Source organism: Dokdonella immobilis, from assembly GCF_900115085.1.
Taxonomy (GTDB): domain Bacteria; phylum Pseudomonadota; class Gammaproteobacteria; order Xanthomonadales; family Rhodanobacteraceae; genus Dokdonella; species Dokdonella immobilis.
Genome location: NZ_FOVF01000018.1, coordinates 1 through 56,844, shown reverse-complemented (window position 1 = coordinate 56,844; position 56,844 = coordinate 1). Strand labels below are relative to the sequence as shown.

Annotated in this window: 59 protein-coding genes (1 of these 59 only partly in view); 20 read left to right on the top strand and 39 right to left on the bottom strand. The window is 64.5% G+C overall.

The genetic code is table 11. The features are described from left to right. From BM125_RS12655 to BM125_RS12630, 6 genes are all read left to right on the top strand, one after another. Positions 1-487, top strand: partial view of a tyrosine recombinase XerC gene (locus BM125_RS12655; RefSeq protein ID WP_092408510.1) — the 3' portion only. 410 nt of this gene lie to the left of the window's left edge; the window shows 487 of its 897 coding nt (coding positions 411-897); the start codon falls outside the window, past its left edge; the stop codon is at positions 485-487. Between the two features lie 196 nt (positions 488-683). Next, the gene (locus tag BM125_RS12650) at positions 684-1,022 is read left to right on the top strand and encodes a PRC-barrel domain-containing protein (protein ID WP_092408508.1); all 339 of its coding nucleotides are present in this window, start codon (positions 684-686) and stop codon (positions 1,020-1,022) included. Positions 1,023-1,183: 161 nt separating this feature from the next. Further along, positions 1,184-1,735 carry an ATP-dependent protease subunit HslV gene (gene hslV, locus BM125_RS12645; protein WP_092408506.1) on the top strand — a complete coding sequence of 184 codons (552 nt, stop codon included), beginning with the start codon at positions 1,184-1,186 and terminating at the stop codon, positions 1,733-1,735. 92 nt (positions 1,736-1,827) lie between these two features. Continuing rightward, a complete protein-coding gene (gene hslU / locus BM125_RS12640; protein ID WP_092408504.1) occupies positions 1,828-3,165 on the top strand; it encodes an ATP-dependent protease ATPase subunit HslU in 1,338 nt (445 codons plus the stop codon). Positions 3,166-3,313: 148 nt separating this feature from the next. Continuing rightward, complete coding sequence (locus BM125_RS12635; RefSeq protein ID WP_139224993.1) at positions 3,314-3,928, top strand: hypothetical protein; 615 nt, start codon at positions 3,314-3,316, stop codon at positions 3,926-3,928. A gap of 115 nt (positions 3,929-4,043) precedes the next feature. Further along, positions 4,044-4,397, top strand: a complete 354-nt coding sequence (locus tag BM125_RS12630) for a gamma-butyrobetaine hydroxylase family protein (protein ID WP_139224992.1) — start codon at positions 4,044-4,046, stop codon at positions 4,395-4,397. 119 nt (positions 4,398-4,516) lie between these two features. Here BM125_RS12630 and BM125_RS12625 read toward each other — a convergent pair whose 3' ends face one another. From BM125_RS12625 to rpmH, 7 genes are all read right to left on the bottom strand, one after another. Beyond that, positions 4,517-6,412: a DUF2207 domain-containing protein gene (locus BM125_RS12625; RefSeq protein WP_092408500.1), complete on the bottom strand. Its 1,896-nt coding sequence runs from the start codon at positions 6,410-6,412 to the stop codon at positions 4,517-4,519. After that, positions 6,409-6,942 (bottom strand): LemA family protein, encoded by a 534-nt coding sequence (locus tag BM125_RS12620; protein ID WP_175498067.1) that lies wholly within the window; start codon positions 6,940-6,942, stop codon positions 6,409-6,411. Before BM125_RS12620 ends, BM125_RS12625 begins: the two co-directional genes overlap by 4 nt. Positions 6,943-7,146: 204 nt before the next feature. Further along, on the bottom strand, positions 7,147-9,408 hold the full coding sequence (locus tag BM125_RS12615; RefSeq protein WP_092408498.1) for a S9 family peptidase: 2,262 nt from the start codon (positions 9,406-9,408) through the stop codon (positions 7,147-7,149). 225 nt (positions 9,409-9,633) lie between these two features. Beyond that, complete coding sequence (mnmE, locus tag BM125_RS12610) at positions 9,634-10,980, bottom strand: tRNA uridine-5-carboxymethylaminomethyl(34) synthesis GTPase MnmE (protein ID WP_092408496.1); 1,347 nt, start codon at positions 10,978-10,980, stop codon at positions 9,634-9,636. Between the two features lie 32 nt (positions 10,981-11,012). Further along, the gene (gene yidC, locus BM125_RS12605) at positions 11,013-12,725 is read right to left on the bottom strand and encodes a membrane protein insertase YidC (RefSeq protein ID WP_092408494.1); all 1,713 of its coding nucleotides are present in this window, start codon (positions 12,723-12,725) and stop codon (positions 11,013-11,015) included. A 106-nt stretch (positions 12,726-12,831) separates the two neighbouring features. Then, positions 12,832-13,212 carry a ribonuclease P protein component gene (gene rnpA / locus BM125_RS12600; protein WP_245778912.1) on the bottom strand — a complete coding sequence of 127 codons (381 nt, stop codon included), beginning with the start codon at positions 13,210-13,212 and terminating at the stop codon, positions 12,832-12,834. 19 nt (positions 13,213-13,231) lie between these two features. Beyond that, on the bottom strand, positions 13,232-13,372 hold the full coding sequence (rpmH, locus tag BM125_RS12595) for a 50S ribosomal protein L34 (RefSeq protein WP_092408490.1): 141 nt from the start codon (positions 13,370-13,372) through the stop codon (positions 13,232-13,234). Between the two features lie 163 nt (positions 13,373-13,535). Between rpmH and dnaA the strand changes: the two genes are divergently transcribed. The 9 genes from dnaA (at position 13,536) to BM125_RS12550 (ending at position 24,025) form a co-directional block, all read left to right on the top strand. Next, positions 13,536-14,852, top strand: coding sequence for a chromosomal replication initiator protein DnaA (gene dnaA / locus BM125_RS12590; RefSeq protein WP_092408487.1), 1,317 nt, complete (start codon positions 13,536-13,538; stop codon positions 14,850-14,852). A gap of 208 nt (positions 14,853-15,060) precedes the next feature. Continuing rightward, entirely contained in the window at positions 15,061-16,161 is a 1,101-nt protein-coding gene (gene dnaN / locus BM125_RS12585; RefSeq protein ID WP_092408485.1) for a DNA polymerase III subunit beta, read from the top strand. A gap of 77 nt (positions 16,162-16,238) precedes the next feature. After that, positions 16,239-17,312, top strand: a complete 1,074-nt coding sequence (gene recF, locus BM125_RS12580) for a DNA replication/repair protein RecF (protein WP_092408483.1) — start codon at positions 16,239-16,241, stop codon at positions 17,310-17,312. A 75-nt stretch (positions 17,313-17,387) separates the two neighbouring features. After that, a complete protein-coding gene (gene gyrB, locus BM125_RS12575) occupies positions 17,388-19,799 on the top strand; it encodes a DNA topoisomerase (ATP-hydrolyzing) subunit B (protein WP_092408481.1) in 2,412 nt (803 codons plus the stop codon). 247 nt (positions 19,800-20,046) lie between these two features. After that, positions 20,047-21,327 carry a tetratricopeptide repeat protein gene (locus BM125_RS12570; protein WP_175498066.1) on the top strand — a complete coding sequence of 427 codons (1,281 nt, stop codon included), beginning with the start codon at positions 20,047-20,049 and terminating at the stop codon, positions 21,325-21,327. Between the two features lie 111 nt (positions 21,328-21,438). Then, positions 21,439-22,170 carry an energy transducer TonB gene (locus BM125_RS12565; protein ID WP_342741301.1) on the top strand — a complete coding sequence of 244 codons (732 nt, stop codon included), beginning with the start codon at positions 21,439-21,441 and terminating at the stop codon, positions 22,168-22,170. Positions 22,171-22,238: 68 nt separating this feature from the next. Beyond that, positions 22,239-23,000 (top strand): MotA/TolQ/ExbB proton channel family protein, encoded by a 762-nt coding sequence (locus BM125_RS12560; RefSeq protein ID WP_245778911.1) that lies wholly within the window; start codon positions 22,239-22,241, stop codon positions 22,998-23,000. Between the two features lie 3 nt (positions 23,001-23,003). Next, positions 23,004-23,417: an ExbD/TolR family protein gene (locus BM125_RS12555; RefSeq protein ID WP_175498065.1), complete on the top strand. Its 414-nt coding sequence runs from the start codon at positions 23,004-23,006 to the stop codon at positions 23,415-23,417. Between the two features lie 26 nt (positions 23,418-23,443). Then, complete coding sequence (locus BM125_RS12550) at positions 23,444-24,025, top strand: ExbD/TolR family protein (protein ID WP_092408473.1); 582 nt, start codon at positions 23,444-23,446, stop codon at positions 24,023-24,025. A 58-nt stretch (positions 24,026-24,083) separates the two neighbouring features. On the opposite strand, the gene BM125_RS12545 is transcribed toward BM125_RS12550, so the two are convergent. The 8 genes from BM125_RS12545 to BM125_RS12510 form a co-directional block, all read right to left on the bottom strand. After that, positions 24,084-24,836, bottom strand: a complete 753-nt coding sequence (locus BM125_RS12545) for a pyridoxine 5'-phosphate synthase (RefSeq protein ID WP_092408574.1) — start codon at positions 24,834-24,836, stop codon at positions 24,084-24,086. 72 nt (positions 24,837-24,908) lie between these two features. Then, positions 24,909-25,937, bottom strand: a complete 1,029-nt coding sequence (locus tag BM125_RS12540) for a PDZ domain-containing protein (RefSeq protein WP_092408471.1) — start codon at positions 25,935-25,937, stop codon at positions 24,909-24,911. 16 nt (positions 25,938-25,953) lie between these two features. Next, the gene (locus BM125_RS12535; RefSeq protein WP_139224991.1) at positions 25,954-26,379 is read right to left on the bottom strand and encodes a hypothetical protein; all 426 of its coding nucleotides are present in this window, start codon (positions 26,377-26,379) and stop codon (positions 25,954-25,956) included. A 41-nt stretch (positions 26,380-26,420) separates the two neighbouring features. Then, entirely contained in the window at positions 26,421-26,978 is a 558-nt protein-coding gene (locus BM125_RS12530; RefSeq protein WP_175498064.1) for an RNA polymerase sigma factor, read from the bottom strand. Between the two features lie 101 nt (positions 26,979-27,079). Then, positions 27,080-28,660, bottom strand: a complete 1,581-nt coding sequence (locus BM125_RS12525) for an LSm family protein (protein ID WP_139224990.1) — start codon at positions 28,658-28,660, stop codon at positions 27,080-27,082. A gap of 202 nt (positions 28,661-28,862) precedes the next feature. Next, positions 28,863-29,117: a GlsB/YeaQ/YmgE family stress response membrane protein gene (locus BM125_RS12520; RefSeq protein WP_092408464.1), complete on the bottom strand. Its 255-nt coding sequence runs from the start codon at positions 29,115-29,117 to the stop codon at positions 28,863-28,865. Between the two features lie 140 nt (positions 29,118-29,257). Continuing rightward, positions 29,258-29,554 (bottom strand): hypothetical protein, encoded by a 297-nt coding sequence (locus tag BM125_RS12515; RefSeq protein WP_092408462.1) that lies wholly within the window; start codon positions 29,552-29,554, stop codon positions 29,258-29,260. A gap of 170 nt (positions 29,555-29,724) precedes the next feature. Next, entirely contained in the window at positions 29,725-30,738 is a 1,014-nt protein-coding gene (locus BM125_RS12510; protein ID WP_092408460.1) for a LysR family transcriptional regulator, read from the bottom strand. A 148-nt stretch (positions 30,739-30,886) separates the two neighbouring features. Between BM125_RS12510 and aceB the strand changes: the two genes are divergently transcribed. From aceB to BM125_RS12495, 3 genes are all read left to right on the top strand, one after another. After that, positions 30,887-32,485, top strand: a complete 1,599-nt coding sequence (gene aceB, locus BM125_RS12505) for a malate synthase A (RefSeq protein ID WP_092408458.1) — start codon at positions 30,887-30,889, stop codon at positions 32,483-32,485. A 113-nt stretch (positions 32,486-32,598) separates the two neighbouring features. Next, complete coding sequence (aceA, locus tag BM125_RS12500) at positions 32,599-33,885, top strand: isocitrate lyase (RefSeq protein ID WP_425429623.1); 1,287 nt, start codon at positions 32,599-32,601, stop codon at positions 33,883-33,885. A gap of 261 nt (positions 33,886-34,146) precedes the next feature. Next, the gene (locus tag BM125_RS12495; protein WP_092408454.1) at positions 34,147-35,172 is read left to right on the top strand and encodes a GGDEF domain-containing protein; all 1,026 of its coding nucleotides are present in this window, start codon (positions 34,147-34,149) and stop codon (positions 35,170-35,172) included. Positions 35,173-35,440: 268 nt separating this feature from the next. On the opposite strand, the gene BM125_RS12490 is transcribed toward BM125_RS12495, so the two are convergent. The 4 genes from BM125_RS12490 to xth form a co-directional block, all read right to left on the bottom strand. Next, positions 35,441-38,200 carry a serine/threonine-protein kinase gene (locus BM125_RS12490; protein ID WP_092408452.1) on the bottom strand — a complete coding sequence of 920 codons (2,760 nt, stop codon included), beginning with the start codon at positions 38,198-38,200 and terminating at the stop codon, positions 35,441-35,443. After that, complete coding sequence (locus BM125_RS12485; RefSeq protein WP_175498063.1) at positions 38,184-38,741, bottom strand: RNA polymerase sigma factor; 558 nt, start codon at positions 38,739-38,741, stop codon at positions 38,184-38,186. Before BM125_RS12485 ends, BM125_RS12490 begins: the two co-directional genes overlap by 17 nt. A gap of 255 nt (positions 38,742-38,996) precedes the next feature. Further along, a complete protein-coding gene (locus tag BM125_RS12480) occupies positions 38,997-39,656 on the bottom strand; it encodes a YecA/YgfB family protein (protein WP_092408448.1) in 660 nt (219 codons plus the stop codon). Next, complete coding sequence (gene xth / locus BM125_RS12475) at positions 39,649-40,419, bottom strand: exodeoxyribonuclease III (RefSeq protein WP_092408446.1); 771 nt, start codon at positions 40,417-40,419, stop codon at positions 39,649-39,651. The genes BM125_RS12480 and xth overlap by 8 nt, the downstream gene beginning before the upstream one ends. Positions 40,420-40,511: 92 nt before the next feature. On the opposite strand from xth, the gene ltaE reads away from it, so the two are divergent. Further along, complete coding sequence (ltaE, locus tag BM125_RS12470; RefSeq protein ID WP_092408444.1) at positions 40,512-41,525, top strand: low-specificity L-threonine aldolase; 1,014 nt, start codon at positions 40,512-40,514, stop codon at positions 41,523-41,525. A 25-nt stretch (positions 41,526-41,550) separates the two neighbouring features. Here the strand turns inward: ltaE and BM125_RS12465 are convergent, their stop codons facing one another. From BM125_RS12465 to BM125_RS12370, 20 genes are all read right to left on the bottom strand, one after another. After that, positions 41,551-41,817: a hypothetical protein gene (locus BM125_RS12465; protein WP_092408442.1), complete on the bottom strand. Its 267-nt coding sequence runs from the start codon at positions 41,815-41,817 to the stop codon at positions 41,551-41,553. Positions 41,818-41,862: 45 nt separating this feature from the next. Continuing rightward, the gene (locus BM125_RS12460; RefSeq protein ID WP_092408440.1) at positions 41,863-42,474 is read right to left on the bottom strand and encodes a DUF4287 domain-containing protein; all 612 of its coding nucleotides are present in this window, start codon (positions 42,472-42,474) and stop codon (positions 41,863-41,865) included. A 352-nt stretch (positions 42,475-42,826) separates the two neighbouring features. Then, positions 42,827-43,144: a YbjQ family protein gene (locus BM125_RS12455; RefSeq protein ID WP_245778916.1), complete on the bottom strand. Its 318-nt coding sequence runs from the start codon at positions 43,142-43,144 to the stop codon at positions 42,827-42,829. Between the two features lie 179 nt (positions 43,145-43,323). Beyond that, positions 43,324-43,821: a GFA family protein gene (locus tag BM125_RS12450; RefSeq protein ID WP_092408436.1), complete on the bottom strand. Its 498-nt coding sequence runs from the start codon at positions 43,819-43,821 to the stop codon at positions 43,324-43,326. A 115-nt stretch (positions 43,822-43,936) separates the two neighbouring features. Continuing rightward, the gene (locus tag BM125_RS12445; RefSeq protein ID WP_092408434.1) at positions 43,937-44,953 is read right to left on the bottom strand and encodes an NADP-dependent oxidoreductase; all 1,017 of its coding nucleotides are present in this window, start codon (positions 44,951-44,953) and stop codon (positions 43,937-43,939) included. Positions 44,954-44,998: 45 nt separating this feature from the next. Continuing rightward, on the bottom strand, positions 44,999-45,280 hold the full coding sequence (locus BM125_RS12440; RefSeq protein ID WP_092408432.1) for a DUF427 domain-containing protein: 282 nt from the start codon (positions 45,278-45,280) through the stop codon (positions 44,999-45,001). After that, positions 45,277-45,702 carry a VOC family protein gene (locus BM125_RS12435; RefSeq protein ID WP_092408431.1) on the bottom strand — a complete coding sequence of 142 codons (426 nt, stop codon included), beginning with the start codon at positions 45,700-45,702 and terminating at the stop codon, positions 45,277-45,279. Before BM125_RS12435 ends, BM125_RS12440 begins: the two co-directional genes overlap by 4 nt. Positions 45,703-45,983: 281 nt before the next feature. Continuing rightward, positions 45,984-46,526 carry a DUF924 family protein gene (locus BM125_RS12430; RefSeq protein ID WP_092408429.1) on the bottom strand — a complete coding sequence of 181 codons (543 nt, stop codon included), beginning with the start codon at positions 46,524-46,526 and terminating at the stop codon, positions 45,984-45,986. A 364-nt stretch (positions 46,527-46,890) separates the two neighbouring features. Further along, a complete protein-coding gene (locus BM125_RS12425) occupies positions 46,891-47,337 on the bottom strand; it encodes an SRPBCC family protein (RefSeq protein ID WP_092408427.1) in 447 nt (148 codons plus the stop codon). A gap of 153 nt (positions 47,338-47,490) precedes the next feature. Beyond that, positions 47,491-47,958 carry a DUF2721 domain-containing protein gene (locus BM125_RS12420; RefSeq protein ID WP_092408425.1) on the bottom strand — a complete coding sequence of 156 codons (468 nt, stop codon included), beginning with the start codon at positions 47,956-47,958 and terminating at the stop codon, positions 47,491-47,493. 288 nt (positions 47,959-48,246) lie between these two features. After that, positions 48,247-49,308, bottom strand: coding sequence for a dihydroorotase (gene pyrC / locus BM125_RS12415; RefSeq protein ID WP_092408423.1), 1,062 nt, complete (start codon positions 49,306-49,308; stop codon positions 48,247-48,249). A gap of 212 nt (positions 49,309-49,520) precedes the next feature. Beyond that, positions 49,521-50,504, bottom strand: a complete 984-nt coding sequence (locus BM125_RS12410; RefSeq protein WP_092408421.1) for an L-threonylcarbamoyladenylate synthase — start codon at positions 50,502-50,504, stop codon at positions 49,521-49,523. 575 nt (positions 50,505-51,079) lie between these two features. Further along, positions 51,080-51,433 (bottom strand): hypothetical protein, encoded by a 354-nt coding sequence (locus BM125_RS12405; protein WP_092408419.1) that lies wholly within the window; start codon positions 51,431-51,433, stop codon positions 51,080-51,082. 90 nt (positions 51,434-51,523) lie between these two features. Then, positions 51,524-52,486 (bottom strand): leucine-rich repeat domain-containing protein, encoded by a 963-nt coding sequence (locus BM125_RS12400; protein WP_139224989.1) that lies wholly within the window; start codon positions 52,484-52,486, stop codon positions 51,524-51,526. Positions 52,487-52,618: 132 nt separating this feature from the next. Continuing rightward, positions 52,619-52,897, bottom strand: a complete 279-nt coding sequence (locus tag BM125_RS21075; protein ID WP_483862687.1) for a hypothetical protein — start codon at positions 52,895-52,897, stop codon at positions 52,619-52,621. A 286-nt stretch (positions 52,898-53,183) separates the two neighbouring features. Beyond that, positions 53,184-53,426 (bottom strand): DUF3601 domain-containing protein, encoded by a 243-nt coding sequence (locus BM125_RS12390; RefSeq protein WP_175498062.1) that lies wholly within the window; start codon positions 53,424-53,426, stop codon positions 53,184-53,186. 156 nt (positions 53,427-53,582) lie between these two features. Continuing rightward, entirely contained in the window at positions 53,583-54,008 is a 426-nt protein-coding gene (locus tag BM125_RS12385; protein ID WP_092408412.1) for a hypothetical protein, read from the bottom strand. A gap of 49 nt (positions 54,009-54,057) precedes the next feature. Further along, positions 54,058-54,390: a hypothetical protein gene (locus tag BM125_RS19855; RefSeq protein WP_139224987.1), complete on the bottom strand. Its 333-nt coding sequence runs from the start codon at positions 54,388-54,390 to the stop codon at positions 54,058-54,060. 699 nt (positions 54,391-55,089) lie between these two features. Further along, positions 55,090-55,515, bottom strand: a complete 426-nt coding sequence (locus tag BM125_RS12375; RefSeq protein WP_217647864.1) for a DUF1801 domain-containing protein — start codon at positions 55,513-55,515, stop codon at positions 55,090-55,092. Positions 55,516-55,615: 100 nt separating this feature from the next. Then, positions 55,616-55,948, bottom strand: a complete 333-nt coding sequence (locus tag BM125_RS12370) for a low molecular weight protein tyrosine phosphatase family protein (RefSeq protein WP_092408410.1) — start codon at positions 55,946-55,948, stop codon at positions 55,616-55,618. 637 nt (positions 55,949-56,585) lie between these two features. On the opposite strand from BM125_RS12370, the gene BM125_RS12360 reads away from it, so the two are divergent. Beyond that, positions 56,586-56,844 (top strand): transposase (locus BM125_RS12360; protein WP_139224986.1); only part of this gene is annotated, 259 nt, incomplete at its 3' end.

The following is a 56,844-nucleotide window of genomic DNA, read 5'->3' as shown; positions in this document are numbered from 1 at the left end:
CGCCATGCTCGAACTGCTCTATTCCAGCGGCCTGCGCGTGGCCGAGATCGTCAGCCTGCGCTGGCGCGATCTCGATCCCGGCGAGGGCATGCTGCGGGTCACCGGCAAGGGTTCGAAGACGCGCATCGTGCCGGTCGGCCGGCAGGCGCTGTCTGCCCTGACAGCCCTGCGCGAGCAACAGCGGGCCGGCGACGACGCCCTGATCCTGCGTGGCCGCGGCGGCCGCCCGCTCAGCACGAACGGCGTGCGCACGCGGCTCAAGCGCCGGGCCCGCGAGCAGGGCATCTGGCAACGCGTCTATCCGCACCTGTTGCGGCACTCCTGCGCCAGTCACCTGCTCGAGTCCTCTGGCGACCTTCGCGCCGTGCAGGAACTGCTCGGCCATGCCGACATCGGCACCACCCAGATCTATACGCACCTGGATTTCCAGCATCTGGCCAAGGTTTACGATGCGGCTCATCCACGAGCGAAACGGCGCAACGATTGAGCCGCACATGGCAGGGTCTGGCTTTCGTTGGTCGCCTGCGTGATCGCGTCGACTGAATGCGCGTCGAATCCGCGGAAACTGACGATGCGGTGAATGCGAAAGATGCAATGGCGTGCCGGGTTCAGGTTCTACCGTGCAGCCTTGGGGCACAGGACGGCATCGATGTGGATCCGTCCGCAGCCTAAGGAGCAATCTGATGACCAATACAGCACGTTTCATGTCCGCAACCACCTTGATCGGTGACGGCATCCGCAATCCGCAGAACGAGGCGCTTGGCGATCTCAAGGAAATCATGATGGACACGGCCAGCGGGAAGATCGCCTATGCGGTCGTTTCCTACGGCGGAATCCTCGGCCTCGGCGACAAGCTGTTCGCGGTGCCGTGGAGCGCGTTCAGCATCGACCACGAGAATCACAAGCTCGTGCTCAACGTCAGCAAGGAGCGCCTGAAGGACGCACCGGGATTCGACAAGGACAACTGGCCGAATTTCGCCGATCCGGCGTTCACGAGCAGCGTCGGCAACTGGTACCAGTAAGCCTCCAGTCCCGATCGCGCCCTCGGAGGCCGGCCTCGCGCCGGCCTCTCTTTGTCGCGCCGATAAACCAGGTGCAATGCCGGGCTGTGCCCGGGCGCAAACCCTTGGAATGGCGACCCAGGCCCCCAGATAGGGCTTTCCCAGCCGTTCGCGGAGTCCCGATGGAATCGTTCCACGCCACCACCATAGTCTCCGTGCGCCGCAACGGCCGGGTCGTCATCGGTGGCGACGGCCAGGTCACCCTCGGCAATACGATCATGAAGGCCAATGCGCGCAAGCTGCGTCGCCTCGGCAAGGGCGACGTTCTGGCTGGCTTCGCCGGCGCCACGGCCGATGCGTTCACCCTGTTCGAACTGTTCGAACAAAAGCTCGAGCGCTTCAGCGGCAACCTGACCCGTGCCGCGGTCGAGCTGGCCAAGGATTGGCGCACCGACCGCCGGCTCGGTCGCCTCGAGGCCATGCTGGCGGTCGCCGACAAGGACGCCTCGCTGCTCATTTCGGGCAATGGCGACGTCGTCGAGCCGGAAAGCGGCCTGATCGCGATCGGCTCGGGCGGACCCTACGCCCAGGCCGCCGCCAAGGCCCTGATCGAAAACACCGAACTCGACGCTCGCACGATCGTCGAACAGGCGCTCAAGATCGCCGGCGACATCTGCATCTATACGAACGGCAATGTGACTGTAGAAGAGCTGGGAGTCGGGAATGGGGAATAGGGAATGGTAAAGACCGAAACCCGAATTCCAGTTCCTTCCCTGCGGCTTTTACCATTCCCGATTCTCCATTCCCCATTCCCGGCTCCAAGATCATGCAGGAAATGACCCCCCGCGAAATCGTCCATGAGCTCGACCGCTACATCATTGGCCAGAATGCGGCCAAGCGGGCGGTCTCGATCGCCCTGCGCAACCGCTGGCGGCGCATGCAGCTCGATGTCGAATTGCGCAACGAGGTGACGCCGAAGAACATCCTCATGATCGGTCCGACCGGGGTCGGCAAGACCGAGATCGCGCGACGCCTGGCGGCGCTCGCGAATGCGCCGTTCATCAAGGTCGAGGCGACCAAGTTCACCGAGGTCGGTTACGTCGGCAAGGACGTCGAGCAGATCATCCGCGACCTCGCCGAAGCCGCCGTGAAGATGGCCCGCGAGCAGGCCAAGGCGCGCGTGCGCAGCCAGGCCGAGGATCGCGCCGAGGACCGCATCCTCGATGCGCTGCTGCCACGCCGGCAGACGGTCGGTTTCGCCAATGAACCGGTCCAGGCCGACGAACGGGCCACCGAGACGCGGCAGAAGCTGCTCAAGCAGTACCGCGAAGGACAGCTCGACGCGCGCGAGATCGAAATCGAGGTGGCCCTCAACATCGGCGTCGAGATCATGGCTCCGCCCGGCATGGAGGAGATGACCAACCAGCTGCATGGCATGTTCCAGTCGCTGTCCGGGTCGCGCACGCAGAAGCGCAAGCTCAGCGTCGCCCAGGCCCGGCCGCTGCTGATCGAGGAAGAGGCCGGCAAGCTGGTCAACGACGAGGACATCAAGCAGAAGGCGATCGAGAACTGCGAGCAGAACGGCATTGTCTTCATCGACGAGATCGACAAGGTCGCCCAGCGCGGCGAGTTCAGTGGCGCCGGGGTCAGCCGCGAGGGCGTGCAGCGCGACCTGTTGCCGCTGGTCGAGGGCTCGACGGTGACGACTAAGCACGGCATCGTGCGCACCGACCACATCCTGTTCATCGCTTCGGGCGCATTCTCGCTGGCCAAGCCCTCCGACCTGATTCCCGAGCTGCAGGGCCGTTTTCCGATCCGGGTCGAGCTCGGCGCGCTGACCGCCGAGGACTTCCGGCGCATCCTGAGCGAACCGCAACACGCCCTGACCAAGCAGTACACCGCCTTGCTGGCCACCGAAGGCGTCACGCTCGCGTTCACCGACGACGGCATCAGGCGACTTGCCGAAGTGGCCTTCCAGGTCAACGAGCGCACCGAGAACATCGGCGCGCGACGCCTGCACACCGTGCTCGAACGCCTGCTCGACGAGATCTCGTTCACCGCCTCCGACCATGACGGCGGCTCGTTCAGCATCGATGCGGCCTACGTCGACACCCATCTCGGCGAACTGGTCAAGGACGAGGATCTGTCGCGTTACATCCTCTAGTTGCCGGGAATGGAGAATAGGGAATGGGGAATGGTGTGAAGCAAAGACTGCAATTTCACGCCGTTTGCTCTTCCCCATTCCCCATTCCCCATTCTCCATTCCCGCCACTGCAGTTGCAGCGGCAAGCCATTCATCCGACCATAGCGCCATGAGTACTGTTGTTCCGTTCAAATCCCGCGGTGTTCGCGTGCTTCTGCGCGAAGCCCTCGAGCAGCGAATTCCGATGCGTTTCGCCCGCGAGCGGGTCCAGCCGGGGTGGATCCACGGCTATGTGGTCGGCCTCTCGCGTGAGTTCTGCTTGATCGCCGAGGTCGGCGACGCCATGCGCTTCGACGGCTATGTCGTGCTCTCGATTGCCGACCTGACTCAGGTCGAGGAAGATCCCTCGCGCGAGTTCGTCGAGAAGGCGCTGGCCCTGCGCAACGAGCCACTCGCCATCCCGGAGGATTTTCCGCTCGACAGCTGGGCGGCGATTGCCGAAGCAGCGATGCGCTTCGCGCCGCTGTTGTCGGTGAACGTGATCGAGGACGAGGACGGCGAGGTCAGCTACATCGGCCAGCTGGTCGGCATCGAGAACGATGCCCTGCTGTTGCGCGAGGTCGATCCGAATGCGCACTGGCATGCCGATGCCGGCGACTACGGCTTCGATGAAATCGCCTCGATCGGCTTCGGCACCGGTTACCTCGATGCGCTGTGGCTCGTCGCCGGCACGCCGACCGACCCGATGAGCCCGCGCATGCCGGTTTCGGATTCGGTGCATTGAAGGACTGGGAATGGGGAGTAGGGAATAGGGAATAGGAAAAGCAAGAGCCCCATATCGCGGTTGGCCGCTTTGGCTTGACCCATTCCCTATTCCCCATTCCCTATTCCCCCAAAAAATGCCCACCCCCACCCAGCTCACCCTGCACCGCGCCTCGCATGCGCTCGAAGTCGGTTTCGATGACGGCGAGGTGTTCCGCTTGCCGGCCGAATACCTTCGGGTCAACTCACCGAGTGCGGAAGTGCAGGGGCATGGGCCGGGCCAGAAGGTGCTCGTTGCCGGCAAGATCGACGTCGCCATCGACGAGATCGTTCCGGTCGGCAACTACGCCGTGCTGCTCAAGTTCAGCGATGGCCACCAGACCGGCATCTTCTCCTGGGAAACGCTCTACGAGCTCGGTCGCGATCAGGCGAAGAACTGGGCCGAGTATCTGGCCGCGCTCGAGGCAGCGGGGAAATCGAGATGCGCCTGATGGCGCTGGGAATGGAGAATAGGGAATGGGGAGGCGTTAACCGCGTGGTTCCGAATCCTTTCGTTTCCTGCTTGGCTCTTTCGATTCTCCATTCTCCATTCCCCATTCCCGGCCTTCGTTCACCACCCCCCGCCGCCGCCGCCGCCTCCACCGCCGCCCGAGGATCCACCGCCACCGCCACCCGATGACGATCCGGGCGGGCTTGCCGAGGAGCTGATCGCGCTGCTCAGGCTCGAGCCGAGTGAGCTGCCGAAGCTACTGGCGTCGAAGCCGCGGCTCGAATCGCTGGCCGCGTACCAGGCCATGCCGGCGGCTGCGGCAGCGACCGCGGCCGGACCGATCGCTGCGGCCAGCTGGTCGCCCCAGGTCTTTTCGACATCGAGGGCAAGCGCGTAGGGCAGCAGGCGCTGGTATTCCTCGACGCTCATCGGCGGCGCCTTGGCCCGGGCCAGGTCCTGGCGTTCGGCGACGCCGAGATAGAGGCGCAGGCCTTCGATGCGGTCGAGCAGCTTGCGTCCGGCCGGCGTGGGTGCCTTCATCCAGTGCGCAAACGGCACCTGGACGGCAGAGAGCAAGGCGACCAGCAGGGCACAGAGGACACTCGTGCTGACGCTCAGGTACCCGGCGGCAACGACCAGCACGACCATGACGATGATCGCGCCGATGATCAGGCCGACTGGCCGCCGGCCGTCCTTCCAGGCGACCACGGCGTTGACCACGATGCCACTGAGGATCGAAGCCAGGATGAAAACGGCGACGGTCGGCACGATGACCGGCGCGTTGACCGACAGCGGATCGATCAGGAAGGCGGCCACGATCGCAGCGATTGCGATCAGGCCGCCGAGGCAGCCGATGCCGTCGTTGCGGCGGAAGTTCGGCTTCGCCTGGGTCGAATCGAGCAGCTTCTGGTGGGCGCTGCGGGCGGGGCCGATGATCGCGTGGTTCTTGTCGTCGAACTCGAGCGAACTGCGGCTGCCGAGCAGGCCCTCATAGAGGGTGCGTTCCGACTCGGGCACGTCGTTGGCGGGATGGCTACCCGGCATGCGTTCGATCGAGTAATCGGACTTGCCGTCCTTGCGGATGCGCACGCTGCCGCGCACGCCGAGCGCGACCATGTCGGCGGCGAAGCAGCGGTCGTCATAGGCCATGCGCCGGATATAGCGCACCGCCGCCGGCGACAGACCGGCCGGCGGATCGTATTCGGGAATGACCACGCCACCCTTCGGATCGCGGCCGACCCGTCGCCATTGCAGGTAGAGGAACCCGGTCAGGACCAGCAGGCCGATCGCCATGACCGCCTCGCGCCGGTTGTCGGCGGCGAACCAGCTCAGGTTGCGGGCCAGGTCGGGCCTGGTCACGATGCCCTTGGGAAAGCTGACCACCACGGTCAGGCCGTTTTGCGGAGGCAGGGCGCGCGTCGTCACGATTCTCGCCTGCGCGCCATCACTACCCGTTTCGGCGCTGTAGGCCTGGCCCTTGGCGCCTTGCGGACCGGTATAGCCCTCGACCCGGATGCTGTCCGCCGACGGATTTCCCGGCAGGTGCACGCTCGCGCTGGCCTCGTCGATAGTGAAATCCCAACCATTGCCGGTGACGTTCCAGTACAGCTCGTCGTGGTCCTCGAAGAAGCCGAGCTGGCGCGCCGTGCGATAGCGGAAGCGGTAGCTGAACTCACCGCTGCCGAGATAGACCTCGGGGTCGCCGAAGTAGACGCGTACGCCATTGGAAAGCCCCTCGGCATGCCACTTTTCGGGTTTGCCGTCGCGGCTGACGTCGAGCGGCTCGAACAGCACGTTGACGCGGTTGCCGTAGCGATCCTGGTAGTGGGTCGGGAAATCGCGGTAGATGCCGCGACGGATGCGGTCGCCCTCGGCGCGCACGCGGATCGTCTCGACCACGGTCATGGTCGAGTCGGCGGCGATCTCGATGTCGCTGTGGAAGAGCAGGATGCGCTCGTCGGCGTGCGCCGCGAGACTGCAGAACAGGACCAGCGACAGGACCAGCGTGCGGATCATGGCGGACTCCTCGTTTGCGCATTGGCTTCGAAGAATTCTCCACGTTGAAAGCCGGCCATGCGGGCCACGATCAGGTCGGGAAAATGCTCGATGCGGGTGTTGAGCTGACGCACGGCGCCGTTGTAGTAGCGCCTGGCGTACTGCAGGTGGTCCTCGATGGCGACCAGGTCGCGCTGCAACTGCAGGAAGTTGTCGCTGGCCTTGAGATCCGGATAGCTTTCCTGCAGGGCCAGCAGGCGCTCGATCTGGCGGCCGAGTTCATCCTCGAGACGGGCGCGATCGCCGAGGCCGGCGGCGGCCTCGGCGCGGGTCCGCAGCTCGCTGACCGTGGTCAGGGTGGCGCGCTCGTGATCGGCATAGGCCTTGACCGCGGTGACCAGTTGCGGGGTCAGGTCGTGCCGGCGCATCAGCTGCACGTCGATGTCGCTCCAGGCCGCGCGCATCTGATTGCGCTCGGCGACCAGCCGATTGAAGATGACGATGGCGCCGAGCAGCAGCGCGAGAACCGCGACGATCACCCCGATCAGCATGCCTGGACGCCCCCCGAGAGATTTTCCTGGCGAGAACCGCGCTAGCCCGGATTATTCGTGAATTCGCGCGATGATCGCGCAGGACCTTGGATTCAGGCGGTTTTTCGCGATTGAGGGGATAGCGGGCCCTATCGCCGAATGAGCGAAAAGCCGCGTGGATTCAAGGGACAAGCGAGGGCGCGTGAAATTCATGAATAATCCGGGCTAGTGGTCGCTGTGCGTCGCTCGCGCCTTGATGTTGCGATCGAACCAGTCGGCGATCGCATGATAGACGTGCAGGCGCATCGATGTCGTGGCCAGGCCGTGCTTGCCGCCCGGATAGGTCATCAGGTCGAACGGGATGCCACGCAGCTGCAATTCGGCCATGAGCTTGGTCGAATTTTCGAACAGGACGTTGTCATCGGCCATGCCATGGACGAGGAACAGGCGCGAGCTGAGGCCGTCGAGCCAGGCGAACGGCGCACTGCGGATGTAGCCGGCCGGGTTGTCCGCTGGCGTCGACAGGTAGCGTTCCGTGTAATGCGTGTCGTACAGGGCCCAGTCGGTGACCGGGGCCACGGCGATGCCTCCGGCGATCGCATCGGAGGCCTTGCTCAGCAGCATCGTCGTCATGTAGCCGCCGTAGCTCCAGCCGAATACGCCGATGCGCCGGGCATCGACCCAGGGCTGCGCTGCGAGCCAGCGGATGCCGGCCAGCTGGTCGAGCACCTCGGCATTGCCGAGTTGGCGGTAGATCACGTCCGAGAAGCTGCGTCCGCGCCGGGCCATGCCGCGGTTGTCGAGGGTGAACACGACATAGCCCTGCTGGGCCATGTACTCGAGGAACTTGACCTGTTGCGAGGCATGCGCCGAACCGGAGTCACCCCAGGCACGGACCACCTTCTGCACGCCAGGGCCGCCGTAGTAAAAATTGAACACCGGGTAGCGCTTGGCTGGGTCGAAGCCGGCCGGCTTGTACAACCGGTAATACAGGGTTTGCCCGTCGTCGGCCTTGAGGGTGCCGAATTCCGGTTCGATCGATGTGGCCCGGTAGGCCGCATACGGGTGGGTGTCGTCAAGCGTGTTCTGTTCGATCCAGGCGAGCAGGCTGCCATCGGGCTTGCGCACGCTGACCTGGGGCGGCGTTTTCGGATTGCTGAAGGTGTCCACGTAGAAGCTCGCGTCATCGGCAAACGTGGTCGTGTGGGTGCCGTCGCGCTCGCTGATGCGGCGTGGGGCATCGGCCTCGCTGCCGTCGAGCTTGAGCGCATAGACCTGGGTATCGGGTACGAAGTCGCGGTTCGACTGCACGTAGACGGTTGCCGCCGCTTCGTCGACTGCCAGCAGCTTGTCGATGTTCCAGTCGCCGGCACTGACCGCGTGACGTAGCGTGCCGTCGAGCCCGTACAGGTAAAGGTGCTTGTAGCCGCTGCGTTCGCTGGCCCAGAGCAGGGTCTTGCCGTCGGCAAGGAAGCGCAGGTCGTCGTTGAGGTTGATCCAGGTTGCGCTGCTCTCGCTCAGCACGGTGCGCTGCTCGAGGCTGTCGGTTTCGACCATGCGCAACTCGAGGCGTTGCTGGTTGCGTGTTTCGACCTGGTAGGAAAGCCGCCTGCCATCGGCCAGCCAGTCGACCCGCGCCAGATAGATATCGGGATCGATGCCGAGATCGATCCAGCGCGCCTCGCCACCCGCCGGGGCGATCAAGCCGAGTTTGACCGTGACATTGGCCTTGCCGGCGGCCGGGTAGCGTTGTTCGATGACTTCGGTGCGGTCGGCATAGACTTCGCTGCGCTTGACGATGTCGACCGCCGATTCATCGTAGCGTTCGAAGGCGATCGCCGAGTCATCGGGCGCCCACCAGTAGCCGCGATCGCGCGCCATTTCCTCCTGGGCCACGAATTCCGCTTCGCCGTTGTGGATGGTGTCGCCGCCATCGGTCGTCAACGCGCTGGCCTTGTCTGTGGCGAGGTCGATGACCCAGAGGTTCTGTCCGCGAACGAAGGAGACGAAGCCGCCCTTCGGCGAGACGCGCGGATCGATAACGGCGCCACCGGTCGGCAATTCACGCAGTGACTTGTCGCCGGCGCCAAGTGTATAGAGATAGAGTTTGTCTGACAGTGGAAACAGCAGCGACTTGCCGTCCGGCGACCACTGGTAGTCGATGATGCCGCTGAGGCCGGCGCGGCGCGCGCGTTCGCGACGGGCCTTCTCGGCATCGCTCAGTTCGGCGCCGCTGTCGATGGCGTCGGCATCGACGAGGCGTCGTGTGGTCTTGTCCCTGATGTTGTATTCCCAGAGGTCGAGCCGGCTCTGGTCGTCCTTGCGGCCACGCAGGAACGAGACGCGTGCGCCGTCCGGGGAGATCTTCAGGGCCTGCGGCACCGGGCCATCGAGTCCCCCTCCGGCGAAGATGCTTTCGATGGTCAGCGAATCGGCGCTCACGCGGTTGGCGCACAGCAGGATGACGACGAGCCAGAACACACGCATTGGATCCTCCTTGTTGGCCCTCGATTATCCCGGTGACCGGCGCCGATTGAAACCGCGCCATTGCCGGCGCGTTGGACGTGTTCGCTTTCCGTTGCGCATCATTCCCTCGACCTGCCCTTCGAGGGCCTGGTCTGTTGGACGGTTGTGCGTCCTTGAAACGGGCGAATCCTCGTGGTTTGCGGCCGGAGACGGCGGCAATCGAGGGGTGCAAGGAGCGCCCAGGGCCTACTTGCCGATGCAGAAGTCCGCAAAGATGCGCCCGAGCAGGTCCTCGTTGCTGAATTCGCCGGTGATCGAGCCGAGTTCGCGCTGCACGCCGCGCAGTTCCTCGGCGGCGAGTTCGCCGGCGCGCCGTTCGGTCAGGGCGTGCCATGCCGCTTCTAGGCCATCGCTGGCTCGCTGCAACGCGGCGACGTGGCGGGTGCGCGCACTGAAGGTGCCGCTGGCTGCTTCCCCGGGATCGGCTACGTCCTTCAAGGCCTGGATCAGCATCGGCAGCCCTTCGCCGGTACGTGCCGACAGCCACAGATGGGTATCACCGTCGACCATGGCGCGGCGGGGAGGGTGGCCGTCGAGATCGATCTTGTTGTGCACGACGATGCGCTGCGCCGAAGCCGGGAGGACGTCGAGCAGGCCATGGTCCGACTCGGCGTGGGCGTCGTCGCTGACCAGCACGGCGAGGTCGGCGCGCTCGAGTTCGGCGCGTGCGCGGCGCATGCCTTCGATCTCGATCGGGTCCGCCGTTTCGCGCAGGCCGGCGGTATCGACCAGGGTCAGGGCGATGCCGTCGAGATGGATGGTTTCGCGCAGCACGTCGCGCGTGGTCCCTGGGATCTCGGTGACGATCGCGCGCTCGCTGGCCGCCAGGCGGTTGAGCAGGCTCGACTTGCCGGCATTCGGGCGGCCGATGATGACGACGTGGAGGCCGTCGAGCAGGCGCACGCCGCGGCGGCTCGCGGTGAGGATTTCATCGAGCTGGTGGCGCAGGCGCTCGAGGTCTTCGAGCACGGTGGGCTCGGCCAGAAAATCGACTTCCTCCTCGGGGAAGTCGATCGCCGCCTCGATCCAGACGCGCAGGCGCACGACACTCTCGGTCAGGGCGTGCACCTGTTGCGAGAAGTCGCCCTCGAGACTGCGCACCGCGGCGCGCGCAGCGGCCTCCGAACCGCTCGCAATCAGATCGGCGATCGCTTCGGCCTGGGCCAGGTCGATCCTGCCGTTGAGGAAGGCGCGCTCGGAGAATTCACCCGGGCGCGCGTGGCGCGCGCCGAGTTCGAGGCAACGCTCGAGCACGCAACCGAGCATGACCGGGCTGCCGTGCATCTGAAGCTCGAGCACATCTTCTCCGGTGAAGGAGTGCGGTGCAGGGAAATGCAGCAGCAGGCCACGATCAAGCACACCGCCAGTCGCATCGGTGAGCGCGCAGTAGTGCGCGTGCCGTGGTGTCGGTGTCCGGCCGAGCAGGCGCTCGGCCAGCGCCGCGACGCCCGCGCCGCTGAGTCGGATCACGCCGATGCCACCGGGCCCCGGCGGCGAGGCGATGGCGGCAATCGTCTCGCCTTGTCCGCTCATCGCCGGGAGGTCCGTGGCTTCGGCGCCGCCGGCTACTTGGCCGCGGCAGCGAGCGGCTTGCCGGCGCCTTCGATGCGCCGCGTGATGATCCACTGCTGGAGCAGGCCGAGGGCGCCGTTGACGGTCCAGTACAGGACCAGGCCGGCCGGGAAGAAGGCGAACAGGACCGAGAAGATCAGCGGCATGAACTTCATCATCTTCGCCTGCAGCGGATCCATGCCGGTCATCGGGGTCAGGAACTGGGTCGCCAGCATCGTCGCCGCGTTGAGGATCGGCAGCACGTAGTAGGGATCCGGCGCGGTCAGGTTGTGGATCCAAAGGATGAACGGTGCCTGGCGCAGTTCGACGCTCTCGAGCAAGACCCAGTAGAGGCCAAGGAAGACGGGGATCTGCACTAGCATCGGCAGACAGCCGCCGAGCGGGTTTATTTTTTCCTTCTGGTAAAGCTCCAGCATGGCCTGGTTTAGCTTCTGGCGATCGTCGCCGTAGCGCTCCTTGAGCGCGGCGACGCGCGGCTGCATCTTGCGCATCTTGGCCATCGAGCGGTACTGCGCTTCGCTCAGCTTGAAGAACACGGCCTTGATCAGCAGCACGAGCAGGATGATGGCGAAGCCCCAGTTGCCGGTCAGCTTGTGGAACTGCGAGAGCAGCCAGTGCAGTGGCTCGGAGATGACCGTGAAGATGCCGTAGTCGGCGGTCTTGGCCAGGCCCGGGGCGAGGTCGTCGAGGGTGCTCTGCAGCTTGGGACCCACGTACAGTCGCGCGCTCAGGGTTCCGCTGGTGCCCGCTGCGATGCTGATCGGCGGTGACATGCCGCGCACGAGATAGCGGGGCGGTCCGCTCGTGGCGACCGTTTCGCTGCTGAATTGCTCGGTCTCGGTGGCGGGCGGTATCCAGGCTGCGAAGAAGTAATGCTGCAGCAGCGCGATCCAGCCGCCGGTGACTTCCTTCTTCAGCGGCTCCTTGCCGAACTTGTCGAAGGCGAGCTTCTGGAATTTCTCTTCGGGGCTGTACCAGGCCGCACCCATGAAGCTGTAGCGCGCCGTGTTCGTGTAGCCCTTGATGCCCGAGGTGTCGATGACCAGCGGCACGCGTTGCAACTGCCGGTAGGCGTTGCCGCTCCATGCGGCGGCGCTCTGGTTGTCGATCTTCTGGGTTTGCTCGATCACATAGCTGGCGCGCTCGAAGACGAAGGTCTTGGTGACCGTGATCCCGCTCGCATCGCGCCAGGTCAGCGGCACCTCGAGGCGATTCTGGCCGTCGGCGAGCTGGTAACTGTGGCTCGCGGTCTCGAACAGGGACTGGTGGTTCGGCGCCGGGCCGGTATTGCTGACCAGGCCGCTCTGGGCCACGAAGTAGCTATCCGGTTCCGGGCTCAGCAGGCGCACGCGCTCGGGCTGCTTGGGCTGTTCCGGGTAGGCCAGCAACTCGGCGCTGATCACGCTGCCGCCGCGCGGGTCGATTTCGACGCGGAGCAGGTCGGTCTGGACGATCACCGGATCGGTTGTCGGGGCTTCGCCAGCGGCGGCCGGCGGGACCTGCGTGGTCGCGGTGGTCGCGACCGGACCGGCCTGCGGTATTTCCGCAGAGGACGGTATCGGTGCTGGCGTCTGGCCGGCAGCCACCTGCGGGGCCGTGCTGGCGGCAGTGGCTGGTTGCGGCGCGTAGTCGATCTGCCATTGCGACCAGATCAGATAGACCAGGGCGAACAGGGCGACCAGCAGGAAGGTGCGGGGATTGTTCATGGGGATATCGGATTCTTGGACAGGCTCGCCGGGTTGCGGCGGCGGGATGGGGATATCGGGAGCGCGCGGTCGAATGGCGGCGACCATGGCCGGTCGCGCAGCGCAATCAGCCGCGCATTGTGCCGGTGCCGGCCGCGGCCTTCAATGCCATGAGCTTTTTCCACAGCGCGTCGAGGTCGGCGCGCAGCTCGGCACTCGGCGCCTGCACGGCGCTGGTCCGCGCGATCAGGAGGATGTCGACGGTGGGCAGCCCGGTGCGGATCAGCCGGTAGCTTTCGCGGACCAGGCGCTTGATGCGGTTGCGATCGACCGCGCGTTTGGAGACGCGCCGCGACACGGCCTGGCCGAGTCGGCAGGTCGATAGCGAGTTCGGGGAGTATTCCGCTATGAAGTGGCGGGCGCCGAGTCGGCGGGAGTTGCCACGCAGCGCGGCGAAGTCGCCGGCCTTGAGCAGGCGCGTCGCGCGCGGCAGGCTGAACTGCCGCACGCCAGCGCCAGGCGTCTGGTCAGACGGCGAGACGCTTGCGACCCTTGGCTCGACGCGCATTGATGACGGCGCGGCCACCGCGGGTCTTCATGCGTGCACGGAACCCGTGGGTGCGCGCGCGCTTGAGGTTGCTCGGCTGATAGGTACGTTTGGTGGCCATGAGTCGGCGCCAGGCTTGGGGAAAAGGGCGCGAATGATAGTGGCGCGCCGGTTGCGGCGTCAAGCTTGGCGCTGGCGCGGATCCGGCGGCGGCGAGTAGACTGCGCTGTTCGCGCCGGGCATTGCGCTCGCCCGTGTCACAGGTTGATCAAGAACGAGGAATCATGAGCGAGCTTTGGCGACGCTGCATAGAGCGTCTGGAAACGGAATTCGGCGCCGAAGACGTGCAGACCTATCTGAAGCCCTTGCAGGCCACGGAAAGCGAGGCGGGGCTGCGCCTGCTGGCACCGAACGATTACACCCTCGAAATGGTGCGCGAGCGCTTCCTCGCTCGCATCCGTGCAGTGATCGAATACCAGCACGGCCAGCCGGTTGCGATCAACCTCGGCGTCGGCGCCCTCGGCGCGCGCAAGGCGCCGGCCAGGCGCGCGCCGACGAAGTCGGCCGCGGTGCAGGGTGCCGCACACAATCTCGACCCCAGCTACACTTTCGAGAGTTTCGTCGAGGGCAAGACCAACGAACTCGGCAAGGCGGCGGCGATCCAGGTCGCGACCAACCCGGGTCGGGCCTTCAATCCGCTGCTGCTGTACGGCGGTACCGGCCTCGGCAAGACCCACCTGATGCATGCCGCCGGCAACCTGATGCGCCAGAACAATGGCGATTGCAAAGTCCTCTATCTGCGCTCCGAGCAATTCGTCGGCAGCATGATCGATGCCCTGCGCACCAAGAACATGGAGGAGTTCAAGCGCCGCTTTCGCAGCGTGGACGCGCTGCTGATCGACGACATCCAGTTCTTCGCCGGCAAGAACACGACCCAGGAGGAGTTCTTCCATACCTTCAATGCGCTGTTCGACGGCAAGCAGCAGATCATCCTGACCTGCGACCGCTTTCCAAAAGAGGTCGAGAACCTCGAACCACGCCTGAAGTCGCGACTGGGCTGGGGCCTCTCCGTCGCCATCGAGCCACCGGACTTCGAAACGCGTGCGGCGATCCTGCTCAGCAAGGCCGCCAGCAAGGGAGTCGAGCTCCCCGAGGACGTGGCCTTCCTGATCGCCAAGCGCATGCGCTCGAACGTGCGCGACCTGGAAGGGGCATTGAACACCCTGATCGCGCGCTCGAACTTCGGCGGCCGGGCGGTCGACGTCGCTTTTGCCCAGGAAACCCTGCGCGACCTGCTGACCGTGCATGCGCAGGCGATCAGTATCGGCAATATCCAGAAGGTGGTCGTCGAGTACTACCAGCTGCGCATGGCCGACCTGCTGTCGAAGCGCCGGAGCCGCTCGGTGGCGCGACCGCGGCAGATCGCCATGGCCCTGGCCAAGGAGATGACAGAACACAGCTTGCCGGAAATTGGCGATGCGTTCGGCGGCCGCGACCACACCACCGTGCTGCATGCCTGCCGGACCGTGCGCAATCTGCGCGAAACGGACGGCAAGCTCAATCAGGACTGGGAAAAGCTGGTCCGCATACTGACCGGGTGAACGAGCTGTGGATAAACTGTGCAGTCATTTAGCGGTTAGAATTATCCACAGGTCGTGCACATGCCGGCTGGCGTGTTTTCCAAGGGGAGTTTCCGTTCCAACATATTGATTATAGAAGCTTTTATGTCGGTGTGCGTGTTATCCCCAAAGCCTGCTACCACCATAAATCTTCATTACAACCAAAGCCAGAAACAGGAAGGGACCAATCATGCGCTTCATTCTGCCTCGGGAAGGCTTGCTGAAACCGCTGCAGCAGGTCGTAGGCGTCGTCGAAAGGCGCCAGACCTTGCCGGTGCTGTCGAATCTGCTGGTCAACGTGAGCGGCTCGGAAGTGTCTTTTACCGGCACCGATCTCGAAGTCGAAATGATCGCGCGCACGGCCGCGGACGATCTGATCGAGGGTGAGGTCACGATCCCGGCGCGCAAGCTGTTCGATATTTGCCGCGCCCTGCCGGACGGGGCCAAGGTCAAGATCGAGCAGAATGGCGATCGCGTGTCGGTCAGTGCAGGGCGCAGCCGGTTCACCCTTTCGACCCTTCCAGCGAGCGAGTTCCCGGTCATCGACAACATCGATCTGGTCGAGCGGATCAGCCTTCCGGAAGCGACCTTGAAGGACCTTATCGGTCGGACAGCGTTCGCGATGGCGCACCAGGATGTCCGTTACTACCTGAACGGCTTGTTGCTCGATGTGCGCGAAGACACCCTGCGCTGCGTGGCTACCGATGGTCATCGCCTGGCCCTGGCCGAGACCAAGCTCGATTCTCAGATTTCGACACGGCGCCAGATCATCATTCCGCGCAAGGGCGTGCTCGAATTGCAGGGCTTGTTCGAGGCCGGTGAAGGCCTGGTCGAACTCGAGCTTGGGCGCAATCATTTGCGCGTGCGTCGTGGTGGCGTCACGTTCACCTCGAAGTTGATCGATGGACGCTTCCCGGACTACGAGGCGGTCATCCCGATCGGCGCCGACAAGGACATCCGGGTCGGACGCGAGGATCTGCGTTTCGCCTTGCAGCGTGCCGCGATCCTGTCCAACGAGAAGTACCGGGGCGTCAAGCTCGAGGTCAATCCGAATCGGTTGCGCATCGTCGCGCACAACCCCGAGCAGGAAGAGGCGGTCGAGGAACTTGAAGTGCAGACGTCGGTTTCCGATCTCAGCGTCGGTTTCAATGTCAATTATCTGATGGATGCCCTGGCTGCGCTGAGTGGCGACGAGATCGTGCTGAGCCTGCGCGATGCGCAGTCGAGTTGTCTGTTGCGCAAGGTCGACTCGGATGACACGCGGCATGTGGTCATGCCGCTGCGTCTCTGATCGTCTCGCACATGTTTGTTCCGGGGCCCGCGTATCGCAGGATGCGCGGGCCCTGTCTTTTCCGGTAGGGCAGGCGCATGGTACTCAGAGAGCTGCGGATCCAGAACCTGCGCCTCGTCGAGGATTTGGACCTCGCGCTGGATAGCGGCTGGACGGCGTTCGTCGGCCCGAACGGTGCCGGCAAATCGAGCCTGCTCGAAGCGGCTTACCTGCTTTCGCACGGTCGGTCCTTTCGCCGGGGTGCGCGTGATTCGCTGACGCGGTTGGGTAGCCCGGGCTTTTCCGTGTTCGGTCGGCTGCTGCGAGCCGACGGCAGCGAGCGTCGCCTGGGTCTGGCTCGCAGCGAGGGCCGTCTCGACGCTCGCCTCGATGGGGTCGCTACCGGGATCGCCGGGTTGGTTGGTGCCTGCGCCGTGGTCTGCTTCGAGCCGGGTTCACACGAGTTAATCAACAGGGTTGCCGAGGAGCGTCGCCGCTATCTCGATTGGGGGGTGTTCCACGTGGAACCGACCTTTCTTTCCTGTTGGCGCCGATATCAACGCGCGCTTCGACAGCGCAACATGGTCTTGCGCGATGGGGCGCGGGCCGGAGGCCTGGAGCCTTGGGAAATCGAGATGGCCGACGCGGGATCGCGGATCACTGCCATGCGCCAGTCCTACATCGAGCGGTTGCGACCGGTCCTGGACGAAATCCTCGATGGATTTCTCGGCGAACTCGGCGCCGTGTCTGTGCATCTCCAGTGGGGCTGGAAGGAGGGCCTCAGTCTCGCCGAAGCGCTGCTCGAGGGTCGCGGCCGCGATCTGGAGCGTGGTTTCACCGGGCGCGGCCCGCATCGGGCGGACTGGTCGATCGGGTTTGAGCACGCTCCTCGTCGGGAGCATCTTTCGCGCGGCCAGGAGAAGCTCTGCGCGCTGGCGCTCGTTTTTGCCCAGGCTCGATTGTATGCCGAGCAATGTGGGGAGGCCCCCGTACTTTGCCTGGACGACCTCGCTTCGGAACTCGACCGCGACCATCAGTCGCGAGTCGTCCAGCTCGCGCAGGGAAGTGGCGCGCAGGTGCTCGTAACCGGAACCGAACTGCCGACGGGTCTCAGCGAATTGGCCCATCCGCTCCAGGTGTTCCACGTGGAACAGGGCCGAATTCGTCGCTGACTGCTATAATTACGGACTTGTCTACGGGTCCCGGCGCAACGGCCGCCGACCCGCCATCGACGACCGCGGAGTCCCATGAGCGAGCAATACGATTCAAGCAAGATCAAGGTCCTGAAAGGGCTCGAGGCGGTGCGCAAACGCCCGGGCATGTACATCGGCGATACCGATGACGGTTCCGGTCTACACCACATGGTCTTCGAGGTGGTCGACAACTCGATCGACGAAGCGCTGGCCGGCCATGCCAACCAGGTCTCGGTCACGATCCATGGCGATGGATCGGTCAGTGTCGTCGACAATGGCCGCGGCATTCCGGTCGGCATGCACGAGGAGGGCCGTTCCTCGGCCGAGGTCGTGATGACCGTGCTGCATGCGGGCGGCAAGTTTGATGACAACAGCTACAAGGTTTCCGGTGGTTTGCACGGTGTCGGCGTCTCCGTGGTCAACGCGTTATCGGAACACCTCTGGCTGACCATCTACCGGGAAGGCCACGAGCATCACCAGGAGTACAAGCTTGGCGAGCCGCTGTATCCGCTCAAGGTGGTCGGGCCGTCGACACGCAAGGGCACCACGGTGCGCTTCCTGCCGAGCAAGACGATCTTCTCCGACGTCGAGTTCCACTACGACATCCTGGCCAAGCGCCTGCGCGAGCTTTCGTTCCTCAATTCCGAGGTGCGCATCGAGCTGACCGACGAGCGCAGCGAACGCCATGATGTCTTCGAATATGCCGGCGGCATCCGCTCCTTTGTCGAGCACCTGGCCCACCTGAAGACGCCGCTGCACCCGAAAGTCGTGTACTTCTCGCTGAAAAGCGATGCCATCACGGTCGACGCGGCGCTGCAATGGACCGATTCGTACCAGGAAACCTGCTTCTGCTACACCAACAACATTCCGCAGAAGGACGGCGGCACCCACCTTGCCGGCCTGCGTGCCGGCCTGACCCGCACCCTGACCAACTACATCGACAAGGCCGGCATCCAGAAGACCGCCAAGGTCGGCTTCTCCGGCGACGACATGCGCGAAGGCCTGATCGTCGTCCTTTCGGTAAAGATGCCGGATCCCAAATTCTCTTCGCAGACCAAGGACAAGCTGGTTTCGAGCGAGATCAAGGGCATCGTCGAATCGGCGGTGAACCAGAAGCTCGAGGAGTTCCTGCTCGAGAATCCGAACGAGGCGCGCGCCATCGCGGCCAAGGTCGTCGATGCAGCGCGGGCCCGCGAGGCTGCGCGCAAGGCGCGCGAAATGACGCGGCGCAAGGGCGCGCTCGATATCGCCGGGTTGCCCGGAAAACTGGCCGACTGCCAGGAGAAGGATCCGGCCCTGAGCGAACTGTTCATCGTCGAGGGCGATTCGGCGGGTGGCTCGGCCAAGCAGGGACGTAACCGCAAGACCCAGGCCATTCTGCCGCTCAAGGGCAAGATCCTCAACGTCGAACGCGCCCGTTTCGACCGCATGCTGGCCTCGGCCGAGATCGGTACCCTGATCACCGCGCTTGGCACCGGCATCGGCAAGGACGAGTACAACATCGACAAGCTCCGCTACCATCGCATCATCATCATGACCGATGCCGATGTCGACGGATCCCATATCCGCACGCTGCTGCTGACGTTCTTCTACCGGCAGATGCCGGAGTTGCTCGAGCGTGGCCACATCTATATTGGCCAGCCGCCCCTGTACAAGCTCAAGCAGGGCAAGCAAGAGCTGTACCTGAAGGACGATGCCGCGCTCAACACCTATCTGATCGCGAACGCGGTCGACAACGCCGAGCTGGCCTACAGTCCGGATGCACCGCCGCTGGTCGGTGCCGGCCTTGAGAAGCTGTTGACCGCTTACCAGTCGGCCCTCGACCAGGTCGAGCGCCTCGGTGCTCGCTACGACGCGGACCTGCTCAGGGTGTTCCTCGAAGCCGCGCCTCCAAAACCCGAGCAATGGCTTGATGGGGCATTCCTCGAGGCCTGGATGGCCGACCTTTCGGCACGCATGAACCGGGCCGGTTCGGGGCGACCGCGTTATCATTTCTCGATCCGCGCGGCCACCAGCGAACATCCCGCGGCGCTGGCCGTGCGCCGCGAACAGCATGGCACCGAGACTACCCAGATCCTGCCGGCCAATTTCTTCGTCGGGGGCGAGTTCCGAGCGATCGCCGAAGCCGCCCACGAACTGGCCGGACTGATCCAGCCCGGGGCCAGCGTTGCTCGTGGCGGCAAGCGCCTGATGCTGACCGAAGGCATCGCCCAGGCCCAGGCCTGGCTCATGGACGAGGCAAAGCGCGGACGCACGATCCAGCGCTTCAAGGGCCTCGGCGAAATGAATCCGGAACAGCTCTGGGAAACCACTGTCAACCCGGATACGCGTCGACTGTTGCAGGTCAGCATCGAGGACGCGGTGGCCGCCGATCAGATCTTCTCGACCTTGATGGGCGACGTCGTCGAACCCCGGCGCGAATTCATCGAGCAGAACGCACTGCGGGTCAGCAACCTGGACATCTGATCGATCCGGGCGCGGGCGCGCGCCCTGACAATTTATATATCTGTATACGACAAGGACAGGGCGGCCCGGGCGAACCTGACCCCGGCCGCTGCGTTCGCGCGTTGCAGCATTGCAACAATCGGTGCGCCACCAATTATTGCGTCGTCACGCCTGTACAGGCAGCCGTCCCGGCGGTACGCTCCGAAGACCAGAAATCATCCGTCCACGGGGTGCCAGGCTCCCCAAACCATCCAGTCGAGGAATGATCATGAAGTTTTTCAAGCTTGCACGCATCGCGCTTTGCGCGGCCGTGCTGGTGTTCTCCGCATCGGCGCTGCAGGCCGCCAAGAAGGACAAGCAAGAGGCCAAGTATCCGAACGCCACGCGCACGGATCCGAAGCCCAGCATGTCCTCGCGCGAACAGCGCGACCTCAGCAAGGCGACCGATCTGGTCAACGACGGCAAGGACGACGAGGCCCTGCCGTTGATCGAGAAAGCCCTCGAGAACAAGAAGATCGGCCCCTACGCCGAAGCCTTCGCACAGCAGCTGCTGGCACGCGTGTACTGGGACCAGGAAAAGGAAGACCAGGCGATCGCCGCGACCAAGCGCGCCATCGAACTCGACTCTTTGCCGAACAGCACCCACTACGACCTGATCTACCAGCTCGCCCAGTTCCAGGTGCAGACCGAGAAGTACGACGATGCGCTGGCGACCCTGGCCCGCTTCAAGAAGGAAACCGGCAGTGAAGACGCCGAACAACTGGCCTTGCTCGGCAACATCTACTACCGCCTCGACAAGTTTCAGGAAGCCATCGACACGATGAAGAAGGCCATCGCGGCCAGCACCGAGCCGAAGGAGAGCTGGAACCAGATCCTCATGGCCAGCCTGTTCGAACTGGACCAGTACGATGAAGCGGCCAAGGTGGTCAAGGAACAGCTCGCCAAGAATCCGAAGGACATCAAGCTGCTCAAGCAGCTCGCCACCATCTACGTCAACAACGACCAGTATCCGCAGGCAATCGAAGTCCTCAGCAAGGCAAAGAGCGATGGCCTGATCGCCAGCTCCGAGGATTACCTGCAGCTGGCAAAGCTGTATGCCAACGCCGACAAGCCGAAGGAAGCCGCGGCGACCCTCCGCGAAGGCATGGACAAGGGCATCGTCAGCACGAATTTCGAGGCCAACAAGCTGCTTGGCGACGTCTGCAGCCAGGCCGAGGATGATGCCTGTGCGATCGAGGCCTATGGCAAGGCCTCGGCACAAGCAACCGATGGCAACATCGATTACCAGCTCGGCTACATGCTGTTCTATTCGGAACGCAATGCCGAAGCCAAACAGGCCCTGGAGCGCGCGATCCAGCGCGGAGGCCTGCGTCAGGAAGGCGAAGCCTATGTCCTGCTTGGCGACATCGAGAGCTACGCCGGCAACGACGCCGCCGCCCTCGCGGCCTGGCGCAAGGCCGAAGGGTTCCCGAGCGCGAAGACCATGGCCGCGCAACGGATCAAGGCAATCCAGTCCGGGGTCAAGCTCAAGCGGACCGGCAAGAAATGAGCCTGACCGTCGGCATGACAAGCCGGGAGCCCGCACAATCGGCCATCGCGGTGGCCAGCGACCCTTGTCGGAAAGCGGGCGGGTGTTGTACCGTGCCGGGCTACGCTTTGCGTGACTGGCGCCAGCCACGACCGCGGGGACTCCGGCGGTTCGCTCGCAAGAACAACAACTGTTTGGTCAACACCGATGGCTGACGTCTACCTACCCGAACGCGAAAAATTCAACTGGCGCCGCGTGTCGGCCCTTTCCGGCGCGTTCACCGTGCACGTTTTCGCCCTGGCCTTGCTGGCAACCCCAGCGTCGCCGCCGGAAGCGCCGGAGAAGAAGATCGACAACAAGGTGACGGTCGAGTTCATCGAACCGCCACCGCCACCCCCGCCGCCGCCGCCACCGCCGCCGGAGCCGCCAAAGAAACCGCCGCCGAAGGTGATCGAGAAGATCAAGCCGCCGCCGACGCCGCCACCGGAGCCGCCGCCGCCCGTCATCGTCGAGGAAGCCTCGCCGATGGCAGTTGCTGCGCCGCCACCTGCGCCGCCGGCACCGCCGGCGCCGCCCGTGGATATCGCACCGAGCGAAAATATCAGTTACCGTAGGCTTCGACCGCCGAAGTATCCACCGCAGGCTGTGCGCCAGCGTATGGAAGGCAAGGTCGTACTGAAAGTTCTGGTTGGCCTCGACGGCAAGCCGGAGGAGATCACAGTAGAGAAGACCAGCGGATACAGAGTGCTCGACCAGGCGGCCATTGCGGCAGTGAAGACATGGGTCTTCAATGCCGGCGTCAAGAACGGCCAGGCGAGTCGCGGTTACGCCTTGGTACCCATCGAGTTCAACCTCAACCAGTAGCAATCATCTAAGGTAGCGCCATGCAGCAAGATGCTTCTTCGACCTCGCCTGCGGATCAGTCAGGTGCCATGCCCCCACCCATTCCCGGCGGTGGCAGCAATGCCCAAGCGATGTCGCAGATGGGCTTTGATCATCTTATCCACAACTTCGACCTGGTCGGCTGGGTGGTCTTCATCACCCTCGTGACGATGTCGGTTTTGTCGATCTACTTCATCATTGCGAATTTCATTCGCAACACGATGGTGCGTTCGCGCATGGATCGGGTCATCCACACCTTCTGGGAGACGCCTTCCGCCCAGGAAGCCATCCGCTTCCTCGAGGAGCAGCCGAAGTCCGAGCCGTTCTCGAAGATCGCGCTCGAGGCGGCAACCGCTGCCCAGCACCACACGCGCCATGAAGGCAGCCGTCTGGTCGAGGCCCTGAACCGCTCCGAGTTCATCGATCGCGCGCTGCGCCAGGGTGTCGCCCGCGAAAGCATGCGTCTCGAAGGCGGCCTGACCGTGCTCGCCACGGTCGGATCGACCGCGCCGTTCGTCGGTCTGCTCGGTACGGTCTGGGGCATCTACCACGCCCTGATCAAAATCGCGTCGACTGGTTCTGCATCGATGGAAGCAGTGGCCGGCCCTGTCGGTGAGGCACTGATCATGACCGCCGTCGGTCTGTTCGTCGCCATCCCCGCGGTGCTCGCCTACAACTTCTACGTGCGCAGCAATCGACTGATCTACGCACGCTTCGACGAGTTCGCGCATGACCTGCATGACTTCTTCGCCATCGGATCCCGCGTCGAAGGCGGTCAGGCAGTTCCGGCGCCCGCAGCCGCGAGGAAGTAAGCCATGGCATTCGCATCCAATTCGGGCGGCGGCCCGATGGCGGAAATCAACGTCACGCCGCTCGTCGACGTGATGCTGGTGCTGCTGATCATCTTCATGATCACGGCGCCGCTGATGACCCACAAGATCCGCATCGATCTGCCGCAAGCCAATCCCAATGTCCAGGAAACCACGCCGCCGGAACCGATCGACCTGGCGGTCAAGGAAAGCGGCGACCTGTATTGGAACGACGAGCTGATCACCGAAGCGATGCTCGCCGCCCAGCTGCGCGTGGCAGCGCAGAAGAATCCACAGCCCGAGCTGCAGATTCGCGCAGAAAAGACCACCCAATACCAGCTGATCGCCACAGTGATGGCCAACGCCAAGAGTGCTGGCATGGTCAAGATCGGATTCATCACGGCCCAGATGGACCGCTGAGCCGAAGCCGGCAGGAAACAGGTGGCATGAACAAGGGCGTCGCGAAAGCGGCGCCTTTTTTCTTGCCCGGGCTTCCCGATCGTCGCCATCCGGGAGTACGCTGGCAACGCAACGCCGCGCTTCAGGAGGCAGTCGCATTGCCGCCCGTGAGGCCGCCGGCGTCGAGGAGTCCATCGTCCACCAGCAAGCGGAGGTGTGCCATGTCCTTTGCACGTGAACGCTCCACCGGCGCGACAACGATCGCCGAGATCAACATCACTCCCCTGGTCGACGTGCTGCTGACCGTCCTCATCATCTTCATGGTCACCACGCCCTTGTTGACGAAGCGGATCGACCTGCCCCTCCAGGCAGGCGATCAAGGCAAGGCCGTGGAGCCCCGGGTCCTTGGCCTGTCCATCCAGGACAACGGCGAACTCGTGCTGGAAGGGCAGTCCCTGAGCCGCTCGGGACTGGACCAAAGCCTGCGCGTGGCGGCGGCAGGGGGGCCGGTCCAGCTGGATATTCGTCCGCAGGCGCATTCTTCATACGACAATCTGGCCAACGTCCTGGCTACCGCGCAGAACAACGGTATCAAGAACCTGCGAGTGATGTCGGTTACCCCCGACTGACCGCGCGGACCCGAGTCAGCGGTTCATCCTCTCCCCAGCGCGTCGCGATGGGACGGGTTCAGCGGGGGACGTCGGCCAGTATCGCCAGATAGCGGGAAATCGTCGTGGCGAGACCCTCGTAGAGGGCTTCGGCGAACAGGGCGTGACCGATCGATACCTCGTCGATCCACGGAATCGCGGCCAGCAAGGTCGCAAGATTGGCCTGGCTCAGGTCATGCCCGGCGTTGACGCCGAGTCCGAGCAAGCGTGCCTCGCGCGCGGTTGCCAGGCAATCCGCCAATGCCGCATCGACGTCGCCGCGCGCCACGGCAGCAGCAAATGGCCCGGTGTAGATCTCGACGCGATCCGCGCCGCAATCCGCGAGCCGCGCCAGACCCCTGCTGCCGGCATCCACGAAAACGCTGACCCTACAGCCCTCGCGCCTGAACTCACCGATCCGCTTGCGCAGCGCGGAAAGATCCGCGGACGGGTCGAATCCATGATCGGAAGTCAGCTGCGCATCCGAATCCGGGACCAGGGTGACCTGGGCCGGATGGGTAGCCCGAACCAGTTCGAGCAGGCCCGGGTAACTGCCGCGCGCCGGCGCGAACGGATTACCCTCGATATTCAGCTCGGCCTGGCCGAGGATGGCCGGGATGGCTACTACATCCGCCGGGCGAATATGCCGCTGGTCCGGACGCGGGTGCACGGTGATGCCATGGCAACCTGCAGCCAGGGCGCACCGCGCGGCTTCGAGCGGATCAGGATCGGTACCACCGCGCGAATTGCGCAGCACCGCAACCTTGTTGATGTTGACGCTGAGCTGGGTCACCGGAACGTGCCAGGCAAAGAACAAGTGTACCGCGGTCGTCGCGCATGCAACGAGCGGCGACGGTCGAAACCGTCATCGGCAGGCCTCGGCAGTCTCGCTCCAGATCACCGGATCCCAGTAGGCGCCGTCCTGCCAGACGTTGCGCTGGTCCTTGTTCAACCTCGCCGCCAGCAGATAGGTCGTGTTCGGCGCCACCTCGATGCTCAGCGTCTTGTAGCGACTGTCAGGACCACTGTTGCGCAGCCGATCATTGAAGCCCAGATAGCGACCATCGATACGCTCGGCCACCTTCAGTACATGGTGGCCTGCACTCAGCCGGAAGGTGGTCTGTCCCGCGAATGGCGAGCGATCGCCGTCGATGCTGATCAGCGCGGCAGCATGCAGGTCGCGCTGGCGCGGCGCGACATCGAAGATGCTGACACGACCACAACCCAGGTTGGAGGAAGCCGAGGAACCTTGGGCATCCTGCGCCGAAGCAACGGCGGTCCCGCTGCCGACCGTCAGATGCAGGGCAGGAATCCAGGTCGACACCATCCGTCCGGACACGGTGGTCTGCTCTCCGGCGCGCACGATCCGGAAGTTCAGCGCGGCGCCATCCTCCAGTTCACTCACCTGTTCGCGAAGGCGCTCCGCGGCGCGCGCGCGGCCCGCGGAATCCGCGCCGAGACCAGCCAGACCCACGTCATTGACAGCAAGAATCAGGTCGCCCGATCTGAGACCCATCCGGCTGGCGCTGCCGCCGGGAGTAACCCCGAGGACGTGCAAGCCATCCGCGGCGGCGGCGGCGCTGCTGCTGTCGACCAGCAGGCCCAGCCCTCCGGCACGCTCCGCCGGGGCATCGATGGACAGCGAAATCTGTTCCACCGGGGTCTGCCCGAAGGCGCCGGATTCGATCATGTCGAGCAGGAGCAGGCGCAATTCCTCGTGCAGCCGCTGCTCCGGGCTGATCCCGAGGGCGCCATTGCCCTGGGCCGCCAGGGACGGCACCTTTGCGACAACGCCCTGGCTACCGGCCGCGTGTACCGCCGCACTCGATATGCACAGGGCGGCCGTCAGCGCGGTCAGCGTGCCCATCCGGCTGCAAAAACCAATTACCTTCATGTTCGTCTCCGGAGATCTATATTCGGGTTACGGCGCGGACGCGACCGTTGTCAGTGCGCACTAGCTCCTGCAATGCCTCGCTGCGCAATTTCCACAGTGGAACCAATTCGTGCGGCTTCGCGCCGCGGTCGTAAGCCGCCTGCAATTGCGCGTCGATCAGCCTCAATTCGGCACGATATCGCGGGTCCATGAACCCTGGCGAAGAGGCCCGCCACTCCCGCTCCAGGGCATGCGAACGTGCCTGCCAATCGCCCGGTTCAGCCGTGACCGGCACGACCTGCGGCGAGCGCGGAACCAGCGCAACCAGCAAGAGCGCCGCACTCGCCAGCATACCCGCCATCCAGGCCCCGTGGCGCCGCCGCCGCTTGCGCCGCTGGTGCACGAACTGGATACGCGACCACAGATCGGGCCGTGGATCGTATTCGGGCAACCCGCCCAGCAAGGCGGCAAGCCTCCCGCCAGTATTGGTTTCGCTCCTAGACATCATTTGACTGCTCCGCTCCCACCCGCCGCATGTGCGATCGACTCGAGACGCTTCAGCGCCCGCGCCAGCACGGACTTGGAATAACTCTCACTCTGGCCAAACAACCCGGACAACTCCTTGTGCGTATAGCCTTCCATCTCGTGCAGCAGCACCACCGCACGGGATCGCGGACCGAGCTGCATGAGCAGCGCCCAGGCGTCGACTGCGCTGTCCGCAGGAATGCCCTGGGCCTGCGACGCCTCCAGGTGATCGCTGGCGTCCTCGCCGTCGAACCGCTTGTTGCGCCGGATCACATCGATCGTGGCATTTGCCGTCATGCGCTTGAGCCAGGCGCCAAACGGGGCATCACCGCGAAAGCCGGAAACCGTATCCATCATGCGCAGGAATACATCCTGCACGACGTCCTCGGCCGCTGCGGGTTCGCCGAGAATGCGCAGGGCGAGGTTGTAGCAGGCCCGCGCATAGGTGCGGTAGATCGCAGCATGGGCCGCGCCATCGCCGCGCCTGGCCCGCTCCAGCAGTCGCCCGTCGAGCGCCTGTCCAAATCCGTTGTTCATGCCCGTTGCCGGACCATCAGCGCCCATGTCCAAATAGACGATCCACGACGCCCTTTCGTTGCAGGCGCGCGGGCAGGGCGTCGCCGCATTATGCGGCGAACTCAACGAGGCCGCAGCAGGCGGGCCTCGCGGATATTCGAAACCGGGACATTCAACTTCGCGCTCCCGCGTCCGACCTGGACCAGCAACACGATCCTGTCCGGCTCGACCGAGTCGATTTCGCCTTCGACGCGCTTGCCGTTCACGGTCACCAGCTGAAAGCGCTTGCCGATGTAGCGACCCAGACTGGCCACGGTGACCACCTCGTATTCCGGCTGCTTCGTCTGCGCCGGTGGCAGGCGCTCGATGACACCGGGCTCCCAGACCAGGGCAAGCGTCGAATCGGGCGGTGGTGGAGGTGCGCTGGCAATGACCTTGCCACTGCTGTCCAGCCGTGCCGGCTTCGCCTCATCGTTCTCCGCACGCGGTTCGGGATAGGCGGGTGGCGGTCCCGGCGCGGGCGCTGCCGAGACGGTTTTCGCGACAACGGGTTCCGTGGCGGCTTCAGGGCCAGGCGGCTCGACCGTTTCGGTAGCCGGTCGCGGTGGCGTCGGCGCCGCAGCGACCGCGGCAACCTCGGCGCCTGGCCCGAGGGCCAGCTCGGGAACCGCCGCGGAGGCGAGCCTGTCCGCGGACTTCACGACATAGAGCGGAATCTCAGGTTCGGCGAAAGCCAGTCGGAGCATGATCGGTGGCGCATCGTCCAAGCGCGCCGTGATGTTCAGCTGGCGCAGCAGCAACTGGCGGGGATAGGCCTCGAGTTCGGCCGGCACCCAGCTCGCCTCCGGAATGCTGGCGAGATTGAGCGCCCCGCCGCGCGTGACCAGGCGCTGGTACAGTGCCAGCACCTCGGCGCTCGGGTTGATGCCCCGGGAAACCAGAAACGACCGGACCGCTTCCACATGCCGATCGACGAACTCGGTCGAGCTTACCCCGAGCCACTGTGCGCAGAACGTGTTGCGTCGGGACAGGTAGCCCGGATCGCGATAGCTGAGCCCGGCGCGGACCAGGCGCAGCTCATGCCGGGCCGCCGAATCGGACCAGCGCCCGGGATCGAACGCGCTGAACTCCGCGTAGCCCTGCCAGTTGGCGACGTTCGGACTGTCCAGCTCGAACATGAGTTCGATGGTCTTCGAGGCTGCGTCATGGTGGTACTCGAAACGATCGACGCGCGGACTTGCTGCAATGCCCATCCTGGCGCGATCCTTTTCGCCGAGATTGTCGCTCCCGCAACCCTGGTTCTCGAACAGTGCCAGATCGGGCGTACCGAGCCAGCTTCCGACACCGTTACCGCCGTCGCTGCCGTTGATCGTCAGCCCGTGCACGACCAGCGAAAGATCGGACGGGGGATCGGGATCCCTCGACAAAGACTGTCCCACCAGCCAGAAGCGACCGCTGCCGCGCAGGTCGGCCGAACGGGCCTTGAGTTCGCCTTGCCAACGGCCCTGGCGCACCTCCAGGCGTGGCTCGCGCAGGCGCACGCTGCCGTCGAGGGCAATGCCTGCGCTGTCGTAGGTCAGCACGGCTCGCGGCGCCAGCGCCCGCGCCACGCGCAGGGCCGCCGAACGTGCGGCAAACTCCAGCGCCAGCGCGCCGCCCGCCAAAACGACAACGGCCAGCAAAAGTACATTGCGCAATCTCATCGCCGTGCGCATCCTCGTGACCGGCAGCCTTTGCTGCCGGAAGACCTTGGCCAATCGACGATAGCGGGAATGACCGACGGCATCAACGCGCAGTGTGCGGCAGGTCACTAACCGCCGGCGATCGGCAAAACGAGCGCGCAGCCGATCGTACTGCATCCGGCAGGAACCGGGTGGCACTGTTCGTCCACCCGGTCCGGACGGATCAGGCCCTTCTCACTGCCATCACCACTACCAGCAGAATGATCGCGCCGATCATGGCATTGAGAATCGCACCGACGATGCCGCCGCCAATGTAGATGCCCAGCTGTGGCAGCAGCCATCCGGCAATGAAGGCACCGAGAATGCCGATGACGATATTGCCGACCAGACCCAGTCCGCGACCCTTCACCACAAGTCCAGCGAGCCAGCCGGCAATCGCGCCGACCAGCAGGAAAATCAACAGCGATTGAACAGACAAGGCACTTCCCCTAGGCGACGTCGCCCAATGCGACCCGTGCATGGTGCGCCCTCACAGCGTCGCTGGCATGACGCAGTGCGGGCTTCGACGAAAATCCGGGTTCCGGGGCGGCGACCCGGCAGGCCGCGGCCATGCCGCGATCAGGGGCGCTGTCCGCCCACGGCCGGGCCGGGACGGGCTTCTCCGTGGCTGGACGATGCGCCCTCGGATGCCCTGGCCTTGGCTTTCTCCCGGATCGCAAGCAACGCCTCGGGGGGCAGCATGCTGGCATCCGGTCGGGCGTTCGCCGACACGCGTTCCGCAGCGATCGAGAATACCGTGCCGAACGAACCGATCAGGATCATCAGAATCGACACGCCCAGCACGCCCGGACTGCGCGTAAGAAACGCAGTGACGAGTCCAGCCAGGGTCAAACCGATCAGGATCCAACGTGCCATGCGAGCCCCCGTCGTCGTCGGACGTTTGCGCCGGACACGCGTGCCCGGCCAATGCGGCTAACGCTAACAGATCGCGCCGCTTGTACGGAACGCCGCTGATCGGCGGAACCGTGCCGATAAGGCGGTGCGCCTGCGTAGGGACCTCGTTGCCGCAGTCGCGAGCGAACCGATCAGCGCTCCGAATGACCCGATTCAAACCAGTCCTGGCGGACGAACAGCCCGGGCTGGATCAGGTCGATGAAGGCGCGCGCGTCGGCGCTGAGGACCCTGCCCTTGCGCACGACGACGCCATAGCTGCGTTGCGGAAAGTAGGAGCGCAGGTTGCGCACGGCGAGCCGCTCGCGATCGGCCTCGCGGATGCACATTCCCGTGACGATCGAGATGCCGAGTCCCATGGCCACGTACTGCTTGATGACCTCCCAGCCGCCGACCTCGATGGCCACGTGGTACGGCACCTTGCGTTTCTGGAACACCAGATCGACCAGGCGATAGGTGGTCAGGCGCTTGGGCGGCAGGATCAGCCCGTACGGAGAGAGATCCTCGAGTGAAACCTCCGGCTTGGCCGCCAACGGGTGATCGGGCGGCGTGATCAGCAATGGATCGAAGTGGTAGAGCGCTTCATAGGAGAGGTCATTGGGTACATCGAGCATCGAACCCACGGCAAAGTCGACTTCATCGGAACGCAGCAGGGCCAGTCCGTCGGTCCCGGTGACGTTGTGCAGGTTGAGATGGACCTCGGGATGACGACGGCGAAACGCGGCCACCATGTCCGGCAACAGATACTGGATGGTCGAGTTGCCGCAGGCGATGTCGAGCGTCGCTCGTCCGCCCTCGCGGGTCTTGGTCAGGAATTGTTCGTCCAGTGACTCAAGGCCCTCGACCAGTGGACGGGCCAGCTCGTAGAGGACCTGTCCCTCCGCGGTCAGGGTGACCCGGCGCCGGCGTCGCTCGATCAGGGCGACGCCGAGCTCGGCTTCGAGCGCGCCGAGCTGCAGGCTGACCGAGGGTTGGGAGAGGAAGAGAGCCTCCGCGGCACGGGTCAGGGTGCCGAACTTCACCGTGTAGCAGAACGCGCGCAATTGCTTGAGGCGGTTGCCCTTGTAATAGAAGCGAGCGGTGGATTCGCCTGGAGGCGGCGACTTGCGGGCCCGTCCGGCCGGCCTGTTCGTGACGCGACGCACCATGATGCCCCCTCCCGCGATGGACGCAGCCCGCCCCATTCAACGTCTTCCTAGATACTATTAACGTGGTCAATCTGTTGCATTGAAACATTTGTTTTGTCAAAAGTAAATTGACGGGCGTAGCCTGTACTCCCGCAGCGGCGAGCCCGACATGTCCAGCAATCCTTCCCCGGCACCTGCCGAAGCAAAAGACGCGATCGAAGTCCGGGCATCGACCCACCCGCGCATCCTGAGCGCGTCGGCGCTCGCCTTCGTCGCCGGCCTGCATCGAGGGTTTGATGGCCGCCGTCGCGAACTCCTGCGCGCGCGGAAGTCACGCCAGGCGCGTTTCGATGCCGGCGAACTGCCGGACTTTCCCGAACACACTCGCGGCATTCGCGAATCTGAGTGGACGGTGGCACCGATCCCGCCCGCGCTGCTCGACCGTCGCGTCGAAATCACCGGTCCGGTCGATCGCAAGATGATCATCAATGCGCTGAACTCCGGTGCCCGGGTCTTCATGGCCGACTTCGAGGACTCGACCTCGCCGACCTGGGACAACCTGATCGATGGCCAGGTCAACCTGGCCGACGCGGTCGCCGGAACCATCGACTACGCATCGCCGGACGGCCGCCACTACACGCTGCGGCCGGATCCGGCGGTACTGATCGTGCGCCCGCGCGGCTGGCATCTCGACGAAAAGCATGTACGCGTCGATGGGCAGCCGGTCAGCGGCTCGCTGTTCGATTTCGGCCTGTTCGTCTTCCACAATGCGAAGACCCTGCAGGACCGTGAACGCGGACCCTTTCTGTATCTGCCGAAATTGCAGAGCCACGAAGAGGCGGCCCTGTGGGACGACGTGCTGGCCGCGGCGGAGGCCGGGCTCGGGCTCGGCGCCGGATCGATCAAGGTCACGGTGCTGATCGAGACGCTGCCCGCGGCTTTCGAGATGGACGAGATCCTGTGGGCCCTGCGCAGCCGCATCGTCGGGCTCAACTGCGGCCGCTGGGACTACATCTTCTCGACCATCAAGACCCTGCGCGCGCACCGCGACCACGTGCTGCCCGAACGCGGCCAGGTCGGCATGGGCGTGCCGTTCCTCAAGGCCTACAGCGAACTGCTGATCAAGACCTGCCACCGTCGCGGCGCCTTCGCCATGGGCGGCATGGCCGCGCAGATCCCGATCAGCAACGACAGCGCCGCCAACGAGGCCGCCCTCGAACGCGTGCGCCTGGACAAGCAGCGCGAAGCCCGGGCCGGGCACGACGGCACCTGGGTCGCCCATCCGGGGCTGATTCCGGTGGCGCTGGCCGAGTTCGACAAGGTCCTGACCGGTCCCAACCAGCTCGAGCGCAAGCGCGAAGACGTGCATGTCGAGCGCGACGATCTTCTTGCCACCCCGACCGGCACGATCACGCGCGCTGGCTTCGAGACCAATGTCGACGTCTGCGTGCGTTACCTGGCGGCCTGGCTCGACGGTCTCGGTTGTGTGCCGATCCATCACCTGATGGAGGATGCGGCCACCGCGGAAATCTCGCGCGCGCAATTGTGGCAATGGCTGCACAACCCGGGCCTCAGGCTCGAGGATGGCACGAGCATCGACTTCACGTTGTTCGCCGAGGTCCTCGCCGGCACCCCCGCCCGCCTGCCCGATCGCGGATTGCCCGGCCAGGAACGCATCGGTGAGGCGATCGCGATGCTCGACGAACTGACCCGGGCCGATGCCCTGGCCGAATTCCTCACCCTCCCTGCCTACGAGCGGTTGGCCTGAACCCCGGCCGCTTGGCACAACCCGGCGCCACGGCACCGGCCCCGCACTTTCCGAGCCCTCAACCCTTACCGCCGACCCGGATTCCCCAGGAGCACACCATGAGCAAGCCCACGATGCCCAGCGCCGCCGACATCTCCCGCGACTGGACCAGCAATCCGCGCTGGGCCGGCATTCGCCGCAATTACTCGGCCGAGGATGTCGTGCGCCTGCGCGGCAGCGTCCACATCGAGCATTCGCTGGCCCGGCTCGGCGCCGAGAAACTGTGGGACAGCCTGCATCGCGAACCGTTCGTCAACGCCCTCGGCGCACTCACCGGCAACCAGGCCATGCAGCAGGTCAAGGCCGGCCTCAAGGCCATCTATCTTTCCGGATGGCAGGTCGCGGCCGACGCCAACCTGGCCGGCCAGATGTATCCGGACCAGTCCCTGTACCCGGCCGATTCGGTACCGGCCGTGGTCAAGCGCATCAACAACGCCCTGCTGCGCGCCGACCAGCTCAATCATGCCGAAGGCAATGACGAGGTCGATTACCTGCAGCCGATCGTGGCCGATGCCGAGGCCGGCTTCGGTGGCGTCCTCAATGCCTTCGAGCTGATGAAGGCGATGATCGAGGCCGGTGCCGCCGGCGTCCACTTCGAGGACCAGCTCGCCTCGGTCAAGAAGTGCGGGCACATGGGCGGCAAGGTCCTGGTACCGACCCGCGAAGCGGTCGACAAGCTCAACGCGGCGCGCCTCGCTGCCGACGTCCTCGGCGTGCCGACCCTGATCGTTGCCCGCACCGACGCCGAAGCCGCCGACCTGCTGACCAGCGACATCGACGCCAACGACCGGCCGTTCACCACCGGCGAGCGCACCGTCGAGGGCTTCTACAAGACCCGGAACGGACTCGACCAGGCGATCAGCCGCGGGCTGGCCTATGCGCCTTATGCCGACCTGGTCTGGTGCGAAACCGGCAAGCCCGATCTCGAGTTCGCGCGCAAGTTCGCCGAAGCGATCCATGCGAAGTTTCCGGGCAAGCTGCTCGCCTACAACTGTTCGCCCTCGTTCAACTGGAAGAAGAACCTCGACGACGCCACGATCGCGAAATTCCAGAAGGAAATCGCCGGCTACGGCTACAAGTTCCAGTTCATCACGCTGGCCGGATTCCACGCGCTCAACTATTCGATGTTCAACCTGGCCTACGGTTACGCGCGCAGCCAGATGAGCGCCTTCGTCGAACTGCAGGAGGCCGAGTTCGCCGCTGCCGAGCGCGGCTTCACGGCGGTCAAGCACCAGCGTGAAGTCGGCACCGGCTATTTCGACCAGGTCACCCAGGCCATCCAGCAGGGCCAGTCCTCGACCACCGCGCTCAAGGGCTCGACCGAAGAGGAACAGTTCGAGAGCAGCGACAAGGCCGCCTGAAGGCCGGTCGCGCAGGACGCCGACAGCGGAACTGTGGGGTTTGGGGTGGGCCCGGTGGGAGGCCGGGCCTGAAGTTCCGATGTCGGCGCTGCGCGGGAACCGGGGCAAGGCCCGGCACCCTGTTGCCGGTCCAGAGGGGCTGGCCGGCAATTGAGGATGGCACCGCAGACGGCCGGAAGCACGTGACGAAAGTCATCATCGGCTTGACTTGGCCATCCATCCGATGGGTTAAGATCGCGTGTTGCCAAGGTGGGGGGTGCCATGTCGAGCAATCGGACCGTCAGTAACGTCACGCCGATCGGCAGTTTTGCCGGGCGTCAGCGCGCACCCCTGCTGCCGCGCGAACTCTCCGACCGCGAACTGGCCCTGTTCGTCACCGCCAGCGATCGTCGCGAGGTCAGCCCGGGCGAAATGATCTTCCGCCGTGGCGAGCTCGGCCGCAGCATGTTCGTCGTCGAAAGCGGCCAGATCCGACTCGAATTCGGCGACGGCATGCCCGACAAGCTGATCGGACCGCGCGAATTCTTCGGTGAACTGACCTTGTTCATCGGCGACCACACCCGGGTCGCCAATGCGGTCGCAACCACCGCCTCGGTCATGCATGTGATCGAACAGCAGGCCTTCGACCAGCTTCTCGACAGCGAACCGCGGCTGCTTGCCCAGTTCATGCGCCGTTCGTTCTCCTACCTCGTCGCCAGCGAGCAGCAACTGATTGCGAGCCTGAAACGTCGCAATGAAGACCTCATGGTCACGCTCGATTCGTTGCGCCAGACCCAGACCCAGCTCAGTACGGCGCAGCGCCTCGTGCAGACCGACGAGCTGACCGGATTGTGCAATCGCCGCGGCCTGTACATGTTCCTCGAGCACCTCGGCGATTCGCGCCTGCCGGGCACCGAACTCGGCCTGCTGCTGATCGACATCGACCGTTTCAAGCAGATCAACGACCGTTGCGGCCATCTGGTCGGCGATCAGGTCCTGCGTGCGATCGCCGAAGAGGTCCAGGGCGCGGCCTCGCCGTGCGATCTGCCATGCCGGCTCGGCGGCGACGAATTCGCCCTGCTCACCCAGGTCACCGGCGCCGAGGAGCTGGCCTCGCGAGCGACCCAGATCGTCACCGCGGTCAGGGCCATGCGCTTCCCGGGATGCGAGGGGCTCAAGGTCAGCGTCAGCATCGGCGCCCGCCTGTGCACCGAGACGACCGACTGGGCCATCTGGTACAGCGACACCGACTGCCTGCTCTACGAGGTCAAGGGCCGCGGTGGCGACGGCTACCGCGCACCGGACTGATTCCGTGGCCTGAGCGCTGACCGCATCGACGGCGGTCGAGCGGCGCCTTTAGCTGACCCGGAAACGGTGCATCGAAGCGGTCGCAGAGTTCGATCGACCCGTTGCACAGATCGCCACCCGGCATCGAAACCACGTTCCCAGTTGATCCGGTCGTCTTCGACCTTCACGTCCCTGGTGTCGAACATGTCGATGCCACCGGCAGCCGCCCGCGTTGGCCCTATCTCGCGCCTTGCACCGCCATGAAATCGATGCGGAGTTGCTCGCGCCATCAGCGACCGGCAAAACGCTCGAGCTGGGTGCGCTGCGACGCACCAGCGACCAGGTCCGCTTGTCCCAGTGCGGTCCGGGCGAGCAGACGCGCCTCTTGCGGATTGCCTTCCTGCTCATGCAGGCGGCAGCGCAGCAGGACCAGGTCGGCATAGCGCGCGGCGATCTGCGGGTTGCCTGTCCAGCGTTCGAGCAGATCGTCGGCGATGCGCGCCGCTTCTGCCTGCCCATCGGCGGTCCTCGCCAGATCGATGGCCAGTTGCAGGCTCCAGTCGAAATGGCCGAAATGTTCGCGGCCGTAGGTCAATGCGATCAAGCGAACCGCTTCGCGCCATTGACCCACCGCATTGGCGAAATCGCCTTGCCATTCATAGGCTTCCGCCCTGCGCACTGCAATCAACCCGTTCTGGTAGGCATCCGGACCGAGCAGCTTTTGCACTTCCCGCGCTGCCTCGGCTTGCAGGCGCTGGGCTTCCCCGTAGCGTCCCTGCAGGGCCAGTGCGGTGCCAACCTGGGCCTGGGTGAACCAGGTCAGTCCGCTGCGCGGATCGCCGGCCTTGCGCCGCAGCGCCAGGGACTTGCGGTAGTCCGCTTCGGCCCGCGCGCCATTGCCGAGCTCGATCCAGGTGCTGCCGCGCGTGTTCAGGATCTGCGCGCGGGTGGCGTCGTCCGCCGAATCCGGCAAAGCGCGATCGGCCTCGTCGAGCAGCGCCAGCGACCGTTGCAGATCGCCGGCATCGCGCTCGACCCCGGCCAGTCGCACCAGCACCACCGCAAGCTGTGCGCTGCGTGAACCGAAATGCGTGCGGGCCACTTCGATGGCGCGCTCCATCACGGCGCGCGCCCGCGCGAAATCGCGCGTGCGCCTGAGCACTTCGCCCAGCGTCTGCAGAGGTGTGACCAGGCGCGCGTCCTGTTTGCCAAAAGCGCTTTCGATGCTCGCCACGGCGCTGTCCAGCGTAACCAGCGCCGCCGGGTCGTCGCGCAACTGCTCCTCGATCACACCGAGCGTGATCCGTGCGGTGATACTTTCGCTTCTATCGGCGCCGAGCTCGCGTGCGAGCACCTGCTGCGCATGATTGGCGACGCTGCGCGCCTCCTTGAACTTGCCAAGCGCAACCAGGCTCAAGGCCTGGCGCGCCTCGATCCGTGCGGCTTCCACGCTCTCAGGGCCGCGCAGGCGAACGGCGGTGCCAAGCGACGAGGAAAACAGGCGCTCGGCTTCATCCTGACGAAGTTCCCTGAGGGCCAGGGCAGCGCGCAGCGAATCGATCTCGGCGCCGAGCAGGGCGTCATTGGCCCTGCTCGCGCGCGCGACCGCGAGGTCCAGCGTAGCGCGCGCGGCGCGCAGGTCGCCGAGATTGAATTGCGCCTCGCCGAGCACGCGCAACAGGCGCGCAGCGGATTGCTCGTCGGCGCCCAGTTCGCTGTCGACGCGATGCACGGCCTCGGCCAGCGAGCGCGCCGGCGTCAGCAGTTCGGGACCCGCGCGATTGAGCGGATCCTGCTCCCGGTACAGCGAGGCCAGGAAGGAAGAGACCGTCTCGGCCCGCGCCAGTTCGCGCTGTGCGGCCTGCGCCTCGCGCGCCGCCCGGCGTGCCTGCTGCAAGGACACCATCGTTCCGGCCATCAGCGTAACGATCACGACGGCGACAAGCCCAATGGCGAGAGCGTTGCGTCGCACGAACCGGGCCAGTCGATAGCGCCGCGTCGGTTCGCGCGCCAGGACCGGACGCGCGCCCAGGAAGCGCTCGAGATCCGCACAGAATTCGGCAACCGAACCGTACCGTGATTCGGGCCGCGCGCGCATCGCCTGGGCGACGATGGCATCAAGGTCGCCCCGCAGCGCACTGGCAGGGTAGGGCAGCGCGTCATCCTCCACGCAGGCACTCGGGCGCTGGGTCTCCTCGTCGTCGAGGCAGGCAAGCACGGCCGCAGCACCGCTGCCCCGGCGGGTGCGCGGCAGGGCCCCGGCGAGCAGGCGAAATAGCAGCAGACCGAGCGCATAGACATCCGTCGCGGTGGATACCGGGCCGCCGCGCAATTGCTCGGGCGCGGCATAGGACGGGGTCAGTGCAGCCACCGAGTCGCCTTCGTCGCTGCCATCAAGGAGCTTGGCGATGCCGAAATCGAGCAGCTTCGGCTCGCCGTCCGCATTGACCAGCACATTGGCCGGCTTGAGATCCCGGTGCACGATCAGGTGCCGGTGCGCATGGCCGACCGCGGCACACACCTTGGCGAACAGATGCAGGCGTGCACGCAACGACAGCTCGCGTCGCGAACACCAATCGGTGATCACTTCGCCTTCGACGTACTCGAGCACCAGCCAGGGCGAACCGTGCAAGTCGACGCCAGCGTCGATGAAGCGCGCGATATTGGGGTGTTCGAGCCGTGCCAGCAAGCGCCGTTCGCTGAGCAGACGCTCGCGTACGTCGCGCGAGTGCACACGCACTCGCTTGATCGCGACGCGTTGCTCGACCACATCATCGCTGCGTTCGCCGAGCCAGACCTCGCCCATGCCGCCCGCACCGAGCAGGTGCAACAGGCGCCACGGCCCAAGCTGGCCCGGCCGGGTGTCGACGACGGTTGGCTGCGCGCCGATGCGCCGATCCAGGGTGCCGGCGACACGGGCCAGGGCCAGCAGCCGGCGCACGCGCGGATGCTCACGCAGCGGCAGCGGGATCGCTTCGGCATCGATGGCTTCGCCGGCGCCTATTCGCGCCACCAGGTGCTGCAGGGATTCCTCAGTCGGATCGGGCATCGGCGGCTCCCGCCATGCGCGCGAGCGCACGATTGAACTTCATGCGCACACCATCGCTGGTCTCGCCGAGTTCCGCGGCCATCTCGACGAAGCTCATGCCGAATTCGAAGCGCATGAGAACCAGGCCTCGATGCTCGGGGGAGAGCACGGCGAGCGATTGCTCCCAGGCCAGCCAGTCGTCGAGGTCGCCGTCGTCGGCGGCCAGTTCGAGCTCGAGGCCCTGACGGATCGGCGAACGCGCATCGCGGCGCAGTGCTTCCCGCAGGGCATTGACCAGCATGGTGCGCAGGTAGGCGAACAACGCACCGGGTTCGCGCGCCTCGATCGTGTCCAGCCGATCGAGCACCTTGAGCCAGGTCAGCTGGATCAAGTCGGCGGTATCCTGCTGACTGCGCAGCCGACCCGGCAGGCGGCCACGAGCGAAGCGGCGCAGCAACGGCTCGATGCGCTCGACCAGATCGCTGCGCGCGTCGTTGTCGCCGGCCTTGATCCGATCGAGGAGCCAGGCGGTCGTATGGCTTTCGTGCCTTGCGTCACTCATGCGCGGACCGCTCCCCGGGGCCGTCATCATCGGTCCGGCACGCCATTCCGGGCAAGTGGCATGGGCACAGTCGTCCGCCCTCGCGGGCTCAAGGCGGCCGCGCTTGCCGTTGCGGAGCGCGTCGCCACCGCAGTGGGCTGCTATCGGGACGAGGGCAACACAGGAACAACGCACCAACAGGCTCCGCAGGCCTCATGTGCGAACAGCATGCTGCGCGGTGCGAAAAACGAACGCGACAATCGCCGGCAGGACGACTCAGTGCACCCAGCGTCCACCACGGCGGCGCGGGGGGCGCGGCGGATCGCCCTCGTTGTGCAGGGCATGTTCCTCGTCGCTGGCCGGATGTTCACGCCAGTAGGTGGCGACGGCGTCGACGGACTCGGGAATGCGGGCCAGGCACTCGTCGTATTCGTCGTCGGTCAAGGCGGCGAATTCGGCATCGCTGTCGAAGACCTCGTCCTCGATCGACAGGGCGATGATCGGCCCAAGATGCTGCATGAGGTCGGAATCCTGGCCGAGTCGGGCTTCCCAGGCTGCCGCGCGCAGATCGATGCCCCGGCTGAAGCCCTCGCACCAGCCGCGCGAAGTGAATGCGGTGCGCCCATCGTCGGTGTCGACCTCGCCGAGGATCGGCTCGTACGAGCCGGTTTCGATCTCGAGCAGGACCGAATCGTTGAGCCGCGCCAGCAGGGTCAGGATGCGTTCGCCCTCCTCGGCATCGGCGAAAGGCTCGTGCAGGACCTCGGGCAGCCATTCGTCCGGAGTCGCCGGAGATGGCCCGATTGCCAGCGAGGTCAGCAACCCGTGCACGCCATCGAGCAGGAGGTGGTCCTCGCCAGGATGGGCGCGCAGGTACTGGTCGAGTTCCTCGAGTTCGTTGTCGGCCAGCGAAGCGGGCCAGTCGGCTTCAGACATCGCTGAGCTCCAGCAGGGCCGGCGCGTGGTCGGAGGGACGCTCCCAGGTCCGCGGTTCACGGTCGATGCTGGCAGCCTCGGCCCGCTCCATGACCGGCGCACCGGCCAGCACGAGATCGATGCGCAAGCCGAGGTCGCGACGGAATCCGGCCTGCCGGTAGTCCCACCAGCTGTACTTCCCGGCCGACTCGTCGAAGCGCCGGAAGCTGTCGACGAGACCGAGATCGAGCAGACGCCGCAGGGCGTCGCGTTCCGGGGTCGAGCAGAGAATCTGTTCCTTCCAGGCCAGTGGATCGTAGACGTCGCGATCATCCGGGGCGATGTTGAAATCGCCCATCACGATCAGGCGCGGATCGTTGCGCAGCTCGCCTTCGAGAAAGCGCGTGACCTTGTCCAGCCAGTCGAGCTTGTAGGCGTACTTCTCGCTGCCGACGGCCTGGCCGTTGACGACGTAAAGGTTCGCAACACGCAACTCGCCCACGTTCGCAACAAGGATCCTTCGCTGCGGATCGTCGAGGCCTGGCACGTCGGTCACGACGTCGCGAATCGGCTGTTTGGCCAACAGCGCAACGCCGTTATAGGTCTTCTGGCCAGAGAACACGACCTCGTAGCCGAGCGCCTCGATGGCCGTGCGCGGGAATTTGGCATCCTCCAGTTTGGTTTCCTGGATGCCGAGCAGGTCGGGTCGCGCGGACGTGCACCACTGTTCGACGTGCGGCAGGCGCACGTTGAGCGAATTGACGTTCCAGGTGGCGAGCTTCATCGCGGCATTTTAGCCGACCGGAACCCTGTTCTGCTGAACCTCGCCGGACTCACGCTACCATGCAGCCTTCCGATCGAACCTGGCGACCTGCAATGAGCGTGATCGACCTGCGCAGCGACACCGTGACCCAGCCGACCTCGGCGATGCGCGCCGCTATGAGTGCGGCGCCGGTCGGCGACGACGTCTATGGCGAGGATCCCACCGTGCGCGCGCTCGAGCAGCGGCTCGCCGCCGAACTTGGCTTCGAACGTGGCCTTTTCATGCCGAGTGGCACCCAGGCCAACCTGGTCGCCCTGATGTCGCACTGCCAGCGCGGCGACGAATACCTGGTCGGCATGGAAGCGCACACCTACAAGTACGAGGCCGGAGGCGCGGCCGTGCTCGGCTCGATCCAGCCGCAACCCGTGCTCAATGCAGCGGATGGCACCCTGCCCCTCGAGATCCTCGAGAAGTCGGTCAAGCCGGATGACCCGCATTTTGCGCGCACACGGCTGCTTGCGCTCGAAAACACCTGGCACGGTCGCGTGCTACCGCAGGACTACGTGGTCCGCGCCGCTAACTGGGCGCGCGGGCGGGGACTGGCCGTGCACCTCGATGGCGCGCGCTTCTTCAACGCCGTGGTCGCCAGCGGAGCGACGCCGCGCGAACTGGCGGCGCCGTTCGATTCGGTCTCGGTGTGCCTGTCCAAGGGACTCGGTGCGCCGGTCGGTTCGGTCCTGCTGGGTTCCGCCGCACTGATCGCGGCCGGCCTGCGCTGGCGCAAGATGCTCGGCGGCGGCATGCGCCAGTCCGGCATCCTGGCCGCCGCTGGCCTGTATGCGCTCGATCATCATGTCGACCGGCTGGCCGAGGACCATGCACGCGCCGAGCGACTGGCCGCCGGCTTGCGCCGGATCGGCTCGATCCACGTGCAAGGCCGTTTCACCAACATGGTCTTCATCGATGTGCCGGCCGAACATCTGCGCGCACTCGACGCGCACCTCGCCAGGTCCGGCGTGCGGGCCAGCATCGGCTACCTGCCCAGCGTGCGCCTGGTCACCCATCTCGACGTCGATGACGCGGCGATCGACCGTGCCATCGAGGTCTTCGCCGCGTTCTTCGCCTGAGGTCCGGCTCAGCCGGGGCCTGGGTTCAGTACAGCGTGGTCAGCGCAACGAGCGCCGCTACGCCAGCCAGCACGATGACCGCACAGACCGCCAGCACGCGCCGATACAGTCGCAGGTGGCGGGCCTGCGCCTCGACCGCGATCTTCTGCTGGGCGACCGCTCCCTGCTGCAGCTCGAATGATTGCTTCTGGATGGCCGCTGCCTCGCCGGCGATGCGCCGGTAATCCTCGTTGAACCGGATCTGGGCATCGCGGATTTCGGTCAGCACATCCAGCAGTTTCTGGTCATTCATGCACGTTCCTTGCGGTCGGAAAGCCTGTAGAGGCTGAAACCAGGGTCAGCCGGCACTGTCGTAGGCGCGGCGGATCCAGCCGACCAGTTCTGCATCGACCTCATCCGGATTCGACAAGGCGACCTTGTAATTGCACATCTTGCCGGGCGCCTCGATGGCCAGGCGCGCCGTCGCCGGCACGCCCTTCATGTTCAAGCCGACATCGACGCGGCTTTGCGTTGTCGGGCCGATCATGGCGAACTGCTTGGTGCGCCGCAGGCTGACGTAACCCTTCTTTGGCGCGATCTCGTATTCGCCGAAGGCGTCGATCTGAGCAACCAGCGCGTCATGCAGCGGACGCAAGTGGGCCTTCTTGCCCGAATACATGGCATCGATCGCGGCCGACACGCCGGTCGTGGCCGCGGATGGCGTGCCGGCGGAACTCTCCGCGGCATAGGCGACCACCGCGTTGGCATCCCCATGGCCCATGCCGAGCTCGCGCTTCAGGTAGTCCCGCCGCTCGCCGAACTTGACCGCGCCGCTGGTGTCGAGCAGCGCGACGAGTTCGGCCAAACCCTTGCCAGTGCGCTTCTCGATGTTCGCCAGTTGCGTCGCGCGGGCCTCTTCGAGGTCGGTCACGGCCGTCTCCAGGTACAGGTAGCCATTGCCTTTCAGCATCCACCAGCCATCTTGCCGAGGCCATCGTCGTGCGGCAAGCCAAATGATTGTCCGGATCGGGCGGGCCGCACCGCGCTATCCACAGCGCCGCGAGCGAAATCCCGACCCGTGGCAATGACAGACCACCTGGACCGATACGATCCGCGTCGGTCGTGAGAGACAGGGTTGTTCGAACCCTTGGGCGAAGAAGCAGTCGCCGGCATTGGATCTCGCGGCTCAGCCCAAGACGGTTTGCCGCGTCAGCGTCAGCGGCCCCTGTCGCTTCCAGGCGCACGCGGATCGAGCCGGGAGACCTGAGCCGACATCGTGAAACCTGCCAGACAGCGCACACCGACAGCAGGCCGCGGTGATCCTAGCCGGATTCGACCAACACCGCAGTGCCATAACAGAGCACCTCGGCCAGGCCGGGCATCAGCTCGGTCGCTTCGTAACGCATGCCGATCACCGCATTCGCGCCGAGCATGCGAGCCTGACGCAGCATGAGCTGGTAGGTCTCGGCCCGGGTCTGTTCGCACAGTGTCGTGTAGACCGTGATGTTGCCGCCGAACAGGGTGTGCAGGCCACCGATGAAATTGCCGACCACCGAGCGCGAGCGCACGGTCAGTCCGCGCACGACGCCGAGGCTGCGCACGACTCGATAGCCAGGAAGTTCGAGCGCCGTGGTCACCATCGCATTGGTTATCGAGGCGCTCGCTACTCGACCGCGATCCGCACCTTCTTCAGTCAGGTTGATAGTTTGCAAGGTCGGTTCTCCTTCATTCTCGGGTGGGATCATTGGTTGGCGCGTAGCGCGGCGAAGTCAGGGCGATGCGATCGCAAAACGCGTTGTCTGCATCGCAAGCGCGGACTTCAGGGGGAAGTGGATCGTGCACGCAGTTCGGCCAGGCGGTCGAGGCTTTCCTGCGGCCAGTGCTGCTTGCGATCGTAATAGCCCGCACAAACGGGTTTGTCCGCGGCCAGGACCACCCAGGGTTGCCTCGACTCGGTGAAGATATGGATATCGGGCGGCAGGCGATCCGGTTCGTCGAGACTGCCGACGCGGACGAAGCAGATCGTCTCACCGGCCCCGGCATAGTGGCTCCACAACGCAATGCGACAGGTTGGACAGCGCGCGATGCGCTGGCCCCTGCCACTGGCCGATGGGGTCTCGACCAGGTCGGGCTCGCCAGCGATCAAATCGACGCGCCCGGCCTCGATCATCGCGTTCAGCGCAAACGCCGATCCGCTCTCGCGCTGGCACCAGCGGCAGTGGCAGCAATGCACGAACAACGGCGCGCTCAACAAGCGGTAGCGCACCGCGCCGCAATCGCAACCACCTTCGACGGGATAGGGCTCATTGCCTTGCACGATCCGACTCCTTCAATCACCCGACGGCAACGGCCAGACTAGCGCCCGGCGGGCGGTCCGCGAAAGCCTGCGGGCGATCCGGATTGCATGACCGTCGCAGGCCGCTTCGTCGGGCTCAGGCCGGCGGGTTCATTTCGATGACCACCTTGCCCCTGGCGTGGCCCCTTGCCTGGTATTCCAGTGCGGCGACCGACTGCTCGAACGTGAACACAGAGTCGATGATCGGGCGAACGCTTCCGGATTCGAGCACTGCGGCAACGCCTGCCAGCTGCTCGCCATCGGATTCGGTCAGGAATCGGTAATAGCGCGCGCCGTGGCGTCGCGCACGCCATTGCATCGGCAGGGCCACGCCATGCAACAGCACTGCCTTCAGCCAACCGGCGTCGATCTGGTGCGCAAACTGCCAATCGGGTGGCCCGGCCACGCTGACAACGCAGCCGCCAGGGCGCAGCAGTGCGAACGACTCGCGGGTCGTCGCGCCTCCGAGGGTATCGAAGACGATGTCGTAGCGGAGATCACGCCGACGATAGTCCTCGCGGTCGTATTCGATCACGGTGTCGGCACCGAGCTTGGCCACCCATTCGCTGTTGCGGCTGCTGGCGGTGGTGGTCACGACCAGGCCGAGCACGTTTTTGGCGTACTGCACGGCGAACGAACCGAGACCGCCGGAACCGGCGTGAATGAGGATGTGCTGGCCGGCTCGGGCCCTGGCCCGATCCTCCAGTGCCTGCACTGTGGTCAGGGCGACCAGCGGGATCGATGCCGCCTGTGTCGCCGAGAGAGTCTCGGGCGCACGCGCGACGAAGCGCGCCGATACGGCCAGATACTCGGCAAAACTACCCATCTTCTGCCGTGGCGCGCGCACGAATACGCGATCGCCGGGGACAAGGCCCCGCACAGCCGCGCCGGCGTCCTCGATGATGCCGCAGGCATCGAAGCCGATCGCGGCAGGCAAGCGGGGCGTCATGATGCGACGCAGGTGGCCATTGATGAACTTGATATCGATCGGGTTGATCGAAGCGGCTTCGACGCGAATCAGGACTTGGTCGTCGGCGACGCTGGGCACGGGGACGTCGGCCATGCGTACCGAACTCGCGATGTCGCCATAGGCAACGAGCTCAAGCCGCCGCATCTCAGGCGTATCCAGGCGCGCGTTCGCAGCGGTCGTTCGATGCCCTCATGGCGCGACCGACACGCCCTTCCAGAACGCCACGCGACCCTCGATGCTTCTTGCCTTCTCGCTGGCCGACGGGTAGTACCAGGCCGCGTCGCGGTTTTCCTTGCCGTCGACGACAATCGAGTAGTAGTGCGCTTCGCCCTTCCACGGGCAGCGCGTTCGCGTATCGCTCTCCCTGAAGAATTCCCGGTTCAACGACATGGCCGGAAAGTAGTGGTTGTTCTCGACCACCACCGTGTCGTCGCTTTCGGCCAGTACGCGGCCATTCCAGATCGCCTTCATCGTGTCTCCTTGTCGTAGTCGTCCGGCGGGCCCTTGAGCTCGACCACATTGCCCTCCGGATCGGTGACATACAAGGAGGGTCCAAAGCCCTCGGCCCCGTAGCGCGATTCGACGGCGCCGGCCTCGACACCGGCTGCGTGCAATTGTGCCCGGATCGCCGCTTCGTCGAACGGTTCGACCCGCAGGCAGAAATGATCGAGATTGCGCCCTTGCGCCTGCGCGGCTGCACCGCCCTCGCGACCGAGCGGGCCGTCGATCGGCACGAGGTCGATCAGGCTGCGTCCCGCGCGCAACTGGATCAGGCCGAGGTCGTCGCGGCGGCGTTCGACCGCGCAGCCGAGCGCGCCGCAGTAGAAATGCAGCATCGCCTCGAGATCGCCGATGCGCAGCACCAGATGATCGATTTCCCGGATATGGATCATTCAAGCCGTCCTGCACTGTGCCAAAAGGATCAACCCTCAACCGGATCGTCCCGGCCCGCGGCTGGAACGGTCTGGCCTGCGAATCCGATGCCGCGCGGACGTCATGATCATGGCGTGCCTAGCCCGGATCATTCATGAATTTCACGCGCCCTCGCTTGTCCCTTGAATCCACGCGGCTTTTCGCTCATTCGGCGATAGGACCCGCTATCCCCTCAGTCGCGAAAAACCGCCTGAATCCAGGGTCCTGCGCGATCATCGCGCGAATTCACGAATAATCCGGGCTAGAACCGGGAACCTGGTTGTTCCAGGAATGCCAGTTCGTCCCGGGTCGATGTGCGTCCCAGAATCGCGTTGCGATGCGGATAGCGGCCGAAGCGATCAATGATGGCCTTGTGCCTGAGCGCGAAGTCGTGGGTGTTTTCGCTGGTAGCGGTCCGGAACAGCGGCTCGGCGAAAGCATGGATCCGCGCCGATTCGCTGTGCATGTACGGCATGTAGAGGAAGCTCCGCCCTTCCTGCGAAAGGGTCTCATCGGCACCTGCCGCGACCGACTCCTGGGCCAGGGCGAGGGCCAACGGATCGCTTGCGAACGAACGCGCCTGGCCGCGATACATGTTGCGCGAGAACTGGTCGAGCACAATGATTTCGGCCAGCCGACCCTGCGGCGTGCTTCGCCATTCGTACAGTTCGCAGCGGTTCGCCTGGGCATGCAGATCGGCAAATCGATCGCGGATCTGCGCATCGAAATCGGCATCCACCTTCCAGTGCTGCGCCGGCGTGATCTCCTCGAACCAGAAGCGGACGACAGTTTCGGGCGTCGTCATGTCGGCAGCCGCTCCCCGTGTTGCACAAGCCAGGCAGCAGCGTAGCCCATTCAAGCAAACCACCCAAGTCGCCCGGAAAAAGGCGCGACGGAGGCATTCTGCAGTTGCATCACGATACGGCAGCAGCTCCCGGCCCCGGAAGAATGCATCCGTCGAGGATGGCACTGGCCTCGGCACAAAGTCTCATTTCTCGTCCTCCCTGCGAAGGCAGGAATCGAGTGACTTGGGCGCTTCTGGAGGCTTCCAAATCGCCGGATCCCCATCTTCGCGTGGATGACGGGCCTGAAGTCGGTGCCGTTCGCCCTCGTCCTGTTTCCCCGGGGAACCGGTGACCGAGTCCCCTACTCCTTCGCCGTGCATGGACTCAGTCCGGAATGACGGGCTCGACCAGGGTCGCGAGCTGGGCCAGCGATTCCTGCCAGCCCAGGTAGCACATCTCGACCGGAATCATTGCCGGAATGCCGGACTGGACGATGCTGATCTCGGTACCGCAGGAAACAGCCACGAGGCTGACCGTTGTCTCCATCTCGCCGGGCATGTTCGGGTCGTCGAAGACGTCCGAATAGCGGATGCGCTCATTCGGCACGAGCTCGCGGTATTCACCGCCAAAGGCGTGCCCATTGCCGCTCGTGAAATTGATGAACTGCATGCGAAAGCGGCCGCCGACCCGGGCATCGAGCTGTTCGACCTTGCAAGTGAATCCATACGGCGGCAACCATTTCGCGGTGGCCTCGGCGTTGAGGAAGGCCCGGTAGATCTTCTCGGGAGCGGCTCGCAGTACGCGATGGAGTCGTACGGTATTGCTGGACACTGGTCATCTCCAGGCTGAGGCGGGGGCCGCCGCCGGCGCGAGTGCCTAACGAGGTCATCGTGCCCGGCCCGGCATGATCCTTGAGCGCAGCATTACGATTGCGACGCCTCGCCGTCAAGGACAACGGGCTTCTGCACGACAGCGACGGTCGCGTTACCCGGACCGGCGTTGCCGCTTGACCGAGGCCGGGATGCGCACCGTGCGCATGGCAAGGTGGACCTCGCGCAGGAAATAGGTCAGGCCCACCACCAGCGCCCCTGCCGACCCGGTAAACAGGGAGCCGACCAGCCATCGCAGTTCGACCCGGATCAGGGCCTCCAGAAAAAGGGTCGCCACCACCAGGCAAACGAGCAATGCCGACAGGGTCGAGGCGGTGATGGCGAAGCTGGTCAGGTGGCGTCGACGCTCGAGGCTGCGCAGTTCGACCATCAGCGATTCATCCGCCTGCAGATCCGAGGAGATCGGGTGTTCGGACAGCTGGCGACCGCGATCGATGATGCGGGCCAGGCGACCCGCCATGACATTGAGCAGCGCGCCAATGCCTGTCAGCAGGAAGACGGGCGCCAGTGCAAGCTGGATGGCATGCGCCACGTCCCCAATGTCGGTCAGCGAATCGAGCATGGCGTGATAGGCGGTTCGGAGCGGAATACGGCTGGATTCTCCGTTCCTTTCGGAAACTATGCCAGCGCGAACGAGCGGGTGACGCAGGCATCTGTCGTTTGAACGGCATCACGGCGACCGAACCGTCATCCAGGAGATGCCTGGATCCCCTTTTTTTTTGACGGCCCGCATGACAGCGGGACCTGGGTCCGCCCGTGTTTTGCCAGACTGTCATCGCAGAGTCGGCCGGAATCCGTTCCGGACCCGACCAGGGCTGGAGGATTGCGTTCGCCTTCCCGCCAGCCGCGCTCAGGCGGACGAGGCCTCCTCGCCGTCGACGATCGACCAGGCGATCGACTTGCCGGCGCGCATCGGCACGCAGGTGCTGGCGGCCAGCGGGTAGGCCGCCGGTACGGTCCAGGCCCTACGCTCGAGCACGAGGCGCTCCGTGTTGCGGGGGAGGCGGTAGAAATCCGCGCCGTGAAAGCTGGCAAAGGCTTCGAGTCGGTCGAGCCGGCCGACCTGGTCGAAGGCCTCGGCATAGAGCTCGATGGCGGCGTGGGCGGTATAGACGCCCGCGCAACCGCAGGCGTTCTCCTTCGACTCGCGCACGTGCGGCGCGCTGTCGGTGCCAAGGAAGAAGCGTGGATTGCCGCTGGTGGCCGCCTCGAGCAAGGCCGTGCGGTGGACCTCGCGCTTGAGGATCGGCGCGCAGTAATGGTGCGGATTGACGCCGCCCTCGAACAGCGCGTTGCGATTGAGCAGCAGGTGATGGGCGGTGATCGTGGCCGCCACCCCGGCCCCGCCCTGTCTGACGAAATCGACCGCGTCACGCGTGGTGATATGTTCGAGCACCATGCGCAGTCCCGGGAACCGCTCACGCAAGGGCAGCAGGTGGCGCTCGATGAAGACGCGCTCGCGGTCGAAAATGTCGACCGCGGGGTCGGTCACTTCGCCATGCAGCAGGAGCGGAACCTCATGCTGCTGCATCGCCTCGATGACCGGGTAGACCTTCGCCAGGTCGCGCACGCCATCCTGCGAATTGGTCGTCGCACCGGCCGGGTAGTACTTGACCGCAAAGACGCGGCCACTGGCCTTCGCCCGCGCGATTTCCTCGATCGGCGTCGCCTCGGTCAGGTACAGGGTCATCAGCGGTTCGAAATGCCGGCCAGCAGGCAGGCAGTCCAGAATGCGCTGCCGGTAGGCTTCGGCCTGGGCCACCGTGGTCACCGGCGGCTTCAGGTTTGGCATGACGATGGCGCGGGCGAAGCGGCGCGCGCTGTGACCGACCACTGACGCCAGCGCGGCGCCGTCGCGCAGGTGCAGGTGCCAGTCGTCCGGACGGGTGATGTCGAGACGATCCGTGTTCATGCGCGCGAGACCCCGCTGCGGCGTGGCTCGGCCCGGTGGTTTGCCGATGTTTGTGGACGCTCAGGATGAAGCGGCATGCGGGATCCTCAAAGCAGGAAGCGCGGTGGCGATGGACCCCGTTGGCGTGTCTCGCGCCAGTCCGGCAGCGAAAAACCGTCATCGCGGCCTGGCCATTATCGGCCCGAACAGGCGTGACCGAAACCTTCGATCGCTCAGGCCCCGCCCGAACCAAGGCCGGCCGCCCGGCGCAGCCGGTCGCACAGCGCGCGTCCGGGCCCGGTCTCGACCGGCGGCACGGCAACCAGAACCTCGAGGCCCAGATGATCCGCCTCACGCAGGTGGTGGTAGAGCACGCGGGCCTGCTCGAACACGTCTTCGCCCAGGTCCAGCCACGGCACCGATGGCGCAAGCGCAGCCGGTCGACGCGCCGAAAGCAGGCCGACCCGGTGCCCGCTCGCCCGCCAGCGTTCGATTTCACCGTCCGCATCATCCATCGATGCCAGCAGCACGCGCGCCCGTGGTGCGTAGTGCGAATCCTTCAATCCCGGACTGCGAACCCCGGCTTTTGGCCTGCTGGTCACCGGCTCGGCAGCGACGCGCTGCAGGTCCTCGGCCGTGATCAGGCCCGGGCGCAGAAGGCAGATGTCCTCGCCCGAAAGGTCGACGATGGTCGACTCGATACCGACATCGCAGGGGCCGCCATCGAGGATCAGATCGACCCGATCGCCGAGCTCTTCGCGGACATCCGCCGCCGTGGTCGGGCTGACACTGCCATAGCGGTTGGCCGAGGGCGCGGCCACGCCGCCGCCGAACAATTCGAGCACGCGCAATGCCAGCGGATGCCCCGGAACGCGCAGCGCGACCGTGTCCATGCCGCCGGTGACCGCATCGAGCACCCCGGGCGCCTTGCGCAGGACCAAGGTGAGCGGACCGGGCCAGAACGCCTCGGCCAGGCGCCAGGCCGCATCCGGGATGTCCCGCGCCCATTCGGTCAGCTTCGCCTTGTCACCGAGGTGCACGATCAGCGGATGGTCCACCGGCCGGCCCTTGGCCGCGAATATCTTCGCCACCGCCTCGGCATTGCGCGCGTCGCCAGCCAGGCCGTAGACGGTTTCCGTCGGCAAGGCGACGAGACCGCCGCGGCGCAATACGTCGGCAGCCTGGCGCGCTGGTTCGTCGGGCGGCGTAGAGCTCATGCAGCGTGATTCCGCAGATCCATCGAGGCGTTCAAGGTTCCCACAATGCGCGCGTGGCGACGAGGGGTGCGTGTCAACGAGCACGGACGATCGCCTTGTTTGCACCGGCACGCGGTGATTCATGCAACCCCGGGTCGCGGCTCGAACACCCAATGGTGCAACCTCCGCTCGGCCAGCGCACGAGCAAGTCACATGCAACGGCATGAACGAATCAAACGAAGAAACCGTTCTTTCAGTACGAAGCGGTAGGCAACGGGTCAGGCCCATACCGAGGGAACCGGACCGACGCGGCGGACGTCGTCCCGTACACCGGCCGATCCCAGGCGGATTGGCGACGCCGATGAATGAGCGAAGCATCCGCGCGACTCAGGAAGTGGTGCTGGACTACTCCCGTGACGCAACAGGACTGACTACGAAACTGCGGCCCGACAATCCTTCCAGCACTTCCGTGAACCGAGCTCAGCGATACCCCATCCTGAAACGTTGCGTAGGATCCGCACAAGACCAGGAGCGCAGGGATAAGCGGCATCTGACCGGACTGGACGGGAAGTCTCTTGCAGGGCGGCCGGGGCGCTCTATGGTCGTCCCCACTCAAGATGACGAATTACCGGTTTGCCAGCCTCCTGCTGGAGAACGACCGTGACGGCCTCCGAGAAATCGTCACCCGAGATCGAGACATACGCCCAGCCCAGGTCATGAGGTTGCTTGTCCGGCCACTGCTCCATCGTAGACATGAGTTCCACAACCGTGGGCGGCCCCTCACCGTATTCGATCATCTCGTCATAGTTGTTGCGAATCCGATCCGGATCGACCGCTGCGCGAAACCCCGACGAGAGCATGGAATGGGCATCGCTGAATCGGCCGTCCACCAGAGCCCGCGCAAAGGCGACAGCCACCAGGGCGTAAGGAGCAGAGCGATTGACTTCCATAAGCTACCTTCTGGGTCGATTCGTAGAAATTGATTTTGACAAGCCGTCCACCAGAACGCAGGGGGCTATCCAGTCCGCCCGAGTGAACGGTCATTGCCCGTGCGAGAAAGCACTTGCAGCGGCCGCGCCACGGGCAGCATTGAACCTGGCCACATGGCGGGCCAGTTTGACAGAGTCACAGGTGGGACAAAGGGCGCGGCCACCCCTTCCGGACGTAATGACCTTCCAATTCTCATTGCACCGACGACATGGAAGAACGGAAGAGTGCAGCCGCACGAATGGCTGCGCCCACTCACAAACGGAGGCGTCGAGGTGCAGTGACAGATGTGCAAACTCCGCAAGCGGAAAGTAGTTGCCGAGCCCAAGGAATTCGAGCTTCCTCAGGGCTGCGAATGGCTCCAGGGACATGTCAACGGCGTGAACGGCACCCAGGTGCAACCATTCCAGGTTCTGCAGGTATCTCAATGGCTGGAACGAATCGACCGTGAACCCTTTGAATTCGGCACCGGTAAAGCCAAGCCCGATGAGACCCACCAAGGACCCCAGAGGATCGAGATTCCTTGCGCACTTGAGGTTGTCGAGCTGCAGCCAGTTCAGCCCGGTCAGCTTTGCCAAAGGCTCGATGCTGGCAATACTCGACGACGTACCGATCTGCAGATACCTGAGGCTTTTGCAGCTTTCCAGCGCCTTCAAATCCGTGATCGCGTTCGCCGGTATTCGTAGAGCTTCCAGTGCCGGTAGCATGCACGCGGCTTCCAGGAGCGGCTGAGAAGCCATCGAGGGAAGCTCGAGCCAGCGAATACCTTTCAGTGCGGGTAGCTGGGCAGTCCAGCGATCAACGACTTGCCGTGCAGTGGCACCAGAGGCAGCGACCCTCACCCGCTCTTCGCCTTGGTATTCATCGGGAGTTGCAAGCATCGCCCAGGAAAGCGAGCGCTGCGGTTCTCTCGCCCAGAACTCACGAGTGTGCGTGAAATCCCTGCTGTCGTCGGCGCCAACCGTCCGGCTCAAGCTAGCCGCGAGGGCCTGGATTTCCTGATCCACTTTGACCATGGGCATCGACACCAGAAATGGGCCGCCGCGTCAGCGGAGAATTCCTGCCAAAGAACGGACACCTGATGGTCAGGCGCACTGAGCTTCGAACACGATGGGCGAGCGCTAGCCCAAGGCCGAGTGTAAACGCTGTTAGTTGTGAGAATCGACATGGGTTCGCACAACATCGCGAAGCCCTCTATCGGTCATGATTTGCGGCCGGTGGTGCATATCCGATTTCATCGACTTGTTCCAGGATTGCACGTGCGCAATGTCCGGCACGCGGCGCGGCCGGCTCTGGCTCTGCATCAGGCTGGCCCGTCTTTTTAAGAGGCCGTGCTCCACTTTGAGCTGCTCACAGGCCTTCTTGACCTCGCGCAGCGTCTTCAGCACGGCAACGACCTCTTTGTCCGCCGCCACACCCTTGGTCATGATCAGTCCTTGACGCGCCTGTTTGCGCCAACGAGACAGCATGAAGGGATGTGAAGCGACTCTGCCACATTGCCCACGGACAGCCGGAGCCTGGCTCAGGCGAACGGCTGTGGTCTTGAATTCACGGCGGTAACGGCAGGTGGCTTGAGGGCTTGGCCATGGCAAGAACTTCTGAAGGCTAGTTCAGGGTGTCCACCAACGCGTAGGAACAATCCCGTCGGCCCCAGCGCCTGGTTGGATTTTGTTGTCTTGTGGCATACGTTTGGCATGATTCCCCGCCAAACGCTTAGGCTTCATCTGGAGATATGTATTCGGCCAGATTATCCAGCACCGCACCTTGCCCCTCCGGCCGCCACTGAAGCCGGAGGTGCCACTCCTGCTTGCCGTCGGGGGAAACGAAGAAAGACATCCCATCGTCGTACGGAACGAAGTTGAAGCCGCAGAACTCCCAGGTTTCGCCTACCGGGTGGAGTTGGTGATCGTAGTCGCGGAACTCGCGGATTACGCGGTACTTGCGGCCAGCCCTCAAGGAATCATGATCGGAGCCAGCGTTTGGCGCCCTGACACCACCCCAGAATCCCTTTGGCTTTGGCCCAAACATCGCATCCTCTCAGAAATCGAACACCGGAATCGAGCCGTGTGCGTCAGCACGAAGACTTCCCACGAAAAAATGGACACCCGAGGGTTAGGCGCGCCCTCGAGCAAGGCGCAGATAGATCTGCCAAAAGCGAAGTAGAACTACGCCGATAAGGGGCAGGGTAAAGATGATAACTGAAAGCGGGCGATTAACCCCTCGCCCGGTAGGGAACTCGAAGCCCTGATCGTAGGCTACGAGCAATGCTGCAAGTAAGACGAAAAGCCAGCCAGCGAAGACGCCGCCGATTACGTTTGGGTCAATTGGGTGCTCGCGCGCAACGGCGCGAAAATCTGCGTCATAGGGGGAAAGTAGCAAGTACAGCACGCCAAACATCAGAGTCGTACGTAGGGCTCCGCCGCCAGGCAGGGTATGGAAAGAGTAAAGCCACATCGCAACGACAATGACTGCGCCAATCAAGGATGCCGTGAGACGAATTTGCGCGGAGTTCACGAAAGCGCCCGACAGCAGAAACAAGCTGCCGCATTAGCGGTTGACTTGATTGAAAAGTTGGGGTGCGCCACCGCTATGCCAGCATGACGGTGCCGACGACAATGAGTCCGAGGCTGGCACACCATGGCCCCATGACTTGCCAATAGATTCCACTGCGTATGAGAGCAAAAACCAGATAGCCGGGGACTATGACAGACAGTGTTGCACGCAGAAAGCCATAGCGAAACAACACCAGTGAGCCAACAAGCTGTGCGCCGAACAGTGTTGCGAAACCAACGACGATCAGCGTTCTTGCGAGCAGGTTTGGCGATCCAGGCCTGAACTGTTCGGGGACTATGCCGGCATGCAATGCGCTCGCGTAACAAAGCGCAACGACACCCGCGAGGAGCAGCAGCGTCAAGCTCAAATGGGCTAACTCCCTTCGAACCCGGAGACCCTTCGAACGCGCACGCGCCTCTGCGTCAGCCGCAGGATCCGAGGCGAGATCGAGAGTGCCAATCGTGGGTTCAATTCGTTTCACAAGCATCCCAACGCCAGAGTTGAGGCCGCCACCTTAAGGAGGGTCTGGACGAACAGCGCGGTCCGCTCGAACGCATCGTTGGGCACTGCCACTCGGAACTACCGCTTTGGGAGTTGCACGACATTGCCCGCTGCTCCGAGGACTGCCGCTCGATCTTGCGTAGGAATCCAGGAGCGACCCTCGATTGCTGCCCATCCGGGGTTAGGACGGACACCGACTTCTTGTTGTAGCGTGCAATTACGCCCTCGACGCGTCCGCGGCCGTCCGGATCAAACCACACAAGCTCGCCGATGCGGAATTGCAGCATTGCGTGATGGGGCGTGCCTGGCGAATGAACCGAAGCCGCTCGACAACGCGGTTATTGAGGTCGACGATTTCGCCGTCGTTCAGGCGGTCAATATCTCTCGGCATGGGCACTCCCGGCCAATACGCAAGCGGACACAGCGTAGCATCGCGCCGCCAGTGGCGGACGCCCGGGCCGACGGAATCGATCAGGCGCCACGCAACGCGCTGGCCGCAGGCCAGTACCGTTGACGGAGGGGTTGGACCCCAGGGGTGCCGCACCTGGCTGACCGTTGCCAGGATTCAAATGTACTGCACCCATTGGCGCAAGACGGCCTGGAAGGCGGCTCTGGCGTCGTTGAACTTTTCAGCACTGGCAAACTCAACCATTGCACGATCCTTGCCCAACCACTTGAGCAACTTGGTCGGGTCTTCGATGGCGACGCCACCAGAAGGCAGCTGACGGACCTTGGCGCCAAGGTGAAGGACGACACTGAGACCAGACTTGGCCCGAAGATGCGTTGTGGCGAAGTACTCCGAAGTGCGAAAACTTGGGGCGTTCCATTTGATACCTTCCTGAACGGAAGGGTCGACTTCGAGCATCAGTCTTCTCAACGCCTGGATCTCAGATTTGTGCGGATGAACAAGCTCAGCCATGAAGGCGTCCACGGCGGCAGAAGAGTCAGCCGGCGTTGAGTGAGCGACCTTGGGTTTTGCTGCTGCAGGCACGATAGCTCCGGACTTGGTGGCTGAAGAGGTCAATACCTGAGACTACCCGCGCAACGGAGTGGCGTCGGCTTGAATTAATAGGCCGAATTTTCGCCTCAACTCAGGCGACAGGCAAGAATCGTGGAACCTTGGCTCGCAGCAGCCGAACCAATGCTGGATCCATGTAGTCGTAGTCGTCTGGAATGTCCAAGCAAATGACCCGCTTGCCCGCCAAATGTGGGCGGAACTTCTTGGAAAGCTTATTACGGTGCGCCTTTTCCATGACGAAGATGACGTCCGACCAAGCCAATAGCTCCGGCGATACCGGATTGCCTGCGTCATTGCCGAGACCAGCTGATTGCGTCTCAATGCCAGGCCAGTCAGCGAACACTTGTTCAGCGGTCGGACTCCGGAGACGGTTCTGGGTACAGATGAAGAGAACGTTGCGGTACACGGCTTTTCCTACGGCCTAACACCAGAATGAACCGTCACGTCGGCTTGAATGAGCTCAGGGCCACAGCCTCACTCACCCGGAGTTGACGGGAAGTCTCTTGAGGAGGAGTTAGCTCTTTGCTAGAAAAACGTCAGCGTCTCCACTTTCGCTTTTCCAGTCTGCAAAGACACCAATAAGGCTGCAGGAACGGCAGCGGCAGCCAATGTAGTACCAACGCACATCGCAACTGTCTGGATAAAGTGCCAGCCCTGACGTGATGGAGAATGACTCGTTACCGCAGACACAGGAATGACGTTCAAACCTCGCGGTGGATACATACTCTTCCGAGTCTCCCATAAGGTTAGAATGTCCGCAGCTCACACATATTCTACGTGCCGCTCCGGCTTCTTCATCGGACTCCAGCCTGAACGCGCTTTCGCCGCAGACACAGGCAGCACTGCCAAATCGTGTCGCGACGTATTCGTTCAGAGAGCTGTATCTCTCTATTTCGGCTTGTACGTCACTATCCTCTGTGCCGAACCAGTAACCCGATTTGCGAGAAATTGCCATTGAAGACCTAACGAAGCTGTAGAAAAACCTCCTCCCAGCCTATCATTCGTCCTGTCCGCAACAAAGCGGAAAATGAGGCGAATCGGCCATGGCGCGATACCGGCACTACGACCCTGAGCAGACCAAGATGATCGCGGTGTCCTATGGCCGGCAATTGCTGCCCGGGACCTTCGAGCATGCGCTGAGCTACCTGATCGACAACGAAATCGATCTCGGGCGCTTTGCTGCACGCTTCAAGAACGACGAGACCGGTGCGCCAGCCTACGATCCGGCCGTGTTGCTCAAGGTCGTGCTGTTTGCCTACTCGCGGGGAATAACCTCCTCGCGCACAATGGCGCGGGCCTGCG

Coding starts and splice junctions, on each gene's coding strand:
- BM125_RS12625 (WP_092408500.1), bottom strand. CDS start 6,412: ATGATCCGCACGCTGGTCCTGTCGCTGGTCCTGTTCTGCAGTCTCGCG.
- BM125_RS12560 (WP_245778911.1), top strand. CDS start 22,239: ATGCCCCCACCCATTCCCGGCGGTGGCAGCAATGCCCAAGCGATGTCG.
- aceA (WP_425429623.1), top strand. CDS start 32,599: ATGCCCAGCGCCGCCGACATCTCCCGCGACTGGACCAGCAATCCGCGC.
- BM125_RS12650 (WP_092408508.1), top strand. CDS start 684: ATGACCAATACAGCACGTTTCATGTCCGCAACCACCTTGATCGGTGAC.
- BM125_RS12635 (WP_139224993.1), top strand. CDS start 3,314: ATGAGTACTGTTGTTCCGTTCAAATCCCGCGGTGTTCGCGTGCTTCTG.
- BM125_RS12435 (WP_092408431.1), bottom strand. CDS start 45,702: ATGATCCATATCCGGGAAATCGATCATCTGGTGCTGCGCATCGGCGAT.
- BM125_RS12555 (WP_175498065.1), top strand. CDS start 23,004: ATGGCATTCGCATCCAATTCGGGCGGCGGCCCGATGGCGGAAATCAAC.
- hslU (WP_092408504.1), top strand. CDS start 1,828: ATGCAGGAAATGACCCCCCGCGAAATCGTCCATGAGCTCGACCGCTAC.
- BM125_RS12455 (WP_245778916.1), bottom strand. CDS start 43,144: ATGGTGACCACGGCGCTCGAACTTCCTGGCTATCGAGTCGTGCGCAGC.
- BM125_RS12460 (WP_092408440.1), bottom strand. CDS start 42,474: ATGCTGAAAGGCAATGGCTACCTGTACCTGGAGACGGCCGTGACCGAC.
- BM125_RS12440 (WP_092408432.1), bottom strand. CDS start 45,280: ATGAAGGCGATCTGGAATGGCCGCGTACTGGCCGAAAGCGACGACACG.
- BM125_RS12405 (WP_092408419.1), bottom strand. CDS start 51,433: ATGGAAGTCAATCGCTCTGCTCCTTACGCCCTGGTGGCTGTCGCCTTT.
- BM125_RS12445 (WP_092408434.1), bottom strand. CDS start 44,953: ATGCGGCGGCTTGAGCTCGTTGCCTATGGCGACATCGCGAGTTCGGTA.
- dnaN (WP_092408485.1), top strand. CDS start 15,061: ATGCGCTTCATTCTGCCTCGGGAAGGCTTGCTGAAACCGCTGCAGCAG.
- BM125_RS12620 (WP_175498067.1), bottom strand. CDS start 6,942: ATGCTGATCGGGGTGATCGTCGCGGTTCTCGCGCTGCTGCTCGGCGCC.
- BM125_RS12510 (WP_092408460.1), bottom strand. CDS start 30,738: ATGGTGCGTCGCGTCACGAACAGGCCGGCCGGACGGGCCCGCAAGTCG.
- BM125_RS12495 (WP_092408454.1), top strand. CDS start 34,147: ATGTCGAGCAATCGGACCGTCAGTAACGTCACGCCGATCGGCAGTTTT.
- BM125_RS12530 (WP_175498064.1), bottom strand. CDS start 26,978: ATGAACAACGGATTTGGACAGGCGCTCGACGGGCGACTGCTGGAGCGG.
- xth (WP_092408446.1), bottom strand. CDS start 40,419: ATGAAGCTCGCCACCTGGAACGTCAATTCGCTCAACGTGCGCCTGCCG.
- BM125_RS12420 (WP_092408425.1), bottom strand. CDS start 47,958: ATGCTCGATTCGCTGACCGACATTGGGGACGTGGCGCATGCCATCCAG.
- yidC (WP_092408494.1), bottom strand. CDS start 12,725: ATGAACAATCCCCGCACCTTCCTGCTGGTCGCCCTGTTCGCCCTGGTC.
- BM125_RS12465 (WP_092408442.1), bottom strand. CDS start 41,817: ATGAATGACCAGAAACTGCTGGATGTGCTGACCGAAATCCGCGATGCC.
- BM125_RS12490 (WP_092408452.1), bottom strand. CDS start 38,200: ATGCCCGATCCGACTGAGGAATCCCTGCAGCACCTGGTGGCGCGAATA.
- pyrC (WP_092408423.1), bottom strand. CDS start 49,308: ATGAACACGGATCGTCTCGACATCACCCGTCCGGACGACTGGCACCTG.
- ltaE (WP_092408444.1), top strand. CDS start 40,512: ATGAGCGTGATCGACCTGCGCAGCGACACCGTGACCCAGCCGACCTCG.
- BM125_RS12485 (WP_175498063.1), bottom strand. CDS start 38,741: ATGAGTGACGCAAGGCACGAAAGCCATACGACCGCCTGGCTCCTCGAT.
- recF (WP_092408483.1), top strand. CDS start 16,239: ATGGTACTCAGAGAGCTGCGGATCCAGAACCTGCGCCTCGTCGAGGAT.
- BM125_RS12430 (WP_092408429.1), bottom strand. CDS start 46,526: ATGACGACGCCCGAAACTGTCGTCCGCTTCTGGTTCGAGGAGATCACG.
- BM125_RS12550 (WP_092408473.1), top strand. CDS start 23,444: ATGAACAAGGGCGTCGCGAAAGCGGCGCCTTTTTTCTTGCCCGGGCTT.
- BM125_RS12570 (WP_175498066.1), top strand. CDS start 20,047: ATGAAGTTTTTCAAGCTTGCACGCATCGCGCTTTGCGCGGCCGTGCTG.
- BM125_RS12630 (WP_139224992.1), top strand. CDS start 4,044: ATGCCCACCCCCACCCAGCTCACCCTGCACCGCGCCTCGCATGCGCTC.
- BM125_RS12515 (WP_092408462.1), bottom strand. CDS start 29,554: ATGGCACGTTGGATCCTGATCGGTTTGACCCTGGCTGGACTCGTCACT.
- BM125_RS12410 (WP_092408421.1), bottom strand. CDS start 50,504: ATGAGCTCTACGCCGCCCGACGAACCAGCGCGCCAGGCTGCCGACGTA.
- BM125_RS21075 (WP_483862687.1), bottom strand. CDS start 52,897: ATGACCAAGGGTGTGGCGGCGGACAAAGAGGTCGTTGCCGTGCTGAAG.
- mnmE (WP_092408496.1), bottom strand. CDS start 10,980: ATGAGCGGACAAGGCGAGACGATTGCCGCCATCGCCTCGCCGCCGGGG.
- aceB (WP_092408458.1), top strand. CDS start 30,887: ATGTCCAGCAATCCTTCCCCGGCACCTGCCGAAGCAAAAGACGCGATC.
- gyrB (WP_092408481.1), top strand. CDS start 17,388: ATGAGCGAGCAATACGATTCAAGCAAGATCAAGGTCCTGAAAGGGCTC.
- BM125_RS12480 (WP_092408448.1), bottom strand. CDS start 39,656: ATGTCTGAAGCCGACTGGCCCGCTTCGCTGGCCGACAACGAACTCGAG.
- dnaA (WP_092408487.1), top strand. CDS start 13,536: ATGAGCGAGCTTTGGCGACGCTGCATAGAGCGTCTGGAAACGGAATTC.
- BM125_RS12400 (WP_139224989.1), bottom strand. CDS start 52,486: ATGGTCAAAGTGGATCAGGAAATCCAGGCCCTCGCGGCTAGCTTGAGC.
- rpmH (WP_092408490.1), bottom strand. CDS start 13,372: ATGGCCACCAAACGTACCTATCAGCCGAGCAACCTCAAGCGCGCGCGC.
- BM125_RS12615 (WP_092408498.1), bottom strand. CDS start 9,408: ATGCGTGTGTTCTGGCTCGTCGTCATCCTGCTGTGCGCCAACCGCGTG.
- hslV (WP_092408506.1), top strand. CDS start 1,184: ATGGAATCGTTCCACGCCACCACCATAGTCTCCGTGCGCCGCAACGGC.
- BM125_RS12540 (WP_092408471.1), bottom strand. CDS start 25,937: ATGAAGGTAATTGGTTTTTGCAGCCGGATGGGCACGCTGACCGCGCTG.
- BM125_RS12525 (WP_139224990.1), bottom strand. CDS start 28,660: ATGAGATTGCGCAATGTACTTTTGCTGGCCGTTGTCGTTTTGGCGGGC.